Genomic DNA, 57,671 nt, shown 5'->3' on the forward strand with positions numbered 1-57,671 from the left:
GATTTAAACAAAAAAACAGTATCACATTTAAGCAACCAAGAAATGCAAAAAGTAAATGGTGGACTATGTATCAAAAGTACTAAAAGACAATGTACTTGGACTCTTAGTATCAATCTTGAAAACATCAAGTAATTCACTGTAAGATTAAAAACTATCCTGACTTAAGGGAGTTAGGATAGTTTTACCAAAGTTTTAAAAATTTACAGAAGGAGAAAGCTGAAAATCCTTAATCAGAGTAAGCAAAAATCAAATCTTTAAAATTAAATATCATGTTAGATTTAAACAAAAAAACAGTATCACACTTAAGTAACCAAGAATTACAAAAAGTTAATGGTGGGCTATGTATCAAAAGTACCAAAAGAGCTTGTACTTGGACGCTTACTATCAACCTTAAAGCTGCTAAATAACTAAAATCCAACAACTATCCTAGCTTAAGGGAGTTAGGATAGTTTTACTAAAGTTTTTAAAAAATTTACAGAAGGAGAAAGCTGAAAATCCTCAATTAGAGTAAGCAAAAATCAAATCTTTAAAATTAAATATCATGTTAGATTTAAACAAAAAAACAGTATCACATTTAAGCAATCAAGAAATGCAAAAAGTAAACGGTGGACTATGTATCAAAAGTACTAAAAGACAATGTACTTGGACTCTTAGTATCAATCTTGAAAACATCAAGTAATTCACTGTAAAATAAAAAACTATCCTGATTTAAGGGATCGGGATAGTTTATTTAAATTTTTAAATCCATTTACAGAAGGATCAGTAATAACTAAATACATGTTATTATAAATCAAATATACAAAACTAATTCATATGGAAACAGCAATAAACGTTTTAAATAAGATAGAAGATAAACTCTATACTAAAGCAAAAAAAGTAAACCTTCCTATTATAGATGAAGATCTTGGTGTAATTCTATTTTTTGCGACACAATATACTCATACCAAAGATGAGTCATACAAACAAAAAGCATTAGAGTTATTTGATAAAACTGTAAAGGTTTTTGCTGAACATGAATTAAATTATAGCTTGGTTCATGGGTTTGAAGGTATATTTTGGACAGTTAACTATCTAACTGAATGTGGAGTTTTAGAGAATGAAGATAGTCTTAAAAACCTAGAACCTCACTTGCTACAATCAATTGAATACGATTTAGCAAATCACAACTATAATGTTCTTCATGGTTGTTTAGGTAAAATTCAATATTATTTATATTCAAAAAGTGTTGATCAAGAAAAAGCATCAACTATCATCAATACAGTTATACAATCATTATATGACAATAAAATTGAAGAAAGTGGACTTATTAACTGGAAAGATCTTCAATTAAATGCGGGACTAAATATTGGTTTTTTTAATGGTCACCCAACAGTCTTAAAATTTTTGGTTAGACTTAAAGAACTAGGATACAAAAATGCTCTAATTGACGAAATGATCGATAAACTCATAAATGTTTTATTAGAATCACTAAACTTTAAAAAAGAAGTTACCATTAGAGGAAAGGATATCAATGAAGGAGAAGAATATTTTAACGTTGCAGAATTACATGGTAATTTAACTGTTGCCAGTAGTTTGTATTATACTGGTTCAATTTTGAATCGCGAAGATCTAAAAGAAAAAGCACATCAATTAACTCTTGACGTTTCTTCCAAAACCCCAAAAAACTCTGGAATCATGCACTTTAAAAAACATTCGTTTCAAGATATCGGGATGAGTCATGGTTTAGGAGGAATAACATATCTTTTATTTAAACTTAATAACTTAATACAAGATCCAAAAATCCAGAAAAACCTAACAATCTGGCAAAATGAGTTTTTAAAAAATGTTGATAAAGTACTATCGATAGAAGAAGAGATATTAATGCCTGAAATTTTTCAAAAAGACGAAAATAAATATCCATATGATAGGTATAGTTTACTGGAGGGGATTCTGGGGTCTGGGTTCATATTATCTTCTATACAATATAACCAAGACAACTGGGGTAATTACTTAACACTATACTAGTTTTATCTGTAGTGCAAGACTGATATTCTATCAAAAGAATAAAAAACAAACTGAAAACACATAAAAAATGAAAACTTTTCCTTTCTACAAACAACCTGGAGCTAAAGATTGTGGACCTACATGTCTTCGTATAATAAGCAAACACAATGGAAAAGTTATTCCATTAGAAACCATTCGAAACTTAAGTCAAACTACAAGAACAGGAAGTACCTTTTTAGGATTATCCGAGGCAGCTGAAAACTTGGGGTACAAAACGATTGGTATCAAAACAGATTATGAAACTTTTAAAGAAGAAGTACCTCTCCCCTGTATTGTTCATTGGAATAAATATCATTTTGTCGTTGTTTATAAAATTAAAAATGATACCATATATATTTCTGACCCCTCTTATGGATTAATCGAATATAAGAAAGAAGAATTCATAGAAGCTTGGATTGGTAATAATGCAAAGAAATCTACACAAGAAGGTCTTACATTACTATTAGAAACCACTCCAAAATTTTATGATACAGATTGGGAAAAAACAGATCATAAGTCTGGATTTTCATTTCTATCTAGGTATCTGTTTAAATATAAAAGCTTAATGATCCAACTTATGATTGGATTATTAGCAGGTAGTTTATTACAACTTGTGTTTCCTTTTATGACACAAAGCATTGTTGATATCGGTATACAAAACCAAGACATTAATTTTATATATCTGATTTTAGGAGCACAGATAATGCTGTATCTAGGACAAGTTAGTATCGAAGCTATACGGGGTTGGATATTATTACATCTTAGTACTCGAGTCAATATTTCACTAGTCTCTGATTTCTTTATAAAGTTGATGAATCTACCAATTTCATATTTTGACACAAGAATGACAGGTGATATTATGCAACGTATCAACGATCATCAACGAATAGAAAAATTATTGACTAATTCTTCTTTAAACACCTTATTTTCTTTTTTCAATATTATCATTTTTAGTGCAGTTCTCATTTACTATAATCTTAAGATTTTTGGAATTTTTGCCGCTGGTAGTGCATTATTAATAGGCTGGATTTTCTTTTTCCTAAAAAAAAGAAAAGAATTAGACTACAAACGTTTCTCGCAGATGAGTGATGAACAAAGTAAGACTATTGAACTTATCGAAGGAATGCAAGAAATCAAACTACATAATGCAGAGAAACAAAAACGATGGGGATGGGAGTTTATTCAGATACGTTTATTTAAAGTAGCTACACAAGGATTATCATTAGAGCAAATGCAAACTATTGGTTCTTCATCTATTAATCAGTTTAAAAATATACTGATCACATTTACTGCCGCTTCTCTAGTAATTAGCGGAGAAATTACATTAGGTATGATGTTATCTATACAATATATAATTGGTCAATTAAATGGTCCTATTGCACAATTACTAGAATTTATTCAGGATACACAAGATGCTAAAATAAGTCTAGAACGCTTAAAAGAAATTCATGACAAAAAAGATGAAGAAAACATTGAAGAAGCAAAAATATATGAAATACCTGCAAATGAAAATATCGAAGTTGAAAATTTAACCTTTAGGTATATTGGAGCTGCAGATCCTGTAATCGAAGATATGAGTCTTATAATTCCACACAATAAAACTACTGCTATTGTAGGAGCTTCGGGAAGTGGTAAAACTACTTTAATGAAAACACTAATGCGTTTTTATAAACCAAATAAAGGGGTTATAAAATTAGGGGATCAAAATTTTGAAAATATTTCACAAAAAGCCTGGAGAGGTAAATGCGGTGTTGTAATGCAAGATGGATACATTTTTAATGACACTATCGCTAATAATATTGCATTAGGAGAAGCTGAAATTGATAAAGAGAAACTTATGCATGCTGTAAAAGTAGCAAACATTAAATCATTCATAGAAGCACTTCCTTTAAGTTACAATACCGAAATCGGAAATGAAGGTGTAGGCATCAGCGGGGGAGAAAAACAACGATTACTAATCGCTAGAGCTGTGTATAAAAATCCAGACTTCATCTTTTTTGACGAAGCAACTAGTGCATTAGATGCCAAAAATGAAAAAATAATTATGGGAAATTTAGATACTTTTTTTAAAGGACGTACAGCTGTAGTCATAGCACATCGATTAAGTACTGTAAAAAATGCAGATCAAATAGTAGTATTAGATAAAGGAAAAATAGTTGAAAAAGGTAACCATACAGAATTAGTAGCTCTAAGAGGTGCTTACTATGAACTGGTAAAAAACCAATTAGACTTAGAACGATTAAATACCCAAAAACAAGTAATGTTTAAAAAACCAATACCTAATGGAGTAAAGGTTGTTAATGTTTAAAAAATTAACTTCAGTAAATTAAAATAGTATGCCTGTTCAAGAAAAAAACATATTAAAAGACATAGAACTTCGCTCAGAAGAAGTTGAAGAAATATTAAGCAATCCTCCTAGTTGGATGATCCGCTGGGGAATAACTGTTATTTTCTTTGTATTCTTATTGATTGTAACTGCTAGTTGCATTGTATCTTACCCTGATATTGTAACCTCTAAAATCATGGTTACCACAGCTATTCCTGTAGAAAAAATCGAAGCAAAGACAAGTGGTCGTATTGTAAAATTATTAATTAATGACCAAGACAAAGTAAAACGTGGGCAAGTTCTAGCTGTTATAGAAAATACAGCTGACTATGAAGACTTCTTAGCTTTAAAAAGTATAATAGATACCCTTAGTCCAAATCACACTAACTTTAGTTTTCCTATTGATAAAACAGAATTATTATCTCTAGGAGAATTAGAACAAGATTATGCATTATTTGAAAAATCGTATACTGAGTATATATTAAACAAAAACTTAAAACCTTTTTCTATTACAACATTATCTGGGCACCAAACTGTCTCTGAATTAAATAGTAGAATACGAATACTTAAAATTCAAAGAGATCTTGAAGAAAAAGAAATAGCAGTAAGAAAACAAGATATAGAACGCACACAGACTCTATATAAAAAGGGAGTAATATCTAAAGTAGAATTCGAAAATAAAGAATTAAGTTTTTTACAAGCTCAGCGTAATTATGAAAATACCAAAATTAATATGTCTCAGCTTCAAGAATCTAAAAACAATACTCAAAGAAGTATTGAAGGATCTAATATTAATAAAATCCAAAACAATACTAAATACCTAAAAGATGTAATTTCATCTTATAAACAACTAAAACGAGCTATAAAAAAATGGGAACAAAATTATTTATTGGTAGCTTCTATTGATGGTAAAGTAAGTTTTCAGAAATTTTGGGGGAAAAATCAATTTGTAAATGAAGGAGATAATGTACTAACTATTTTACCAACAGAATCCCCATTAGTCGGAAAAATCACAACTTCTGCTGTTAATACCGGAAAAATTAAATCAGACCAGAATGTACTTATCAAACTAGACAGTTATCCGTATCAAGAATTCGGAATGATTACAGGAGAAGTAATCAGTATGTCTTTATCACCAGACATCGACGGAAATTATTATATAGAAGTTAACCTGCCTCAAAACTTAAATACAACATACGGAAAAACATTAGCTTTTAATAGAGAAATGAGAGGTACGGCAGGTATTATCACTGAAGACTTAAAAATAATTGAACGAATTTTTTATCAATTTAGAAACATCTTTAAATACAATTAATACATTAAAAATCAAAACTATGAAAAATCTACAAACACTATCAAGTAAAGAATTAAGGAGTATTATTGGAGGCCATCATGATGATGGTAACGGTGGATGTATTCCAAATCCTTGGCCAAAAACTACTACTAAAAACCTAATTTTTCAAAACTAATAGTATAACAAAACTTATAAAAAAGTAAAGCTCTTTCTAAATTCATAATACTGTATATTATTTCATTTAAAAACGACATGTATTTTATCCAGTATTATGAATTCTAATTAGCCTCTTTTATTGTTACAATTACTAAAAAAAATAATCATTTTATATATAAGGATACCACAATTCTAAATCCTCCAAAAATGCATTATTAATACAACAGAATTCTTTCTAAACATATAGTATCTGTTTTAAAAAATCAAACAATTATGAAAGACAATAAAGAACTACTCTATAAAACCTTAAACCATTTTAACGGAATTAGTAAAGTAGAGGCCTATGATTTAATTCATAAATTAGAAACACTTATGTTCTACGCATCTAACCCTATAAATACTGATGATCTCGAAAAAAAAATAATTTCAGGTTTTGATCATGATTATGAAATTGACCCTTTCTATTTTACTATTCTACCTACTGGTAATTTTTGTGAATATATAGGTCATAATGATTGGCTTCATGTTTATAAAGAAAATAAAAGAATGATCCCTGATTGGTCTATTTTCGAAACGTACTATTTCAAAACTAAATATGCACCTTTAGAGCTTAGAAAACTTACCAAAAATAAATTATTACAGGACATAAAAGAAAAACCAGAGGAAGAAAAAATTAAGCATTTTTTAAAGAATACGGCTATTCTAAAAAAAGATACCATCACTAACAATCTATTAATTCTAAAAGTTTAATTAAAAGTTCCTGTACATTTGTATTAATGTATAAGAATTCTATCAAATCTATAACTGTAGTAGAGGCAACACGAAAAATGGAGCACTATTGTGCTTATCAAGAGCGTTGTCATAAAGATATAGAACATAAACTCAGAACAATGACGCTTATCCCTGAAGCTAAAGAAAAAATTATACTGCATCTTTTAGAACATAATTTTCTTAATGAAGAGCGTTTTGCTAAATCCTTTGCCAGAGGAAAGTTCAATATCAAAAAATGGGGAAAACAGCGTATCATTAGAGAGCTAAAATTTAGAGAAATCTCAGCATACAATATAAAAACTGCCCTCAAAGAAATTTCAGAAATAGACTATCATAACACTTTTCATGAGCTTGCTGAAAAAAAATATAATACGATTATAGCGCTAGACAAAAATAAAAAACGCAAAAAACTTGCTGATTTTCTTTTATATAGAGGATGGGAAACTCATCTTGTCTATGAAAAAGTAAATGAATTAATATAATCGTATAACAAGAATAAAATATATTATTTTTTTAGAAACAGCATAGCTCTTTCTATTCCTCTATCAATTTCATTATCAAAAGGAATTATTTTCTTTATCAATATATAAGACCAAATCACTAATAGAAATTTAAAACCGTAGCAGCATAGTTCTTGTATATCAAATGCTATGGAATAAAAGTCTTCTCTGTACTTTAGAGCAATTGCATAAAGCTCATAATCTATTTCTAAAACAAAAATGATATGAAGCACAATTGATAAGAATATTGGCAGATATAATCATTTCAGTTTTTTAGCCCTCTGTATATCATGATTTATTAACTTGATAATATAAAAGAAAAAAATGTTGAGAAAAGAAAAACCCATTTTACATCATCAATAATTTTTAGTATTGGGTAATCATCAAAAAAAAAGAGAGAGCATCCAGAAACATATTCAATATTAATACTGACAATATTAATATTGAATATCATAAATAGTCTTTGATTTTGTTTCTAAAAAATGGAGAAAATAAACATCTCAAAAATGAATCCTTGAGAAACACTAATTAGTAATAGAGAATTCACTAAAGTCATTATATTTATACTTAGATTCTAACTATGAAGGTCCGTATATAATCCTAGAGTTAAAAACGATATATATAATATTTCTCTATGGTTTAATTTTGCAGTACACTCTTTTGATACGTCTAAATATAAATCAATCTAAAATAACTCTTTCGATTACATAATTTTGTAACTACACATCTATCCTTAAAAAGTTTTTTTAGCCTTGATCGTTTCTTTACCTTTAGGGTATCACATACTCGCTATATTAAAAATTATTTCTTTGCTATTATTACCTCTTTACCCTTTTGTTTTGCAGTTTCATTTCTTTCGATAATATGCTCAGGTCTAGACCATTTAGGCTTCTCTCCTTTAGGTTCAAATTTAGAGTTTTCTGCTTCAACTGTTTCTGGCTGAGCTTTTTTCACAAATGGTTTCTGTGGATTTAACCCTAGTATTTTAAACATTTCCATGTCCTTATTCACATCGGGATTAGGGGTAGTTAATAGTTTATCTCCTGCAAAAATAGAGTTTGCACCTGCAAAGAAACACATTGCTTGTCCTTCTCTACTCATCTCCGTTCTTCCTGCGGATAATCTTACTTGTGTTTTTGGCATAATAATTCTGGTAGTAGCGACCATTCTAATCATATCCCATATCGCTACAGGTTTTTCTTCTTCCATTGGAGTACCTTCTACAGCAACCAAAGCATTTATAGGCACTGATTCTGGCTGAGGATTTAGTTTTGATAATGCTACTAACATCCCTGCACGATCTTCTACCTCTTCTCCCATACCAATAATACCTCCACTACACACTGTAACATTTGTCTTACGCACATTATCTATCGTTTTTAAACGATCTTCATATCCTCGTGTAGAGATAACTTCTTTATAATATTCTTCTGACGTATCTAAATTATGATTGTAGGCATACAGACCTGCTTCTGCAAGGCGCTGTGCTTGATTTTCGGTAATCATACCTAATGTACAACATACCTCCATATCTAATTTATTGATTGTACGCACCATTTCTAATACATCTTCAAACTCTTGCCCATCTTTTACATTACGCCAAGCGGCTCCCATACATACTCTAGAGCTTCCTGAAGATTTCGCTCTAAGTGCCTGAGCTTTTACCTGCCGTACACTCATTAGGTCATTTCCTTCAATATCGGTATGATACCTTGCTGCTTGTGGGCAATACCCACAATCTTCAGGACATCCTCCTGTTTTAATAGATAAAAGAGTAGATACCTGTACGGTATTTGGGTCGTGATATTCTCTATGAATTGTAGCCGCTTTATACAGCAAATCCATCATAGGCATGTTATAAATATCAAGAATTTCTTGTTTTGTCCAATCGTGTCTAATAACGCTCATAAATCATCTAAATCTAAAAAGTCAAATGTACTAAAAATCTGGTTGCACTTAAGCTATTTACTATAATAAACTCATATTTGATAGGTTACTTTTTTATCCCTAAAAAATTCTCAAATAATTTAAAAAACTTTTCAGGCTCTTCTAAGCATGGATTATGCCCACTATTTTCAAACATTACAAATCTTGCTTGAGGCATATATGTTTTATATTGTACTGCAAATTCTGGTGTGGAGACGCCATCATAACGCCCAGCAATAATTAGTGTTGGTGATTTTATATTTTTTAGTGCTCTTCTAAAATCTATATCTCCCATATCTCCTGTAACATGAAAATCAGCATCTCTACCTACAATTCCATAATACACATCTGAGTTCCATGACCGTTTTACATTGGCAGGCACGGGTTGTTGTAACTTTGTATTATGGTAATATATATATTTTATTGGAAAATCACCATATACTTTAGAAAACTCTGGATCACTAGACACATAGCCTGCAGCTCTTAGAGAGTCTACTATCACCCATTTTTCTGGAAAATGTGTTTTTGCATAATGATTGTAACTATCACAGTTTGCTTGCCACATTAATCCACTATGAAATCCATTAATTAATACCATTTTATCTGTATGCTCTGGATATTTTAGAGCATATGCTTGAGCAACAACAGTACCATAAGAATGCCCTACAACAGTCCATTTTGATAGTTTCAATGCTTTTCTAATCCCTTCTAATATTTCTACATCTCCTGATATCGAATATTCTTTTATATTCTTAGCATTATCAGATAAACCTCTACCTAATGCATCAAAAAATACTACTTGACAATCCTTATAATATTCTCCAAAATTACCCTGTAAATAATCATGTGAGTCCCCCGGTCCACCAGCAATAAATACCATTGGATTTCCCGTACCTTTGGTTTCTACATTAATAGCATAACCGTTAATAGATATCGACTTAGATTCAAACTCATCATGAATCGTTTTTTGTGCCTGAGTTTGAAAAAACAAAACAGCACTTAGTAAAAGAAATATCGTGTGTGTTCTCATTAATAGTAATTTTTTATGTTTTAAATATCGTAAAAATTATGGATACTCTAATAATACACTAACTGCATTGCCTCCAAAACCTACAGCATTTACGATAATTTTTTTTAATCGTTCTGGAAATTTATCATGCTTCACAAAGGGTACAGTAATAAACTCCTGATATTTTAGCATTAACACTGCCAGTTCTAAGCTTAATATTCCACTAGCTCCAAAAGTGTGCCCTATCTTCCACTTATTAGTTGTTAAAGCAGGTAATTTATCTTTAAAAACGGCTTTAATGGCATTATATTCTGCCATATCTCCTTTTACTGTTCCCGGAGCATGCATTACGATAATATCCACTTCATTTAGTGGAGTATCTTTTAACGCCATTTTCATCGATTTTTGAAAACAATCTGCCTCTGTAGAGATCGATATATTATGTTTTAGGGTTTCTGTAGCATAACCAATACCTGTTATAAATGCTATAGCATTTTCTTTTTTTCCTTTTTCTAAACATGCTATGGCAGCTCCTTCTCCAAGAAACATCGAGTTTCTTTTCTTATTCCAATTTATTGCCTGGCATGGATAATCTAACCCATCATTTATTGCATATATTTTAAGAGCTTTCATTTGTGCAATAGTAAATGGTGTTAAAGGAGCTTCACTTCCTCCCACCAGAAACCGATCTGCTAAACCTGATTGCAACCAAACAACTCCATTGAGAACAGCATGCAATGCTGTAGAACATGTAATAGAATGACTGATTTCTGGACCACTAGATTGTAAATCATGGGCCACCCATGACGAAATATTACCTAATGTCGTCGTAGGTGAACTTAATGTAGATGATTTTCCTGTGTTGAGGAACTCTTTATGATATTTTTCAAAAAGTCGTGTTGCCCCCCGAGAAGAACCAATATTAATCCCAAAATCGCGATCTCCATCTCCCCATCCAGCATCTTTGATTGCTTGTCTGGCAGCAAAAACACCAAATAGAACAGAATCATCTAATGCTTCATAATGAGAATTTTCGTTTCTTAAATTCTCTATCATTTGTTTAGCTTCCTTAGAAAGCAACGAAATAGGTGTTGACACTCCTCCATACTCTTTAAAAGAGATATAGTGAGACGGATCTTTATAAGCTCTCCATATCTCATCTGAGGAAATTCCTAAAGGAGATATAGAAGAAATTCCTGTTATTGATATCGCTTCTTGCAATTTTAAAATTTTGACAAATGTACTAGTTTGTTCTATCTTGTTCAATAGTTATACTATTTATCATTTTAATTTAGTAACAAAAAAAACTTTTATAACACTTATACTGTAACATACGTTTTATTTTATGGATAATTCTATACAACAAAAAAGCTGGTTTTCTAGAAATTGGGGTTGGGCAGTTCCTCTAGGTGGGTGCCTTACTATTATTATTTTATTTTTTATCTTTTTGGGATCTGCAATATTTGGAATAAGTAAAATGATTACAGCATCCTCACCTCATCAAGATGCTTTGATTAAAGTAAATGAAGATGATTACATCATAGATATATTAGGTGAACCTATAGAAACTGATGGTATTGTAAATGGTAAATTACTATATGAGAACAATACTGGGTCAGCAGATATTTCTATCCCAATAAAAGGTCCAAAAGGAGAAGCTCAACTATATGTCGTAGGAACCAAACAAAATGAGCTATGGACATACACTGAGATGTATGTAATTATAAATGAAACTGATGAACAAATTGATGTATTAGGATATGAACAAAATAGCCAGATTGAGCAATAATTTACTTGTTTTTGGAGTCCCAATACTTTTAGTGATTTCGATGATTTTGATTACCCGATCAAAATTTTATGAAGTAAACCCTAGTATATTATCTATAGGTATATCAATCGATCTTCTTTTTACTATACCTTTAATATATTACACATTAATCAGGAAAAAGAATATTCCTAAAACTACTAGTATTCCACTTTCTGTTGTAGGCATGATAATTGGATTCTATAGCATTCCTCTAGAACACCAATTTATATTACAGTGGGTTAAAACGTGGATATTTCCATTTGTAGAAATAGGAATTGCCATCTATGTATTATATAATGTTCGTAAAGCAATAAAAAAATACAAGATTAATGCAACACAAAGGTTAGATTTTTTCTCTATTCTAAAAAAAACATGTGCTGAAATTCTACCTACAAGAATTGCTTCACTCCTTGCTATGGAACTAGCTATTTGCTATTATGGTTTTATATATTGGAAAAAAAGAGCACTACAAAAAAACGAATACTCCTATCATAAAAACAATGGAACAATCTCTTTGTTAGTTGCATTTATTGGTATTATAGGCATTGAGACATACATTCTACATATATTCTTATCTAAATGGAGTATAATTGCCGCTTGGGTAGCAAGTATCCTAAGCATATATTCTAGTATTCAGATTTTTGGTTTTCTAAAATCTATATTAAAAAGACCAATTTCTATAGATAAAAACACACTATACCTACGCTATGGAATCTTAAATGAAACTCAGATAGATTTACACGCTATCGAATCCGTAGAAATATCAACTAAAGATATTGAGTTTAATTCTGAAACCAGAAAATTATCACCCCTAGGAGAACTAGAAGGGCATAATATAATCATTACTTTAAATAAAGTACACATACTTACTGGGCTATATGGAACATCTAAAACGTTTAAAACAATAGCTTTTTTTATTGATAACAAAGCGCAATTTAAAACTGAATTAGAGGAGCAAATCAGACTGCTTAAATTATAACCAAGGGCTAATTGCCTTTTCTAAAAACCTTATTATTTATAATCAAAAATGATAAAATGCATTCTCCAAGTGTTCAATCTTAGTTCCTAATTTATTTTTTATGATCGCAATAATATCAAAACGTATTTCTACATCCAAGTCTTGTTCTACCACATAATGATCCATTGCTTTAACCAATGATTGGATCTGTTTTGGTTTTACAAAATCTTGTGGATTTCCAAACTCCGGAGTACTTCGAGTTTTTACTTCTATTGCGATTACTGTATCTGTTTTTCTGGCAATAATATCAACTTCGGATTTTAAATATCGATAATTTTTCTCCAGAATATCATATCCTTTTTTGATTAAAAAATCAGTTGCTAATTTCTCTCCTTTTTTACCTAAAGCATTATGTTCTGCCATACTTATAGATACCTTACGATTACTTCTTCTTTATCTATTTCTAAAGAAATTTCTTCTCCTAAAATTAAAGCTCTATGATCCTCTATGTGCCCCATAGGAAAATTAAATGCAATAGGAAAATTATACTCTTTGACTACATCCAAAATAATTTTTTTTACTTTTTTCCCAAAAGGAATACGGTTATCGTGCATTTTGGTCATCCCTCCAACAATTAATCCTGATAGGTTTTCAAAATATCCATTGCGTTTCAGGTTTAGTAGCATGCGATCAATATGATAAAGATATTCGTCTAAATCTTCTATACATAAAATCTTCCCTGTAGTATCTATAGAAGAAGTAGAACCACATAGAGAATATAAAATAGATAAGTTTCCTCCTACTAATTGCCCTTTGCAATTCCCTAAGCTATTTTTTTTAGAAGAAGGAATCGTATATTTCATTTTCTTTCCAAAAATAGCATCTCTTAATGAGTCTATAGACATTATAGTATTGTTATGAATATCAATTGGCATCAGCGCATGTACTGTACTTACTCCTAAATTATGAATATGAGAGTGCAAAACAGTAATATCAGAATATCCTATAATCCATTTTGGTTGTTTCAAAAAAGTAGTAAAATCAATATGATCAATAATTCTAACGGTACCGTAACCGCCCCTTGCACACCAAATAGCTTTAATATCCTTATCATCTAACATATTCTGAAAATCCAGAGCCCTTTCCTTATCTGATCCTGCAAATTGATTGTATTCTTTTTCTATAGAAGCACCTATTACAGGTTCTAACCCCCATTTTTTAGCTATAATAATAGCATCTTGTATTTCTTTTGTCGTAATCTTTCTTGCAGTAGAAACAATTGCAATTTTATCTCCTTTTTTAACAAAATCTGGTTTCAATATTCTTTTTATTTAATTATCATTCTTTTAATGAAGGGATATTTGATTAAAAAATACTTCCTAGTTAAGTAAATTATCTTAACCTCTTTATTATTTTTTTCTATTCCATAACACTAATTAACAAATACTTTCGTTATAATCTATTATATTGTATTTTTTATCTCCTATTTTTATTTTAAAAACCCCTATTGTCCATGATGTCAGATACCTCATGTAATCTAGCCTCCTTAGCAGAATATGTTCCTTCTTCTGGAAACCCTTGGAATGTAAGTAAAATACATCACTTATATCGCAGAATAGCTTTTGGAGCATCAAAAACCGAAGTGTTAGATGCCTTATCACAGAATAACCCTTCTGCACTAGTAGATCAATTAATCAATGATGCTATAGCTCTTAATACTACGCTACCACCAGCATGGGGGTTCTGGAATAAAGATCAATTTGATAATGCTCCTTTAAAAATTTTCGAATATCGAAATAGTGGGAAAAATCAAATGATAAATGACTTACTTCAAAACAAAGTTAGAGAAAGACTTACCCTTTTTTGGAGTAATCATTTTGTTACTGAAGATGACACCTATAGAAGTCCTGCATACCAAACTCAGTATTATAACCTTGTGCAAATGCATGCTCTTGGTAATTTTAGAGATTTTGTATATGATATCGGCAAGTCTAATGCGATGCTTGTATATCTTAATGGCGATGAAAATATCAAAGATCGACCTAATGAAAATTATGCTAGGGAATTATATGAGTTATTCACTCTTGGCGTAGATAATGGATATACTGAAGACGATATTCAGGAAACTGCAAAAGCATTAACAGGCTACGTTAATACTAATGATATACCATGGGGAGATATCTTATTTGACCCTAGTAAATTTAACACCGAATCCAAAACTATTTTTGGGCAATCCGGAAACTGGGGTTATGACGATGTTATCACTATCCTTTTTCAACAAAGAAATACTCAGCTTGCTACTTTTATATGCGCTAAACTATATACATACTTTGTAAGTCCTACCTGTAATGATGCAATTGTTGCCGAAATGGCACAAACGTTCATAAATAGTAATTATAATATTGCGACTGTTCTTAAACAACTTTTTAAAAGTGAGCATTTTTTTAATATCGAAGCTATTGGATCAATTATAAAAAGCCCTTGTGACCTAAACCTTAATTTCTTTAATGAAATAAGCTTTACGCTACCTCCTAATATTGATTACATAGGCTTTTTTAGAAACACCGTCCGCATACTAGGACAAGACGTATTAAACCCTGTAGATGTAGAAGGCTGGCAGGGAGATGAAGACTGGGTAAGTCCTGATTTATTAATCGGACGCTGGGAAAGTATTCGATATATCAGCGGTCAGGCATGGATGCATAATCAAGAGCAGTTTAAGAACTTTATAATCGGAATGCCAATCGGAGAAGCAAGCGACGGTAACTTACTTGTATCTACCACTGATGTAAGCCTAGTTGTAAGAACAATTCTAAATTATTTTTTCCCAAGAGGGATCAATGACCTTATTACTTTTAATGAAGCACTTGGGATTTTTAAAATTGACGGCATTCCTGAAAACTACTATGAAGATGGTACATGGACATTAGGATATCCTGAGGTACCCCAACAATTTGCTGCACTACTAAACTACATTGCAGAAATCCCCGAATTCCAACTAAAATAAAACTCTATGAGTACAACCAACCACAACCAAAATACAGTGTCAAATAAAAAAAGTTCTTGTAATACTGAGGATCATAAAAAATGGAATAGAAGGTCTTTTCTTCAAGCATTAGGACTTGTTGGAGGAGGATCCATGATGCTTGCCAATACAACCCTATCAGTATCTCGGCCATCACCTCTATCCATAGCGCTTAGCCAATCAGAAAACGACAACATACTTATCTTGTGTAGATTAAGCGGAGGTAATGACGGTTTTAACACTATCATTCCTGTATACGATTACGACATCTATGCTAATGCAAGACCATTGATCAAAGTTCCACCAAGTGAATTCATCACGCTAAATGATGATTACGCTATGCCTAAACCGATGAATAAACTAGAGAGTGTATGGGGAGATGGTCAGATGAAAGTAGTCCATGGTGTAGGATATGAAGACTCCTCTTTATCACATTTTAAAGGTTCTGATATTTATGCCAATACTAATTTGGTTGAAGATGATAGAACTGGTTTTATGGGACGATATTTTCAGGAAATCTACCCTGATTATATTTTTAATCCACCTGCTAGCCCTCCTTCTATCCAGATTGGAAGTATCGGAAATCTAGTTTTTAAAGGACCTGAAAATGATTTTTCTTTTGCAGTCTCTAATCCTACAAGGTTATTACAAATTGCACAAAACGGAACCTCTTATAGTACCGATGGCTTAGGAAATTGTACTTATGATGACAAAGTAAAACACCTTAGAGAGGTTACGAATACTACATTTACCTATGCAGATGTAATCAGTGCAGCTTATGAACGATCTTCTGCCTATGACGGCTATCTAAATGATAGCTTAGGAAAACAGTTTAGTACTATCGCTCGGTTGATTAAAGGTAATTTAGGAACCAAAGTATATATGGTAACATTAGGTGGATTTGACACCCATAATAATCAAACACAGAGACATCAGGAATTACTAAATTCATTCTCCGAAGCTATTAGTACGTTCTATAAAGATCTTACCGCTGCTGGATGGGATGATAAAGTACTAACAATGACCATGTCTGAATTTGGTAGACGATTTAAAGAAAATGGCTCTCTAGGAACAGATCATGGTACCGCAGCACCAACGCTATTTTTTGGATCTGCTCTTAATGGCAGTGGCTTTGTTGGAGAACACCCTGACCTATCTAATCTTACCAGAGGAGGAAATGTATACAATACTACTGATTTTAGACAAGTATATGCTACAGTCATGAAAGAATGGTTATGTATTGATGAAAACACAGTAGGGAGAGTGCTTCTAGATGGAACTTATAAATCATTAGACTTAGGATTTAACTGCTCTGGAATCAATCCTAATATTCCTACTGATAGCGAAGGAATCACCCATATTGTAACCTATAGAGATAGTCAAACCTATATCAATATTGCTAACCCAGAAACTACTCATGTAGATATTGCACTATACAATGTAATAGGTCAAAAAGTCGCTACCTTAAAAAATGAAGTATTAATAGAAGGACAGCATAGTATAGATGTTAAAGCATCTGCCAATACTAGACTTAGCACAGGTCCCTATGTATATCGAATCGAAACTAATAAAGGAAATTACAGTAAATCTATTTTGATATCGTAGTTAAAAAAACAACTATTATGCTCTCTTAAAAGTCTTGAGCAATGATTTTACTAATTTAGATTCTTATCACTACCTTTGTGCCTTATTTTTTTACGAATTATGAGCACAACGGGAAGATATACCATTACAGCAGCCTTACCATACACTAATGGACCAATACATATTGGTCATCTAGCAGGAGTCTATGTACCCGCAGATATTTATTCTAGATACCTTAGAATGACCGGCAATGATGTTGCCTTTATTTGTGGTAGTGATGAACATGGTGCTGCAATCCCTATGCGTGCAAAAAAAGAAGGAGTTTCTCCGCAAGTCATTATTGACAAATACCATCAAATCATAAAACAATCTTTTCATGATTTTGGAATTTCATTTGATAATTATTCAAGGACCTCTGCCGCTGTACATCATGAAACAGCTTCTGATTTTTTTAAAAAATTATATAATGATGGTAAATTTATAGAAGAAACATCAGAACAATTATATGATCCCGAAGCAGAACAGTTTTTGGCAGATCGATTTGTAATAGGTACTTGCCCTAAATGTGGTCATGAAGAAGCCTATGGAGATCAATGTGAAAAATGTGGGAGTTCACTTAATGCTACTGATTTAATTAATCCAAAATCTACAATTTCTGGATCAGAACCAATATTAAAACAAACTAAACATTGGTTTTTACCACTAGATCAATACGAAGATTTCTTAAAAGAATGGGTTTTGGTTGGTCATAAAAAAGACTGGAAAACGAATGTCTACGGGCAAATAAAATCATGGATAGATGATGGATTACGTCCTCGTGCAGTAACACGTGATTTAGACTGGGGAATCCCTGTGCCTGTTGCAGGTGCAGAAGGAAAAGTGTTATACGTATGGTTTGATGCTCCTATAGGGTACATCTCCTCTACCAAAGAGTGGGCAGAAAGAGAAGGAAAAGACTGGGAACCTTACTGGAAAGATAAGAATACTAAATTAGTTCATTTCATTGGTAAAGATAATATTGTTTTTCACTGTATTATTTTTCCAAGTATGCTTAAAGCTGAAGGAAGTTATATCTTACCAGAGAATGTACCTGCTAATGAGTTTTTGAATCTTGAAGGTAATAAACTATCTACTTCAAAAAACTGGGCAGTATGGCTACACGAATATCTCGAAGAATTCCCTGATAAACAAGACGTTCTTCGATATGCATTAACTGCAAATGCTCCCGAAACAAAAGACAATGATTTTACATGGAAAGATTTCCAAGCACGTAATAACAATGAGTTAGTTGCTATATTTGGTAATTTTATTAATCGAGTAATTGTACTAACAAATAAATACTATAATGGTATCGTTCCTAGCCCAAGTACATTCTCTGAGATTGATCAAAAAGTACTAGCAGAACTTAAAGCATATCCAGCTGTTATAGCCAGTTCTATTGATCGATACCGATTTAGAGAAGCCAGTCAGGAATTATTAAATGTAGCTCGATTAGGAAATAAATACCTAGCAGACGAAGAACCATGGAAATTGGTAAAAACTGATGAAGAACGCACCAAAACAATCATGTATGTTGCATTACAGATAGCCTCAGCTTTAGCTACGTTATCAGAACCTTTCTTACCATTTACCAGTACTAAGCTAAAATCAATGCTAAATATTGGCCTAGAAGGAACTGTTGCTACAGAATGGAATGCTATCGCTACTACAGAAGTATTACTCCCTTCAAGTCATCAAATTGAAAAAGGAACACTTTTATTCTCTAAAATCGAAGATACAGAAATCCAAAAACAACTAGACAAACTAGAAGCTACTAAAAAAGCTAACGAAGCAGAGAACAAAGTAGTCGAACCACAAAAAGAAACTGCTACTTTTGAGGATTTCACGAAACTAGACATTCGTGTAGGAACAATCATCGAAGCTGAAAAAATGCCCAAAGCCAAAAAGCTTTTAGTTCTTAAAGTAAATACAGGAATCAATATCAGAACCATCGTTTCGGGTATTGCAGAACATTTTTCTCCTGAAGAAATTGTAGGCAAAAAAGTAACTGTTTTAGTCAATCTTGCTCCAAGAAAATTACGAGGAGTAGAGAGTGAAGGAATGATTTTGATGACTGAAACTCCTGAAGGGAAATTGGTGTTTTTAAATCCTGATGAGGATAATGTGAGTCCTGGAGCTATTGTTAGTTAGATAATTTATGCTAAAAATAGCATATCATCCAATCTATACACATCCTTTACCTGAGGGGCACCGATTCCCTATGATTAAATATGAGTTGTTACCTAAACAATTACTATACGAAGGTACTTGTATAGAAGAAAATTTTTTTAAGCCTGAAATCCCAGATACAGGCCCCATTCTGGCAACACATACAGAAGCATATTATAATAGTCTTAAGAAACTATCATTAGACCCCAAATCAGCAAGAAAAATTGGTTTTCCTTTATCTAAAGAGCTTATCAATCGAGAAGTAATTATTACAGACGGTACAATTAAAGCATCAGAATATGCTCTTACATATGGTCTTGCTATGAATATTGCTGGTGGCACACACCATGCATATAGTGATCGTGGTGAGGCTTTTTGCCTATTAAATGATCAAGCTATCGGAGCCCGCTATCTTATACAAAAAAGACTTGCAAAAAAAATATTGATCGTAGATCTCGATGTACATCAAGGTAACGGAACTGCAAAAATATTTGAAAACGATACTACTGTATTTACCTTCTCCATACATGGTGCAAATAATTACCCTTTTAAAAAAGAAAAATCAGACCTCGATATTGCGCTACCTAACCAAACAAATGATCAGCAATATCTGAATACTTTAAAAGAAATACTACCTAAACTCATACAAAAACAAAAACCAGACTTTATCTATTACCTATCTGGTGTAGATATTCTTGCTACAGATAAATTAGGAAAACTAGGTTGTACTTTAGCAGGTTGTAAAGAACGAGATCGATTTGTGCTCCAGATTTGCAAAGATCTCAGTATCCCTATAATGTGCGCTATGGGAGGAGGATATTCTCCTGATATCAAAACTATTATAGAGGCACATGCCAATACCTTCAGGGTTGCTCAGGATATTTTCTTTTAACATATATTCATTTGTAAACGGATATTTATTGTATATTCGATTAAACATCATTCTTAATGCATAAAAAATGCCCCGTGTGTGCTACTAAAATTGTTGGTAGAGCAGATAAAAAATTCTGTAGTGATTACTGTCGTAATGCATATAACAATCAACTTAATAAAGATAGTAAAAACCTAATCCGTAATATTAATAACCTATTACGTAAAAATTATCGAATCCTCACAGAATTAAATCCTAAAAACAAAATCAAAACTACTAGAACTAAACTAATTGCAAAAGGTTTTGATTTTCAGCATTTCACTAGTACTTATACCACCAAAACAGGGAATACATATTATTTTATATATGATCAAGGATACCTACCTCTAGAGAATGATTTTTATGCGATTGTAAAAAGAGACTAATACATTTAATTTATTGTAAGAGATCATTCTTTTTTACTCCAATTTTCAGAATAAAAATCATTTCAGTTGATATTTTCATTTCATTGGAGAAATAGTAGTAAACCTTTCAATAAGAGATTATAACTTTTATAATTCTCTCCAATGTTGGCTATTTAGTTTTAAAGCTGCTTTCATTACATCTTTTTGGCTGATTTGCCCTACAAGCTTACCATCTTCTAGAATAGGAAAACGTCTTCTCTTAGTTTCTAAAAACTTATTTGCAGCATCAAAAATATTAAGATTTCCATCAATTGTATCGACATCTCTGACCATAAATTTTTCCACTCTGGCATCATCTATAGGCATATTATAATAACGACTTTCATTTAACTGTTTAATACAATCTCCTTCTGATATAATCCCTAATAATTGATTATTTTCATTAACTACTGGTCCTCCTGATATTTTATGTTTTACTAAAGTTTCAATAACTTCCATTACAGATTGATTCGGAGTAAACGTGATCAAGTCCTTTGTCATATAGTCAGCAACTTTTATTGGAGTTTTATCTTGCTTTTTTGTCTTGGAGCGCGCTCCTTGAAAACTAATTATTCCCATATCTAGTGATTTAGTGAATCTTAAATATAATGATTTTCAATAACTTAATCAAACCTGCTTTTGTCTTTTATATAATTAATAGTGTATTTTTATACCTTTTAACTATATTATTTTTTTCTCAAAAGAAAAAATCATGGTTTGTTATTCTTGGTAAGTATTTGTTATTTTTTGTAGCTTATTTCTTACCTTTAACCTAAAACATACAAATGCGAAAGTTCCCCTCATTACTTACGTTTCTCCTTATTAGTATCTCATTAGTATATACATTTTATAGTAGCAAGTCACAAAAAATAACAACTCTTGATACTCCAAAACAAGATTTTTCTACGCTACGAGCTTTAGAGCATGTAAAAAACATTTCCAAAGAATGTCATTACTTAGGTAGTTCTGCGCATAATGATGTGAGAATGTATATTTTTAATGAATTAAAAAAAATGGGGTTATCCCCCGAAGTTCAAGAAGGATTCTCTGTTTCTAAACGAGGAACTATTAGTAAACCTAAAAATATTATTGCTAGGATTAAAGGTAGTGCCCCTACAAAATCACTGGTCTTACTATCGCATTATGATAGCTCCCCACATTCTTCTTATGGAGCTAGTGATGCAGGGAGTGGTGTTGCGACTATTCTAGAAGGAATTAGAGCATATCTAACCACTAATATCGTTCCCAAAAATGATATTATTATATGTATTACCGATGGAGAAGAATTAGGTCTTAACGGTGCTGATTTATTTATCAAAAAACATCCTTGGGCAAAAAATATAGGACTTGCACTTAATTTTGAATCTAGAGGAAGTGGTGGAAACTCTTATATGCTTATAGAAACTAATGGCAAGAATGGAAAAATGATCAATGAATTTTCTAAAGCAGATGTATCTTACCCAGTTACCAATTCTTTAGCGTATAGTATTTACAAAATGCTTCCAAATGATACTGATCTGACCATTTTTAGAGAGCAAGGAGATATCGAAGGCTTTAACTTTGCATTTATAGATGATCATTTTGATTATCATACCGCAAATGATATTTGGCAAAATTTAGATCTAAATACCTTACAACATCAAGGAAATTACCTAATGCCTCTTCTCTCTTATTTTTCTGAGGCTAATCTTACTACTCTAAAGTCTGATAAAGATTATATTTATTTTAATGCTCCTGTTTTTAATCTTATCAAATACCCTTTTAGTTGGATATATACTTTACTCATTATATCAATTATAGGATTTATAGGACTACTTATTTATGGAAGGTTTGCTTATCGAATACATCTTAAAGAAATTTTAATAGGATTTGTTGTATTTCTTTCATCTATGATACTTGCAGGAGGGTTAACCCTAGGAATATGGCAATTACTTACAGTTATATACCCACAGTATAATGAGATACAACATGGATTTACGTATAATGGCTATCATTACATAACTGCTTTTGTGCTCTTATCAATCGCTATTTGTTTTAAGGTTTATGCCAGATCTAAGAAAAATAACACCCCAATTAATTTACTTATTGCTCCATTATGTATCTGGTTACTCATTTGTACTATGGCAGCAGTATATCTCAAAGGAGCAAGTTACTTTATAATCATTGTATTATTCGGACTAGTATCGTTATTCATTCTAATTAGACAGAAGAAACCTAATGCATTATTAATGGTTGCATTATCGCTTCCTGCAATTTTTATCTTATCCCCTTTTATAGCTTCTTTCCCAGTTGCTTTAGGTTTAAAAATTCTTTTTGTTTCTTCAGTTTTGTCTGTTTTATTATTTGGAGTTCTACTCCCTGTAGTTGGGTTCTATAAAAGAAAAAAAATACTAGGAAACCTTTTTATGATAGCTGCCGTAATAGCCCTAATCTCTGCTCACCTAAAATCTGATTTTACAGAAAAGCGACAAAAACCTAACAGCTTGATATATATCCTAGATACTGATCAAAATAAAGCTGTTTGGGCTACCTATGATAAAATTCTTGACTCATGGAACAAAAACTACATCAACCCAAAAGAAAATATTGCTACAAGTTATACTCCCCATATACTACAAGGCAAATACAACACATCATTGACCTATATTAATCAAGCTCCTATAAAAAATATTTCATCGTCGAAATTAGATATTAGTAAAGATACTATTATTGGAGATTTAAGACATGTCGATCTCTGCATTTCCCCATTACGAGATATACAAAAAATAGATTTATATACCGAAACACTCTTTAATTTTAATGCATTAAAAGCTAATGGTGAGGTAGCTCTAGATTTTAAAGATTCTGATAAAAAAACATATAATGTATTCACCAAAAGAAGAAACCATAATCTACTCACATATCATATCAATCAAAATCAACCGTTAGAATTACAAATGCAGTTTCATAAAGATTCATTACCTAAATTCATTTTATATGAATCTTCTTATGATTTATTAAAAAATGAGCATTTTTCTATTCCTGCAAGGGATAAAAATATGATACCTAAACCTTTTATTATCAATGATGCTATACTTATTAAAAAGAGTTTTGCCATAAAAAAGTATCAGGAAAAAACATTGGATACTCCAAACAAAATGAATGAAAAAACAGGGGTTAATGCCTCTAATATTATAAAGTAATATCTGAATACTTTACTTCATTTTTTAACTCTAAAAGATAAAAACTGCACAACTTTTATTAAAAGAATAATTACAATATTAATTAGTCAAATACCCCATTAATGGCTCAATATATAAATGCTATAATAACCAGCGAATCCATCCCAAAAACCATTTTATCGATAGTCACTTTTAAAATAAAAACTGATTAAAATAAAAAACTCGAAGAAATTACCAGTATTTATTTTTTTCATACATATTAATAGTTACATAGACTTTATATAAATAGAATATGTCTAAAAAACTATATAAATAAAATCATCATTTTACTTTATTATAAACTCTGGTAATAATAGGTATTCGACAAATTATACAAATGAATTAGACATTCATTTTTTTGTCTAAAAACTCAATAACTTTTTAGAATATCACAACTTAGTTTTACATCAAATATTTACTAACTAAAATTAAGTTTTAATGAAAAAAAAAGTTTTTTATTATGGATTCCTCTTTTTAGGTCTTGTAGCCTGTCAACATGAGGAAGAATCAATTACTGAATATTCAGTAATAAATGACGGTAAATTAGACCGATCAGTAAATGCAAAAGCAGCTACTGATTGCTCTAATCACATATCCCATACGCAAGCCGATTCCGATTTCTTTTTAATTGATCGTAAAACAGATTTATTATGGCCAGGAAATATTGTAGGCTCACAAACAGTCAAAAGTGGTAGTCCATCTTCAGTTCCTATTTATGGAAAAGATAGAAATCCAATAGAAATTAAAATAGATGTCGTATCAGGAACTTCAGTATCTACTAACCGCAAAATTAATGAGCCTACGCCAGGAAAAGTTCAAAATAATATGAACAAAATTTTGGAGGAGTACTATAAAAGTGGAGCAGGTCTCCCAGCTAATTTTGAAGTTTCAATATCACAAATTTTTAATGAGGAACAATTACAACTTGCTATAAATGCAGGTTATGCAGGTCCCTCAGTCAGTGTTTCAGGCAAATTAGGAGTAGACTTTAACTCTAAAAAAACCAAATTTGCGGTAACTCTAAAACAACAATTTTTCACAATTTCTGTAGCTCCAAAAGAAGGGCTTTCTGGAAATAATGGATGGTTTACAAAAAGCGTAACTCCAGAGAGATTAAAACCATATATAACAGACTTTAAAGGAAATAATAGCAATTTAGGAAATAATCCATCTGCATATATTACTTCTGTTGATTATGGTAGACTATTTACAGTTATTTATGAATCTGATGATAAAGCAACAGATGTAGAGGCTTCATTAAAATTTGCTTACAATTCAGGAATAGTTTCAGCAGATGCAGAGGCTTCTGCCAAGTATAAAAAAGTAATGAAAAATACTAGTGTAAAAGTGAAACAATTAGGAGGAGTTCCTCAAGATGGTCTTACTGCTACTTTAGCTGCATTTGCAAAAGATACAGATAAGATATTAGATTTTATAAAAAAAGACACAAGTCCTACTTTAGAAAACCCAGGATACCCTATTTCATACAAGGTCAATAGAGTTTCTGACAACAAAGTTTTCCAAGTATCTCAAAATATCTCATATACAGAAAAAAAGAGCTGTTCCTCTATAAGAATACAACCAGAATCTGTAGAAACGAGAGACCTAGCAGACCATGGCACTAGTGGAGCAGAATTATATGGTCGAATTACAGTTGATGAAAGTATACCTGGTAAAGGTGATTGGAGAAGGGTAAAGGAATTAAATTGGGGATTTTTGAATAACCCACAAATACCTGTTGATCATTACCCTTTACACTCAACACCTAAACCAATACAAATTTTAAATGGTCAATTTATAGATGTAAATCTTCCTGAAAAACCAGGTTATAGATTTAGAATTACTGTAAAGACCTCAGAATGTGATGATAACTGTAATACTGATGTATTTAATCTTACACGAGCAGTAACTTATGTGTTCGAGTATAATCCAATTACCCAAAAATGGGAAAATGAAATGGACAAACATATTACAGTTGGCAATAGTATTGATACGAAACGAAGAATATCAACTTGGCAATCTATGCCTGATAGAGGAGCAGGTGGAGCTGTTAAAGTTAATATCGCTTTACACCAATTCTAAAAACTATAATTATTACAAAATCATAATAAGAAAAATATAGTGATTTAATTGACTATTCATTAGATTATTATATTTCAAAAACTGAAAAGGAAGTACTAGTAAGTTATTACTTTACTTCCTTTTTTTTATTACACTAAACTTTCAGCATATTAAAAATACATTAAAATTAGTTTAGTTTATTTACGCCTGATGTCTGCTAAACCAGATATTACATCCTATAAGCTATTAAAGTTAATATCGCTTTACACCAACTCTAAAAATCATAATTAATTATAGTAAAAAAACATATTATGAAAAAGTATTTATTATTATTCATTTTTTTAATTTCTACTCTTTTTTTTACAAGTTGTCAAAAGATAATGTAGATTTAGTACCTATATCAGAGAGTTCGTTTGATAATATTACTCAAAAAGTTTCAAAACCTCAGATAAGTGGTTTAGTTAAACGGGGGCTTTCAAAAGCTTTTATATCTGGATGAGATTTAGAAACATTTTATGCTAAATATGATAAAGGAAGTAGACCTAATCCATCTATATACTTAAAACAGGAGTATGTAAATAATCATTAGATTATTATATTTCAAAAACTAAATAGGAAGTATTAGTAAGCTATTACTTTACTTCCTTTTTTATTATCCCAAACTCCAACGTATTAAAAATAAATCAAAATTAATTTAGGTTTTTAATTATTCATCAAACAAGTTAATTTTTTTCTTTTTTTAGGATACTACAAAACCTATTTCAATCCTGTAGTATTAAAAAAAACTTATTTACTGAGTATTTATTTTATCAATTTATCATCTAAAAAAAAGAGTAATCGTAGACATCATAATTGATCGATTAAAGAATATTTATTAATTGGAGCATTCTAAACATAGAAATGTAACTAATTACTTCAACAATATATTTGTTACATTAATAGCTTGCTTGCCGTCTTAATCTTTTATAAAACCAAATTTGTAGATTCAAAACAACTCTATTTAAATATGTAGTTATATCAAACCCGCGTTAAACTAAAGTTAATTCAAATCATCCTCATGATTAAACATCTATAATTAATAATTTTGTAAATATAAACCTATACTATAATAAAAGATTCATATTAATTAATAAAAAAACTACACGATACTTTAATCAAAAAAAGTGATATAAAATTACCCCCCAACTCTTATTAAACCTAATTCCTTATGATTAATTTTCACCCAACAAATGATTTTTATTTTCTTTACGCATACCTAAAAAGCATAATTCTAATTAGTTTTTTAGTCGTATTAGTCGTATTTGCAACAAAACATATTAGTTTAAAAAAAAAAACTAATAAGAGAGAAGTTATCGATTCTAAACCTATACAACAACTACCTAATCTACATATAGTAATTGATAATTCTTTTGTAACAGAATTAAACGAGTTTATATATAAAAATGTGGATAATGAAAAACTTAATGTAGCATTTTTAGCTGATAATTTTTCAATGACTCAAAGAACTTTTTTAAGAAAAGTAAAAAAAGAAACAGGGTTAACAGTTGTATCATATTTAAAACATATTAGACTACAATATGCCTCTGATTTATTAATAAAATCAGATTATTCTATTACAGAGATCATGAATAAGGTAATGTATAATAATCTCTCTTATTTTTCTTCTGAATTTAAGAAAAAATACTCCGTTAGCCCTAGAAAATACCGAGAAAAATTCAGAAAATTTAACTGTGTACCCCTTTAAGTATCATATAATATTTATTATTAATTTTTATAACACTCATCCAAAAAAAAGATCTTTTCTATATATTATACCATTTATACCTTGAATTTACCGCAATAAAATTCTCTTTTTCACCTATGCTTCAAAATAAAAATTAATCGTAGCTATGCTGAATTTTTCTTCTTTGCATAAACAAAAAATAACTGATTTTCTTTTAAAGTAAATTCAAGATATAACTGGTATTACTCTTTCTTTTTTTAGTCATTAATAATTAAATAATTGTAATTCAAATAAAAAAATAATGTAACTATTTAATATGAATCGTGTAAAATCTCTTGAAGAGTATTAAAACACATATTATATTTTCATTTCATAATAGTAGAATGTATAAAAAAACCGAAGTACTTGCTACCTCAGTTTTTTTATATTATTCTCTCATCCTTTTATCGCTCGCAAGTATCTGTTGCATCTTTTAAAAGTTGGATCCTCCGATCACATATTTCTTTTGGAATAATAATCTTAGGGGTGTTCATTAAGTATATAATTAATAAACTCGGTATTTCTGCTAGCTTTCTTGGGAGTTCTGTTATACTAGTATTGCTTACAGACAGACTTTCTAGATTTCTCAATTTTCCGACCTCTACAGGTAACGCAGATAATGAATTATATCTTAAATCCAAGTTTTCTAATGACTCTAAATCACCTATTTCTTTTGGGAGTGCTGCTATCTTATTATCAAATAAACTAAGAGTTTTTAGTTTTTTTAATGCTCCTATTTCTGCTGGGATTTTTGTTAAATACACTGATGCCATCGTTAAATGCTCAAGCTCAGAAAGCTCACCTATACTTGCTGGCAAATTATATATTCTAAGCTTTCCAGCAGGAATCTGTAATTCTGAAACTCTTCCATTTTTAAGCGTAACCCCTTCCCATCCATTCATATTTGGTGCTTCTAAATCCCAATTGAAATACCTTCTATTACCTAATCTATTTTTTTTATACAAATCTTCTAATACTGCTCTATCATTTTTTAATGATTTTTTTGTGTATACGTTAACACTATATGTTCGTTTACTCCCATCTTGTGCCGTAACTACATAAGATACAATATCACTAAAATCTTTTGTCTCACCACTTTCTGGAACTACTTTAGCCCCTTTTTCTATTTTAATCGTTGGGGTCAGGTTATTTACAGAAATTCCACTAGGTAATACCAAATGTATTTTTTCTCCATCAATGGTAGCTTCATAATTTTTACCCGAAATATTCGAAAACACAAAACTAGAAATCTGATTATTATCACTCTCTGCTTGCTCTACGTGTACTGTATACTTTGTTTTTGATACTCCATCCTGTGCTGTTACGATATATTCGATATCTTTCATAAAGTTTTGAACAACACCATCATTTGGTACTACTGTTGCTCCATTAGATACCATAATCTTAGGAATTAATGCTGTAACATCAGTATCATTTGTAAAATGAGCTGTAATCGTATTTCCATCTATAGTTGTTGGTACATCTACCAACAAATTTGCATCTGAATTATCACTTGCCAAAAAGTTAAAACCAGTGATACGACTTTCAGTGCTATCAATTACAGAAACGATAACGACATACTTTACAACATCTGGGGAATTTTCTATATGAAGAGGATATACGACAGGCTTAGTAAAATTTGTTAGCTTCTGAAACTCTGGAAAAAGAATTACTCCCTTAGAAACTGTTAAGGCTGGTTTTAATCTTTCTATATTAGTATTAGCAGGTACTATTACTGTTATTTCTTTTTTATTATGATCAATCTTAGCTAAAACATCCTTAGCAAGACCCTCATTGTCTTTTGCTAAAAACGTAAACGAAAGAATTTTAGCAACTCCATTAGGTTTTTTTTCAGGTAATTTCTCATCAGGTAATTTTTGATCGTCACTACTACAATTTATGAATAGTAAAAAAGTGATACAAATTGATAAAATTGTTCTTATATTCATTACTCTTAATTATTATAATTTAGGGACTAAATTACATAGTGTTACTAGTAAATATTCTTAATCTATGTTAAGAAATGAACTATTCTTGTAATTTTTTTTAAACTCTGATTGATGAACTTTCAAAAAAATGAGAGTTGTATATCTAGTTTTTATTTTATAAAAACATTTTACATAAAAAAAACCGAGATGTTTTTTTAACACCTCGGTTTTACTATATTATTTTTGAAAAAAAGTAATCCCTACCCTTTCATACTTGCTTTTAAATACTCACGATTCATACGTGCTATATTTTCTAAAGAAATTCCCTTAGGACATTCAATCTCGCAAGCTCCTGTATTAGTACAGTTACCAAAACCTTCTTCATCCATTTGATTTACCATTGCTAACACACGATCTGTAGCTTCTACCTGCCCTTGTGGCAATAGTGCAAACTGAGAAACTTTAGCAGAAGTAAATAGCATTGCAGAAGCATTTTTACATGCTGCTACACAGGCTCCACAACCAATACATGTCGCTGCTTCAAAAGAAGCATCTGCATCATCCTTATTTATAGGAATCGCATTAGCATCAATTGTATTACCAGAAGTATTTACAGAAACATATCCTCCTGCTTGTTGGATCCTATCAAAAGAACTCCTATCTACCATTAAATCTTTAACTACAGGAAATGCTTTTGCTCTAAATGGTTCTATATAAATTGTATCTCCATCATTAAACTTACGCATGTGTAGTTGGCACGTTGTTACCAATCGATCTGGTCCATGAGGTTCTCCATTAATTTGTAGAGAGCAAGCTCCACAGATACCTTCTCTACAATCATGATCAAAAACTACAGGCTCATCTCCTTTAGTAATTAATTGCTCATTTAACACGTCTAACATTTCTAAAAAAGACATGTCTCCTTCAATTCCTTTTACTTGATAGTCTACTATCTTTCCTGGTGACTTGGCATCTTCTTGACGCCATATTTTTAGTGTAAGATTCATAGCATTTTATTTATAAGAACGTGTTTTTAATTCAATATTTTCGAAGACAAGGTCTTCCTTATGCAGCTGAGCATCTTTAGGCTCTCCTTTATACTCCCATGCAGAAACATACTTAAAGTTTTTGTCATCTCTCAATGCTTCACCTTTTTGTTCTCCCTCTTGTTCTACAGATTCTTCTCTAAAGTGTCCTCCACAAGATTCGTTACGATTTAATGCATCTTTTGCAAATAACTCTCCTAATTCTAAGAAATCAGCTACTCTTCCTGCTTTTTCTAATTCAGGATTCATACTATCTGTAGTCCCAGGAACTTTTACATTCTTCCAGAAATCCTCACGTAGTTCTGCTATTTCTACAATAGCTTCCTTTAGATGTTTCTCATTACGAGACATTCCACATTTGTTCCACATGATTTTACCTAATTTCTTATGATAATAATCTACAGAATGTTCTCCTGTTCCAGACATCAATTTATCAATACGATCTTTTACTTCTTTCTCTGCCTGATCAAACTCTGGAGTATCAGTAGGTATTTTTCCTGTACGGATATCCTTAGATAAGTAATCTCCAATAGTATATGGTAATACGAAATATCCATCTGCTAATCCTTGCATCAATGCAGATGCTCCTAATCTATTTGCTCCGTGATCAGAGAAATTTGCTTCTCCTGCAGCGTAACAACCAGGAACTGTAGTCTGTAAGTTATAATCTACCCAAAGTCCTCCCATCGTATAATGTACCGCTGGGTAAATCATCATTGGTGTTTTATAAGGGTTCTCATCTACAATCTTTTCATACATCTGAAAAAGGTTTCCGTACTTATCTTCGATCACTTTTTCTCCTAATTCACGAATTTGATCTGCTGTAGGGTTATGCATTCCAGAAGTTAATGCTTTTTCTTTTCCGTATCGTTGGATTGCTGATGCAAAATCAAGGTATACTGCCTCTCCTGTTTTATTTACTCCGAATCCTGCGTCACAACGTTCTTTTGCTGCTCTAGAAGCTACATCACGAGGTACTAGGTTACCAAACGCTGGATACCGTCGCTCTAGATAATAATCTCTTTCTTCTTCTGCTAACTGTGTTGGTTTTAATTTACCCGCACGTATCGCTTCTGAATCCTCAATCCTTTTTGGAACCCATATACGACCATCATTACGTAATGACTCAGACATTAACGTTAGTTTAGACTGATGATCTCCAGAAACTGGGATACAAGTTGGATGAATCTGAGTGTAACATGGATTTGCAAAGAATGCTCCTCTACGGTGTGCTCTCCACGCTGCCATTACATTACTTCCCATAGCATTGGTACTTAAAAAGAATACATTTCCGTATCCACCTGAGGCTAATACTACAGCGTGTGCTGAATGTCGCTCAATCTCTCCTGTTACTAGATTACGAGCAATAATTCCACGTGCTTTTCCATCAATCTTTACTAAATCTAGCATTTCATGACGGTTAAACGCTTGTATTTTTCCTCTATTAATCTGTCTATTCATTGCTGAATATGCTCCTAGAAGTAGTTGTTGCCCCGTCTGCCCTTTAGCATAAAATGTACGAGATACTAAAACTCCTCCAAAAGAACGGTTATCTAATAACCCTCCATACTCACGTGCAAAAGGAACTCCCTGTGCTACACATTGATCAATAATATTCGCAGAAACTTCTGCTAATCGATATACATTGGCTTCTCTAGAACGGTAATCTCCTCCTTTTACAGTATCATAAAATAATCTGTAATCAGAATCTCCGTCTCCTTGATAATTTTTTGCTGCATTAATCCCTCCTTGTGCCGCAATTGAATGCGCACGACGAGGAGAATCAGAATAACAGAATGTTTTTACATTATATCCAAGCTCAGCTAATGTTGCTGCTGCACTTCCTCCTGCTAATCCGGTTCCTACAACAATAACATCAATATTTCTCTTATTGGCTGGATTAACAAGGTTAATTGTATTTTTATGTTTTGTCCACTTATCTGCCAGTGGACCTTCAGGTATTTTAGAATCTAAAATTGACATACTAGTGGTGTTTTTAATGAGTTAAATGAAGCACTATAGCCACAATAACGAATCCTAAAGGAACTCCTATTGCGAAAACTTTTGCAAACTTGGTTGCTGCTACCGAATATTTATTGTTAAATCCTACGGATTGAAACGAAGATGCAAACCCGTGCCACAAGTGTAATGCTAAAAACACGAACGAAAGTATATACAATCCTGTACGAACTGGACTTTCAAATTTATGAAGCAATTCTGGATAATATCGTGTTGGATCTTCTGGTGCAAACTCTATATATTTATGAACTATCTCTGGAACCCAAAAATCATAGAAGTGTAATCCTAAAAATGCAAGAATCACTAATCCAGAATATACCATATTTCTAGACATCCAAGAAGAATTAGCTCCTCCATTGTAACTTGCATATTTAACCGCTCTGGCATTTCTGTTTTTAATTTCTAATACAAACCCCATTACAAAATGAAAAACCACCCCAAAAATAAGTACTGGTTGTAATGCAAACTGAACTAATGGATTAGTACCCATAAAGTGTGATAACTCATTAAAAATATCTGCACTAAAAAGTGAAGTGAAGTTTATGGTAAAGTGTTGTAGCAAGAAAAATACTAAGAAAAGTCCCGATAGTGCCATGGCAACTTTTCTAGCTATTGAAGATTTTATCAATCCACCCATTATATAAAATGTTTAGTTAATTGGAAGACAAAAATAGGGTTCAATGCCATTTTAGCCAAGCTTTAGACACTCTTTATTCCACTATTTATAATGATTATAAAAAAGAAAAATACTTTGTTTATGATCTTGTAATTAAATCAATCAAAATATTCGATTAACTTTAAACAAAATTTTATCTTTTTACATTTTATATTTAAAAAAAACATGCAAAATATATACTCTAAGTTACCCGATATTTCTACTACTATATTTACTGTTATGAGCAAAATGGCCACGAAATACGGAGCTATTAACCTCTCTCAAGGGTTTCCTAATTTTGCCGTTGATCCAATGCTTATTGATTTAGTTAACATCGCTATGCAAAAAGGGTATAATCAATATGCTCCTATGGCTGGATTAGTATCATTACGAGAAGTTATTGCGGAAAAAACGAATACGCTATATGGTAGTACGTACCATCCAGAAACTGAGATTACCATAACTTCTGGCGCTACACAAGGAATTTTCACTAGTATCGCTGCTTTTATAAATCCTAGAGATGAAGTTATTATTTTTAAACCTGCATATGATTCTTACGAGCCTTCAATACAACTGTATGGAGGAAAGGTTATTCCTATACAGTTATCAGCACCTGATTTTACTATAAATTGGCAAGAAGTCGCTTCTAAAATTACTTCAAAAACAAAAATGGTGATCATTAACACTCCCCATAACCCAAGTGGTAGTGTTTTATCTAAAGAAGATATGCTTCAATTAGAAAAACTTCTTAAAGGTACTGATATCATTTTATTGAGTGATGAGGTATATGAGCATATTATTTTTGATGGTCAAAAACATCAAAGTGCGGCATTATTTCCTGGGCTAGCAGAACGTGCTTTTATCACGGCTTCTTTTGGAAAAACATTTCATATTACTGGTTGGAAAATGGGATATTGCTTGGCTCCAAAAAAACTAATGGCAGAGTTTAGAAAAGTACATCAATTTAATATTTTTTGTAGTAATCATCCCATGCAATATGCCTTATCAGAATATTTAAAAACCCCTAATCATTATCTTTCTCTTCCTGATTTCTATCAAAAAAAACGAGACCTATTTTTATCTCTACTAAAAGATTCTCGTTTTACGTTCTCTCCTGCTTCGGGTACTTATTTTCAACTTCTAAAGTATACTAACATTACAGAAGAAGGTGATGTGGCTTTTGCCGAAAGATTAACCAAAGAACATAGGATCGCAAGTATTCCTGTTTCGGTTTTTAATCTACATAACCAGGATGATAACGTTTTACGATTTTGTTTTGCGAAGACAGAGGATACCTTAAAACAAGCTGCTGAAGTACTATGCAAAATCTAGGTCAAAAGTCGAAACGTAACTGAATAATCTCTACTTCATTACTTTCTTTTTTCTTTTCGTCTTTTTTTCCGGTGTTTAAATTAGAAAGTGAAATTCCTAGTAATCGCACAGAGTTTTTCATTTTTTCTTGATATAATAATTCTTTTGCGGTTTCTAATAAAATAGTAGTATCATTTACAAAATAGGGTAAGGTTTTACTTCGAGTCTGTAGCGTAAAATCACTATACTTAATTTTTAAAGTTACCGTTCTACCAGATACCATACTATGTTTCAATCGTTTCTGAAGTTCTTCTGCAATACTTTCTAATCGCTCTAGCATATAAATTTCTGAAGCTATGTTTTCGCTAAAGGTTCGTTCTGCTGCTAGTGATTTACGCTCCCGATTTGGTTTTACTTCACTGAGATGAATCCCACGTACGATCTTATAATAATGCCCTCCAGATTTGCCAAAATGCTGAGTTAAAAATGCTTCTGATTTTGATTTTAAATCTTTTCCGGTATAGATCCCCATTTGATACATTTTAGCTTGAGTTACCTTTCCTACTCCATAAAATTTTTTAACATCTAGGTGTTCTAAAAATCCTATAACCTCTTCTGGGTTAACTGTTTTTTGCCCATTAGGCTTATTATAATCACTTGCTATTTTAGCTACAAATTTATTAATGGATATTCCTGCAGAAGCGGTTAACCCTGTTTCATCAAAAATCTGTTTTCGAATTTCTTGAGCAATTAGTGTAGCACTAGGGTTTCCTTTTTTATTATCTGTAACATCTAGATATGCTTCATCTAATGATAAGGGCTCTACTAGATCTGTATATTGAAAAAATATTTTCCGGATCTGAGATGAGATTTCTTTATATCGATCGAATCGTGGACGCACAAAGATTAAATCAGGACAAAGCCGTCTTGCTGTAAACCCCGGCATGGCAGATCGTACTCCAAAGACTCGTGCTTCGTAACTAGCAGCACTTACCACTCCTCGTTTTCCGCCTCCACCTACTGCTAATGGCTTTCCTTTAAGCTCTGGATCATCCATTTGCTCTACAGATGCATAAAATGCATCCATATCCACATGTATAATTTTTCTATGTATACCGAATTCTACCACAGTACAAAAATAATAGATATTGGTGATTCTAATTGTAATATCTTTATCGCAGAATATAAATACTGTCTGTTATGATCGAAATAGAACGGAAATTTTTAGTAATTTCTGATGTCTTTAAAAATGAAGCTAAAAAAAGCACTCGTATTGTACAAGGGTTCCTTAATACAGATCCCGAACGTACTGTACGCATACGGATAAAAGGAGAAGCTGCGTATATTACTGTTAAAGGAATCGGAAATACATCAGGAACCACACGATTCGAATGGGAAAAGAATATAGAAATTAATGAAGCTGAACAATTACTTAACTTATGTGAAAAAGGTGTTATAGAAAAAACTCGTTATGAAATCCCTTTAGGAAATCACATGTATGAGGTTGATGTATTTTTTGGCAAAAATGAAGGACTGGTTATTGCTGAAATAGAATTAAATAATGAACATGAATCCTTTATAAAACCAAATTGGTTAGGAAAAGAAGTTACTGGTGATCAAAAGTACTACAACTCTCAGTTAAGTATGACTCCTTATGTTTTATGGAGTGAAAATTCAGATCCTATAACATAATATCGACTAAATATTTTGGCAAATTCATAATAGGATAAGATTAAAATCAAAAAGAGTGGTTTCATTGATTATTCATCTAAGAAACCACTCTTTTTTTAATGTTTTATAAATCAAATAGTTTACAAATAATTATTAATGTTTTACAAAACGTTTTGTGTAATTATTTGTTCCATCTGTAAACTTCAGAAAATAAATTCCTTGTTTTAAGTTTTCTACATTTATTGTAGATTTTACTTTATCTGTAACTGTAATGATCGTTTTTCCTAATACATCTACCACTGAATAAGATATTTTATCAGATTGTGTTTGGAATGATACATTTAAGATATCATGAGCAGGATTAGGATATACCTTAACAGTAGTGGTTATATTCTTAAAAGAGGAAGGATTGTTGTCCTTAAATAAAGCAGTTCCACCTATAACTACAGTATAATCTTCGACTTCTCCATAATTAAAAGATCCACAAGAAGAAGGAGCAGTATTATACCTCATAGTAACTCGCATTCTAGTATTTCCATTAATAGCAGAAGATGGTACCGTAAAATTACCACTTACAGTAGTATTCTGAGTTGCCGATTGTGACCATACCTGCTCTCCGAAATCAGTAAAATCTCCATCTTGGTTATAATCTATCCATACACTATATGCTTCATTATACTTTCTACCTGTCCATTTAGGTGTTACTGTAATTTTTTGTGAGCTTCCTTTTGATAAATTTGTAGATACTGATGTAAAGTCGCTATATCCTCCACTTCCGGCAGTAGAAGTTTTATCAATAGAACCCAATTGAACTCTACCTATATATTCATCTGATGTATTATTACCATTAGCCGTACAGTACGTAACTCCTCCAGAGGTAGTTGTTACTTTAACAGTATTACTAAATCCAGAAGCATTTCCAGCAGCATCTTTAGCTTTTACTCTAAATTGATATGCTGTATTGGCTGTTAATTGCGTAATAGTAGCTGAGGTGCTTGTTACAGTAGTAACAATTCTATTACTTTGGTATACGTCATATCCTACAACTCCTACATTATCAGAGGAGGCTCTCCAAGATAACGATACTGAAGTTGCTCTAATATTAGAAGCAGCTAATCCTGATGGTGTAGATGGAGCTTGAGTATCTCCTCCATTTCCTCCAGAGTTATATCCGTTTACTATTTTGGTAGTACATCCAGGAGCTAACCATTGACAAATATTTGGATAGGTAACCGATAATCGTCCATACCAGTCTGGTGAGTTATTACCACAAGCTGCACTCCCTCCATGTAATTGACCAATAATTCTTTTATTTTGATCAAAAAGAGCAGATCCTGAGGATCCCCCTTCTGTAGTACCATCATCCCAATCTTTAACTTTCCAATGTGTAGATCCTAATCCTCCACTGTATGTAGAAATAGAAGGTGCATCATTATCAAATGATATCTTTTTTACATCTCCTGCAGGATGATGAATTCCTGTTGTTTTAGAAGGAATATTACCTGTAGCATCCCACCCAGAATAATATACATTATAACTAGATGGTGGTGTAGAAGAAAGTTTTAATAATGCATAGTCTGACTCTGACCCACTATTCATTATCTGAGATCCAGAAATAGATTGACTTGTAGAACCATCGGAGTTACCACTACACCCAGGGGACTCGTAATTAAATACAAAAACCCAGTTGGTAACATTCTGATTTGATGTACAGTGGTTTGCTGTCAAAAAATATGGGGTTCCGTTATTTGCAGTATTATTTATTAAAGATCCAGAACACCAACGGGTTCCGTTTCCTAATATTACTAATGCAACTGATCTAATTTGGTCTCTCCATGGGTCTCCTTCTGCACAAACTACATTGTTATTACAAGATCCAGAACTTCCAAAAGCTTTTGCTAATCCTCTAATTCCCTTATAGTCATGAGCTACTGTAGAAATATTCAAATCCGGTGCTTGTTTTACATTCGCTGGTTGAAAATACTCAACAATGATTTTATCTCCATCTACAGGAGCTATACCCAATCTTTTTGAGTTTTTATTATTGGCAGATGTAAATGCTCCACGAATATCTGATTTATCATTATTATAAATAAATAATTTACCTCCTTCAGGAATTTTAAAGCTCGAAAAAGTAAGATTAAGCGATAGTGCTCCTTTAGACTCAATCGCTATCAACCAATATTTATCTCCATTTTGGTTGGTAAACCATTTCCCTGAATTTTGCATATTCAGATTAGTTTTATGGGGATAAGCAAAGCGCATAGGAACATCTTTACTAGATTCTTGTTCGTCTTCTTTTAATAGTTTTGCTATATTCAATTTAGGTAACCTTACAACAGGGGTTTGATTGGACTTGGCTAGGTTTTCGTTTGAGAACGATGGTTCTCCTCCTTGTCCTATTTGTGAATAGGAACTAATGCTTGAGCATAATGCTATGACAAGCAATACAATTGTATTCTTCATGGTTTTAAAGAGTTAGATTTTGTGTTATACGTTAAATTAAAGTTAGTTGAGTTATAAAACACTAATTCTAAGGTAGTAAGATCTCTGTTTAAAATTTAACACTCTTATCATTTTAACACAGAATTGGAGTGTTTTTAGCTTTTTATTAACGATAATGCAACATTATTGCATAAATAAAGATGTGTTAATAATATCAGTCTTTAACTTCTATTTTTCTTTTTAATTCATTACCATTTTCATCCAAAACAGTGATTGTATGTGTTCCTGGTTTTGGAGCTATTGCCATTTCATGAAATTGCCTTGTTGTACCCATGTATTGATCGTCGATATACCAAAAGACTCTAGATCCTGGATTGGTGTGTGCAATCTTAAGAATGACTTCATTTACTTTTCCATCAAATCCTTTAGGTAAGTAAACGCTATTATTCAATTTTGGAAAAATAAAATCCATACGCTCCTGAGATTCTTTTATACAATCTGATCTATATGGTGGTAATGGCTTGTAACTAGCACTATTAGTTTTAAAAAAGTATTCTTGTAGTGGAGGCAATATAAACCATGAGTGATGAATGATATCTGCTACAGACTCGCAAGAAGAATTCACTCGATATCGTTTTGTTGCATCTAGATGTATTAATTGATGATATGGGCATGGCTTTGTTCTGGTTCCTGTAATAGGAATATATGCTTGCTTAACTGGGCAGTGGTTACCTGCTAGAAATCCACTTTTAGTACAAATATTTACTTGTTCTAAATTGTCATATGGAGGCGGGAACCATTTAGAATTAGGTAATAGATTAAATACATCAAATACTACTGGTGCTGCTGAGTTTAGCCCTGTTAACTCTGGTCTTCCTTCTCCATCGGCATTACCAATCCAGACACCTACTACATATTTCTGACTAGCTCCTATTGCCCAAGCATCACGGTTTCCAAAACTGGTTCCTGTTTTCCAAGCAATCTCTCTAGAAGAGTCGTAAAACTCCCATGCTTTATCTCTTTCTGGTCGATTTACTTCTTTCATGGCTTCAAATGTAAGCCAGATACTCCCAGCGCTATATACTGGTTTTTGACTCGTTTTGATACCAAAATTGCTCTTTTTATTAGCCAAAATAATTGGTTCTGTAAATTCTTTAGTAAAATATTCACTAGAGGTGCTTTGATAATGATTTAAGGTACCTGCAAAACCTGCATAGATCTTGCATAAATCCCATAGGTTTCCTTCTGCTCCACCAACGATTAGTGATAGCCCATAGTGATCTGCTCCATATTTTAGATCTTTGATTCTAAAGGCATTCATCTCATCTCTAAATCGCTGTAATCCATATTGTTGTAACAATCGAACTGCTGGGATGTTTAAAGAGCGTGCTAGTGCTCGATTTGCAGGAACTGCTCCGCTATAACTCTCATCAAAATTCTTAGGGCTATATCCTGAGATTACAGTAGGAATATCAGAAACTAATTGTTCTGGTAACAATTCTCCTTTATCCATCATAGCAGCATATAATAAAGGTTTTAGGGTACTTCCTGTACTACGCGCTGCCTGAATAACATCTACATCTTTTTCATGTGTTTGATCAGTTGGTGTATTACCTACATAACTAAGTACTTGCCGAGTATTAACATCCAAAACCAAGACTGCCATATTATGCACTTCATTTTGTTTTAAGGCTTCATAGTGCATTTTCACCACTCGATTAACTTGTTTTTGTAATATTGGATTAATCGTAGTTTGTATTCTTTTTCCTGTATTTTTTTTTGCTAATCGCTCTACTAAATGCGGAGCAATTCGTGGCAAAGAGTAAGGTTTTCGGGGTAATGTCTCACTTATAGATAGTTCATATGTTAGTGAGTCTATAGTTCCTTCTTGTAAAAGAGTATGGAGTAATCGATTTCTTTTTTTTAATAATCTATTCTGATTCTTTCCTGGATAAATTAAAGAAGGTGCATTGGGTAGTACTGCAAGTGTGGCACTTTCTGCCCAGGATAATCGATGTGCAGATATTCCAAAATAACGCCAAGCAGCCATATCTACACCTACTACATTACCTCCGAATGGGGCATGAGAGGCATATAATTTTAGAATATTTTCTTTAGAAAACCCTAATTCTAAACGTACTGCGAGTAGTAGTTCTTTTAATTTTTCATAATAGGTGCGTTTTTTACCTTTTCGTGCCAAACGAATAACTTGTTGTGTGATAGTGCTTCCTCCTCTTACTACTTTACCGGCTTTTATATTTGCAGTAATCGCTTTACCCATCGCTACAGGGTTAAATCCTAAATGTCTGTAAAACTGCTGATCTTCAAAAGCTATAATACAGTGTTTGAATTTCTCAGGAATACTATCTGCCTCAGGAAAACGCCACTGCCCATCGGTTGCAATTTTTGCTCCTATCAATTTTCCTGATACGGTCTCAATAACTGTTGCTGTAGGATCATCAAATAATGGTTTGGGTAATGAAAAATAATACCCTAGCAATAGTATCCCACTAATTATAACCCGTTTTGGGTGCTTTTTTATATATATTTTTATGTACTCAAACAATAGTGATAGATTCAGTTTACCTTTAAATTGACAATCGTTTTAACATTCATTCTTTTATAATGAAACGGGCTTGTTAAAATCGATTGATACGAATTTTAACAAGCCCAATATAGCACTTTATACTCGCTAGAAAGATCTTTTATACTTCTATTGATCTTCCTTTGGCTGTTTTATTTCCTGCTGTATCAAAGTAAAAATCTACTTGCCCCATATATACTCCACTTTTACCGCATTGATTAATCAATACTTTTTCTCCTATAGCATTTTCTATAACTGTAGGTTTAGGCAATAATGTATGGGTATGTCCTCCTATAATTAAATCTATATTTTTTGTTTTTTTTGCTAAATGAAGATCCGAAACTTTATTTGGTGCATTTTTATAGTTATACCCTATATGAGATAAACAGATACTAAGATCGCATTGTTCTTCTTCTTTTAACACTCTTTCCATATCCTGAGCAATCTCTATAGGATCCAGATATTTAGTTTCTTTATATAATTTTTTATCCACTAATCCTTCTAATCCTACTCCTAATCCAAAAACTCCGATTTTAATACCGTCTCTGATTACTATTTTATAAGGCTTTACCAAACCATCTAGTACTGTATTTTTAAAATCATAATTAGCAGATACAAAATCAAATGTCGCATTGGGTAATTGACTTAATAATCCATCAATTCCATTATCAAAATCATGATTCCCTAATGTTGCCAAATCATAATTTAGTTTAGACATGAGTTTAAACTCTATTTCTCCACCATAATAGTTAAAGTAAGGAGTTCCCTGAAAAATATCTCCTGCATCTAATAAAATAGTATTAGGGTTTTCTTTTCTTATGTGTTCTATTATACTTGCTCTTCTGGCAAAACCTCCTAAACCTGGGTATCGGTAGTGACTATCAGGTAATGGATCAATCTGGCTATGTACATCATTGGTATGTAGTACTGTAATCCTCTTTGTTATTGGTTTACTGCAAGATGCTAAACTTAACCCTCCTAAGCTGGCAAAAGCAGTTGCCGAAGCCATTTGTTGTATAAATCTTCTTCTATTCTGCATAGCGCATTCTTTTATCCAATTGTACATGTACTGTATCTACTGATTTAAAATAATCTATCAGCGTATTTCTAAGCTTATACTCTGTTTTATAGATCTGGATTGGGTCTTTAAAAAAATTCATGCTATCACCGCCTTGTTGTAGATAATCTGTAGTGAGTACAAAATAGTTTTTTCCTTCTTGTAGAGGTTGCCCATTGACGGTTACTTTTGTTGCTTTTTTAGCGTCTTTTAGTATCTGTAGTTTTAGATTGGCAATAGGGTGTGCTTGCTGTCTTTCTGCCAGATAAGAAATTAGTGCTTTTGTTTTTTCATATGATAGTTCTGCTACTACCAGTTCGTTTTCGAAAGGCATTACCTCAAAGGCTGTTCTAGCTGTTACAGATCCTTTATTTATAGGAGCTCTTATACCTCCATGATTTAATAGTACAAAATCAATATTCTTACTATATCTTTTTTTAAAAATAGGCTGCGTTTGGTGTAATGAGATATCAGCCATAAGGTTCCCTAATGTACTTTCTAACTTTCCATCGAACTTGGTAATGTTTATTGTAGCGATACAGAGAGTAGCGTCTAATGTTTCGTTTAGGTGTGCTCTAAAAGGAGCGATAAATGAGTCTATAGATGTGTCCGCTACTACTGTAGAATCTATCTTTTGCTGAGTTGCTGTAATCCTACTAACCGAAATAGGCTGTTGCTTACAAGAATATATAATACTCGATATTAAAAGACCGAATATAACCTTACCAAACGTAGTATTCATTATTACTTATTGTTTTGACAATGGTACTAAAAAAAACAATACTCTAGTTTATCATTACGTTAAAATAATGGTTTATCTGCCAATCGGGAACTCCCGATGAGTTACTTTCACTCAGTTCTGCAAATCGGAAAATTCCGGTAGTTGTTAAATTTGGATTATGTGTATCTAAATATCTACATAATCGGAGATAGTTCGTACACTATACCCCACTATACGCCATCTGTATGGTAATTAGCATTTTGGTTTTTTCTATGGCAAAACCACTTTCTAGTTGCTGGGTTATTTCGTTTAGTGCTTCATTACGGATAACATCGTCAAAAGTTTCTTTAACGATGCCACTAATCTGACCATCTAGGTATTGATTGACCAAACCTAGTCTTAGTTGTAAGTTGATATCCATGCCTTATGATTTAGTAGGTCAGTTATTACCATGCTTAGCAGTACCGATTTCTATATTTTTGGCACTAATAACTACCCTACTTGTACTGTCATTGTTTTATTTTTTACAGTTATAAACAGCAAATTTTGATTGGTCTTTCATTAAGAAAATCACTTTTTTTAGTTCTAAAAATTCTTTTTTTATTGATATAGAATCTTTAAATTCTATGAACTCTGTTGTACGATAAAAAAAACTGATTTTATTCTTATCTATTTGATTTTTAATATATCCTATATTATCAATTGTATCGATGTTTTTTATAAAAAGAACCCTATCAATCTCAGACGTTTTTATTTTCTCAATCATTTCATCACTTTTTATCCTAAAAACAATAGTGTCAAAGCCCGGAAATTCTCTGTTACTATGTACTATAACATTTTCAATGCAGATTTTGCTATCGATATTATTACATGATATTGTAGAAATCAATAAAAACATCAATAACATAATTTTTATTATAAAAGGATATTTAATGAATGTCATATTTTCCAAAATATTTGTATTGTTCAGTTTTTGTCATAACATAGTTTTTTCTTGCATATACATCAAAGATGATTTGTTTTACATTACTAGAAGTTTTAGACCAAGACCAATGATTAACTTGTTTATGAACAGCTCGTTTTTCCCAACTCCAAAATACTTTTGGATCATGATAATCATATTTTTTTTGGTTTAAATGATCAAGACCATGGGATAAGGTTTCATGAACTATGATATTTATAACATCAAACCTAGTAGTTAAGTCATTACCTATACTACCTGGAGAAAAATGAGTCGTTACTATTTTTATACCAATTTCATTTTCAATAAGAAGTATTCCAGCCATCATTTAAATCACCTTCAAAGTTAACTATATCAGCTCCTTCTGGTATAAGATTATACTTTCTTGCATAATATTCGTATACTTTTGCTTCAGCATTTGGATTTGATGTGTGACCTAAAGAATTAAACAGATCTCCACAATCCCAATCCTTTCTAGAAATAAATTGTATCCCATCTGTGTTTCCTTCCCCTAAGTATTCTCCTGTATCTTTGTCAAAATAATCTCCAAAATTTTTGAATAAATCTTCAGATTTTGTTTTATAATATCGTAAGACTTCATTATTCACATGTGTATCAAAGTAAGATTTAATATACCCTGCAATATCATACCCACTATAAAACACTCCACTATACGCCATCTGTATGGTAATCAGTATTTTGGTTTTTTCTATGGCAAAACCACTTTCTAGTCGCTGGTCTATTTCGTTTAGTGCTTCATTACGGATAGCATCGTCAAAAGTTTCTTTAACGATGCCACTGATCTGACCATCTAGGTATTGATTGACCAAACCTAGTTTTAGTTGTAAGTTGATATCCATGTCTTATGATTTAGTAGGCCAGTTATTACCATGCTTAGCAGTACCGATTTCTATATCTTTGGCACTAATAACTACCTGTGCTGTCATAGCCTTACTGTTCTTACTATGATAGTTTTGTACATAATTGAGGCAAAAGGCTTCATCGAATTTGATTGTCTGCATTACAGACATGGCATCGGTATTAAAAAACTGTACTTTTCCGTTTTTTACCATAGTAGGGGATGCTGCTAATTCTGCAAAAAGGTTAACCTCTTTATGATATACAAGGGTTACTGTAAACTGCCCTGCTATAGGTCTAGAGTTGGGTCTGCCGTTATAATCGCTGTTCTGATTAATGGCTACGGTGCAATCTTCGATAGTAAATGGTATTCCTTCGATTTCTAATTTTCCTAAAAATGACATGTAATAATTTGGTTTTAAGAGTTTATACTAATTTGGATACTATCCAAAAGTAAATCATTAGTATTAGTTTACCATACAGATATCTGTATGAGATAGTATATTTTATAGAGATACTATCATATTGGGCAATGACTTTTATGTAATATAAAATTGGTTTTCAGTAGTTTGTGCATTTATTTACCGATATGTTATTTTTCTGTTTTTTTTAGATAAAATTATTGGTTCTAAGGTTATTGTTTATCACTTTATCTATCTACAGTCGAGAAATAGGTATCTACATTCAGGAAATTAACACTTACATTGAAGAAATTAACATTTTGGTTTTTTCTATGACAAAACCACTTTCTAGTTGCTGGGTTATTTCGTTTAGTGCTTCATTACGGATAACATCGTTATTAAAAAACTGTACTTTTCCGTTTTTTACCATAGTAGGGGATGCTGCCCACTCTGCAAAAAGGTTAACCCCTTTATGATATACAAGGGTTACTGTAAACTGTCCTGCTATAGGTTTAGAGTTGGGTCTTCCGTTATAATCGCTGTTCTGATTAATGGCTACGGTGCAATCTTCGATAATAAATAGTATTCCTTCGATTTCTAATTTTCCTAAAAATGATATACGATAAAATTATGTTTTTACAGATAAGGAAATAGTTTTTATGATCAATTTAAATTCCTTCTCTATCATAACAATAAATTCTATTCTACACTAGAATGACAAAACCATCCAGAAAAAGAGCATGAATTTTTAAAAACACTCTCAATAATAAATACATATTGTAATACTCAGCTTTAATTGATAGCAAAACTTAATGTATAAAACCATATGTCATATAGCAGTTGTTATCATGTTATATTTTCAGCAATTCGATTTATACCATAGGTTTCTATCTATGCGAAACCTATGGTATAAATATTGTTTTTTTATTTTATGACTTCAACCCACTTACCTTGTGTTCTTACAATATACTCATTATCATACATCGCACTACATTGAATGCCTGGTAGGTAATATTTTCCTAGATAAGAAGCATTTAATAGAATCGTCATGGTCTTACTCTCTTTAGGCTTTAGATCAAAATAGAAGTTTACCCGATCATCTCGTATATCAGTATAGGTAACAGCATTGGCTCTAAATGATCCAAAATCTGTAAAACGTGTATTAACGACCTCCCACCCTGATGGGAAAATTTCGGCTAGGGCTACATTCTTTATTTTAGTGTTTGTAGTATTAGTGATGGTTACTTCTGCAACAAAATCAGTTCCTTGTGTTAATTGTGTAGGGTTGATGATCGTACCAGATCTATCTTTATAATCTACAATAGCTCTAAAATTACTTTGCAGCACTTTTTCTTGCCCTACTGGTAGAATTCCGTTTGTGGCGATTTGTACAAAAATGGTGTTGTCTTTATTATTTTTAAATACTAATGTATTATTTTTCTGAATCGCTACTTCTCCTGATGTGGCTACTGTTTTATCAGTAGTAACTGTCCTTGATTTTCCATTTAGAGTATAGGTTACATCTATTCCTTTTCCTCCTACATAGTTTGCATATTTTGCCATTGCCAATAGGGCGTATGATGTAGTTTGTGTACTCATCCATTTTTTAGACGATAGTTTTTTGGCTAGGTCTACTGCTATTTTTTGTGCTTTTACTTTTTGATCTAGTGATACTAATGTTTCTAATGCCATTGCTTGATCACGATCAGCAGAGCCATAGGTGTTCTGATTATTTTTATCAGATATAAAATTGATATGCGCTCCGTTTAGCAATTGATTTGTTGCAGATGTCTGGCTTACTAATCCATATGCTGCAGCTAGTCTTAGTTTGGCATCGTTAGACAGGCTTGATGTTTCTCTTAATCGGTTCATAGAGGACAAATCAGGGCTACCTGCTAGTGCTAGCGTATATAATCGATAGGCTTGTGTTAGATCATTACCTCCACTTCTCCATCGTTTGGCTTGCTGCTGCTGATATGTAATCCAATTGTTTTTAAAACCAATTGGTAATACGTATCCTTGTTTATTAGCTTCTAATAAGAAATGACCTGCATAGGTGGTTCCCCAATCATCTGCATTACCATTCCCTGGCCAGTATGACATACCTCCATTGGGTTGTATAAAACGTTTTAGCCTATGGATTGCTGCTTCGATATTTTTCTGAATTTTTTGCTTTTTCTCTGATGGTAGGTTAAAAATTTCTCCTAAATGTAATTGTGGAAATGCTGCAGAGGTGGTTTGTTCTATACATCCGTGTGGATATCTAATCAGATAGTTTAGTCTACTTTCGAAATTCATGGCTGGTAATGATGAGAATTCTATTGTAGCACTAGTACTTCCTGTGATCCCAAAAGCTTCGAAATTCACTTCTTTCTGACTATTGGGTTCTATCACTACAGAGGTAACTTCTGTAGTCATTGGATTAGGGTTCATAATCGTAATTGGTACTTTATAGGATGCTCGTTCTCCTCCTCCTTTTGCGATGACTTCGATATCTGTTATTGAAGCGCCTTCTAACACCTGAATATCAAAGTAGGTCATTTTTTCATCAGGTTGTGGGAATGATAGTTTTTGTTGTGTTTCGCCAATTACTGTAAATCCTTTAGTTGGTTTTAGGGTAACGGTTACATTTTTTACTTTCTTTTCCATTGCAAAAACAGTCACAGGGATCGTTACTTTTTCTCCTGGGGTGATTTTTCTTGGAATTGATGTTAATACCATTAGTGGTTTACGTACTGGTGTGGTTTTATCAGCTCTACCATAGGCTGCGTTTTCTGAATCAGAAGCAATTATCATGGTACGTACAGATCCTACATATTTAGGAATTTTTATCGTATGTGATCGGTTTTCTCCTTTTTTAAGTTCAAAAGGTCCTTCAAAAACTACCATAGGTTTAAAACGGTTGGCTTTCTTAGATTTACTTCCTCCTGCTTCGGCATCTCCTCCGATACTAAACACCTGATTGACACTTCCACCATAGGCTCCGATAACATCATCGTATATATCCCATGTTTTTACTCCTAGTGCTTCGCGCGCATAGAAACTCGTCCATGGATTCGGGGTTTTAAACCTCGTAAGGTCTAGCAATCCTTCATCGACAATAGCAATGGAGTACGTCATTGGTTTACCGTTCGTTTCTCCTACTTTTAGGGTTATGGTTTCTTCTGGTCGAAGTACATCTGGCATTGTTATTTTTGGTTGTACCTTAGTACTAGGGTTTTCTACAGAAATTGGAACTATCCCATATAAACGTATTGGCAAATCATTAGCGGTAAAAGAATGTGGTTGTACTAATGTGATATTAATATAGACATTAGGGGTATATATGTCTTCGATTGGTAACTCGAATTTGGTTTCTCCTTTTTGGGTTAATACCCACTGTGATGATAGTACTTCTGTACCGTTTTCTACACTTACTAATGCTCTACCTCCTTCACTAGATGGAAATGTTATAATGGCTTTTTCTCCTACTGTATATGTACTTTTATCTGTAGAAAATAATAGCATTGCGGCGGCGGATGGGTCACTTTTTCTGGATTTACCTGCCCAGCCTGGCCAATCGATATACATTATTTTTCCGGTAGCATGCCCTCCATCAGGGTCTACTATACGTACTAGATATCTTCCCCATTCGGGGTATTTTAACTCGAACTTAAAACTTCCTTTACCGTTACTACTGGTAGTCACTTTAGTGGTAAAAACTCTATCATGATATGATCCACTATTGTAAGAGGATAGATTATCTTCTGAGGTATCCCACCACCATCTCCAATCTACTTTATAGATAGAGACTTCTAGATCTTTTACTGATTTTGGTTTCCCTTTATCATCTACAGAGACAACCTCGAAATTATGTTGTACATCGGTGAGTAACATTCCTCTTGCTTTATCTCCTTTTGGAACATTGACTCCGATATAGGTATCGTATGGCGAAAAGTCTTTAGAAATCACATCAGTACTAAAGTCACCTCCGTTTTCATATACTTTGGTAATAAAAGAAGCTCTTAGCATCCCTGCTGCTTTATTTTCTAATCTTGGTGTAAGACTAAAACTAGCTTTTCCTTCTCCTGATATAGCACCTTCAAACACTTCTTGTTCTTCTGCTCCAAAAGTACGGGTTGGATCATCAAAGACATATCCTGGGAATGTCTTAAAATTGGTAGGCTTAGGGTTAAATCTTACATTGATATCTGTCTGTAGGTTTTTTGCTACGGCACCATGTAACCATAATACCTCTAGATTACCTTGTATACTTTTGCTAATTCCTAATACCTCATCATCAAAAGTGGTTTTGATTTTAAGACGGTTTGGTTTTATTGTTTCTATTTTTAGTGTTTTGCTAAAACTTGCTCCTCCGACATTTACTCTAGCTTGCCAGTTCCCTGTAGGGGCATCATCAGGTGTTTTTACCACAAATTTGTAAAAATTATTAACCCCATTAGTTTTCGTTTTCTGATAGGTCACTTTTCCATAAGGATCTCGTAACTCGAATTTTACAGGGTGTCCTTTGGGTAATTTATTGGCATTATCATTAAGCATAAAAGATAAAAATAAGGTATCTCCTGGTCGCCATACACCACGTTCTCCATAGATAAATCCTTTAATTCCTTTTTGTAACTGCACTCCAGACACATCGAATTTACTTACTGATAGTGTGTTTCCATCATTTAGTTTTATATAGGTTTGTTGTTTTCCTGATTGGGCAATGGCAAAATATACTGGTCGATCTGCATCAAATCCTGTTATTCCTTCTGCATCGGTCATAGCGACTCCCATCTCTTGCTGTTGGTAATTATAAAACGTTACTTTTACATCAGAGATTGGAGTAGTTGTTACAATATCACTAACTGCTACGGTATAGGCATTATTTAGTCCTTTCTTAATGATTACTCCTATATTAGATGCTAGAATATTGGTACTTACTTTTTTATCTCTATAATAAGATACACTACATGGGTTATTTCTTTGATCCCAGTCATAATCATAATAGTCTTCATCGTAGTACTGTGAGTTATCCCAGAGACTAGTTTCTGCTTCTTCCTCATCATAATTCTCTACTAATTCATCTATTGGAGTACTATCTGCTACTTCGCCATCACATTTATATAAAGAATGTGCTCTATTATAGCTTAATTCTATTCTATAAATTGCACCTGGATCTGGTGTAATATACTCTTTTAAATCTATAGAAAATGCATTCCATTTACTTAGGTTTAGTGATGAGTTTTCCTGAAGATTGATTAGTTTTCTTGCGATAGGTCTTGCTACACTTCTTAGATCACTAGAACCTTCTAGCTCATTTTTTTGTAAAAATTGAAGGATATTATTTTTAAAAACTTTAACCACTTTCATTTCTACAGCTCGTAGATTAATGGCTGAAAAATTAAATTTTAGATTATCTGAGGTTGGTAAGATCACCCCACTCTGTACTAATTTAAGCTCTGGATTGGGTTGTTGAAAAGAGATATTCTCAGTGTATGTATGCTTTAACTTATAATGGTCTGTGCTTTGGATTCCTTCAAAAACAGTGACTCCTAAACTTCCTTTGAGTTCTTGTCTTGGGTATACTTTTAAGACATTACCGCTAACCGTATATTTTAAGTTTTTTTCGCCAGCAATGGTTACTAATCCATTAAAATTCTGATTTTTTTGAAGCGGGTCAGAAAAATTAATCTCTACATATTGAGCATCTGCATTGGCTACTGAAATACTGATGACAGAAAAATTATTTTTCCCTGGAATTGATAACATGGATGATCCTTCGGTGTCAATATCAAAGGATTTTCCTGACCATTTTATTGCTACTTCTGAGTCTTCATCAAAACGCTGAATACTATCGATTCTAAAACTAAATTGACGACTTTTGGTAACCGTTTCATTAAATTTAACACGTACTTTATTTCCATTTTGCATGGCTGTAACTAATTGCTTCGCTACATCAAACTTCATTTGATCACTTGCAGTTACTGTACCGTCAATATATTGCCAATCTTTACTGTAGGATTGTAGATTATCTGTAATTACTGAGAATTGCTGTTTCACTGTTTTCACCGTAAAAACGAATTCATTGTCTAAATCTTCTGGAAGATCTTTTACTAGGTTTCCTAAATCTAATGTAAATGTGTATACTGTGTCTGGATCAAATCCTTCTTCTGGTTTAAAAGAAATGGTTTGATTATTTACAGCTATTAGTTCTCCTTTTACTTTTGGTGATACTGTAAGTACGTTTTTGGGTAGTTCTTGATTATCATCCCAACCTGCTATAGGGTTTTGTAATACTACATATACGTTATCTAAAACTGAAATAGTCCCAGAAGATATATCTGATATATATTCTTGATATGTTTCTAATTCTGAAGCATTGGCTTCTGCTAAAGACTTTGCATCTTTTTGTTTACAAGAGAATATTATTCCTATAAAAAGGAATAGATAGAATATTCGTGATAATCGCATAGAGGGTTACTTTTAGTTGACTCTATAAAAGTAAACTATTTTTTGAATGCTCTACCTACTGTAAACAGGGAAATTTGATCTTATTTCTCTTAAAAACATAGATATAACAACATTTTTATATTTTTTTTCAAAAACATATCATTTTAAAGGTGTAATCACACTAATGGATCATTTTTTATTCATCCTTCTTATAAATCCCAATTGTAAGTTCATCAGTAGCATTCATTGTGGCTCGGTACATGCCTGCTGTATTAAACTCCATTGTTATAGCACCGTTATGATCTATCGCTACAATACCTCCTGTACCTCCAAGTTTAGTTAATTTATTTTGGATAACTTCTTTGGCTGCTTCTTTAAGAGATAGTCCTTTATACTCCATTAATGCAGAGATATCATAAGCTACCATCGCTCGTATAAAATATTCCCCCCACCCTGTACTCGATACGGCACATGTAGCATTATTAGCATAAGTTCCTGCTCCAATAATGGGCGAGTCTCCTATACGGTTCCATTTTTTATTAGTCATTCCGCCTGTAGAGGTTCCTGCTGCGAGATTACCGTGTTTATCGAGAGCTGCACATCCTACGGTTCCGAATTTGGAGTCTTTAATAGTATGATCATAAAAGGCAGTGGTTTTGTCAGCTTCTTTTTTGCTTATGGTCTCTTTTACCTTTTCTAAAGATCGCATTCTATCTTCTGTAAAAAAATAAGAAGGATCAACAGTTTCTATATTTCTCTCTTTAGCAAATAGTTCTGCTCCACTACCTGATAATAATACATGAGGAGAGTTTAGCATTACTTCTCTTGCGAGGTTTATTGGATTTTTGATTGTTTTTACTCCTGCAACGGCACCCGCATTTAGGGTACTTCCATCCATAATAGAGGCATCTAACTCATTTGTTCCTTGGTTGGTAAATACAGCTCCTTTACCTGCGTTAAACAAAGGAGAGTTTTCTAATACGTTTATTGTTTTTTCTACTGCTTCTAGACTTGTTCCTCCATTTTTGAGAATGGTATGCCCTATTCTAATCGCTTCTTCGAGCTTCATTTTATAAGCGGTTTCTTTTTCTGGAGTCATATTTTCTTTTAAAATAGTCCCTGCTCCTCCATGTATTACTATTCCAAAATTATCTTTTGGAGATAGAGTTTCTTCTATAGTAGTACCTACAATAGATGTTGTTGTAACTTCTTTTGGTTGTTCTTTACAGGCTAAAAACACTATAAAACTTAAAAAGATCACTATTCTTTTCATAATCTAAGATGGTTTGGGTTTATAATAATCTAGTAAAGCAATTCTTCCTTTAAAAAATCGAAAGGTTAAATGTAAAATATTTCCTCCATTATCTTCTATGCTTATAGATTTATTTAACTCAAAATCATAAGGTTGATGCTTTCCTCCTTCGATAGCAATATTATCCGCATATACTGCTATTTTGGTATTACTTTTTAAAATTGGTTTTATTCTACCTGAGATCCCTGGGATTTCTCCGGATTTATTGATAATAATAGAGCTAGAGCCTATAGATTTTTTGATCGCTACTTTGATATCTTCTTTAGGGTTTACATTGTCAAATACTACTGATGGGTATTCGGGGTGTGCTATAAGAACAGTATATAGTTTACGTGTTCGAATAATAAAATGAGATAATCCTTTTTCATCAGAAAATCCTTCGAGATATGTAGAATTATTAGCTACCAATACAATTTTAGCATTCTTAATTGTTTCTTCTTCTTGATTTACAACTTTGAGTGTAAACAGAAAAGGTTTAGGGCTAATCAAAGTAGAAAGTGTTGATAATTTACTTTTTAGAAAAGTATGGTCTTTTTTAAGCTTCTTTTCTATCAAACCTGCAAATTCATCTGGTGTCCTATCCTTTAGGTTAATATATCCTATTGTTTTTAGAACTCCTGGGATTTCTGTATCATCGAATCTAGCGGGTAGTATATATTCTCTACTTTCTTGAAAAGCTCTTGCTTGCATAGAAGCTCTCTCATGGTTTGTCCATAACTTTTTATTATAAAATCCCGATATAAAAAGTATGGTATATCTAGCTCTATTTTGATAAATCTCTGATAAGTATTCATATAAGTTTTTCCCCCACAGATTTGTTTCTTCAAATAGATCATAAAACACTTTAATACCTCTTGCCTTAAGACTATTCGCCACTTCTTCTACATACGCTCTATTCTCTCCTGCGAAAGAAAGCGCAATATCATATTCATAATTCTTGTTTTTCATCACCAACTGTTTTTTCTATTCAACCTAAAATCTGACCAATTCTATTCGTAATTATAATACAAAATTAATTTCTTTATTTGGAATATTTCCTAATTTTATAGGAATTCTTCCAACAAAATTTTTACTTTAAAACCGTAAAAAGAGTGTTTTTTATAGATGATATGATTTTTTTATGGGCATAATTATATAGGGTAAATCCTATATATAGTAGGGAAGAGAATAGTATGGTAATTATTAATGCAGAAGAATATAACTAGGTGCAAATATTGTTTCTAAATTTACGACCAATCATTTATGAAAATATTCCTGTTTTTTTCGTAACATTTTAATCCGATATGACATATACTTATAACATTGAACTAATATTAAAAACACTCAATAAATGAAAAAAATAGCGCTTATTATTTTCCTACTTTTATTTACAGCAGTAAAAGCTCAGGAAATAGAAAATTTACCTGTAGGGTTAATTACTATTAACACCCAAGATGAAGTTAGGATTGATCAATTAATAAAAAAGACTCATGCTTTTTTGGAAAATATATATAATCCAATGAAAATTTCCTCTATAAACCAATCTGGAGTAACATTTAGCTCTACTACATGGGGAGAAGGCTCCTGGGGAAATGGATATTTTACAACTGAAGTTGATTTGCCAAATTTTAATGGTCAAAGCCCTAATTATTCGGGTTGGTATACTGCATGTGACTATAATGATTCGTGTAAATGCCCTGATGATTCATGCCTTAGGAATGACTATCCTAGTTGTAGACCTATGATAAGAGAAATTGGCAGAATAATAGTGGGTTATATTAATGTATATGGAACTGGAACATTAAATGATGATACTCATATTTATAATCGGATATTAAAAGGAACAAAATATCTTCTAGACGAACAGCAAAAGGACGGTAATGATGTCGGGGCTTTTTGGAGTTGGAGATCACGACCAAATCAAACGACTCCAAATAGTGGAGGGCATAATGAAGCTGGATTTAATAATAAAGCTGAACAGTTCGAAGCGGGTTATGCAATGGAAGCATTAACTAAAGCTTATTTGTTCTTCAAAAAAAACGGGATCAATCAAAATGATTTTCAGTTACATGAAATTTTAACTTCAATAAAGAGTTTAGGAGATTGGTTTATTCCTCATGCTTTAGCTCATCATAATTATTATAGAGATAATAAAGATGGTACGTGTAAAAAAGAAAGCCATAGCAGAAATACCAATCAATTATCAAATAGTATATGGGGGCTTGTAAATGCATATAAAGTTACTAAAGAGTCAAAATATCTAGATACTGCAATCCAAGTATATGAAGAATCAATTGATTTTCATCAGGAAGAAGATGGTGCTTGGTCATATTCCTCTTGCGCTAAAAAAGAAGGTCCTAATGGAAAAGAATTCCATGATTCGCAAGGACACTATACGGGTAATATTTTAAGAAACTTAATATTACTTTATGATGAATTGTTTTGTGAGCATCCATCAATTATAACCAATGTAAAATATGCTAAGGATAATTTAAAAAATAGAATCATTTTAACAATTAATCATTTTTTAAAAGAAAATATGTCTCTTGACCTTAATAATAATCAAAATACCGTAAGATTAAGAGCCTATGGAGAAATTGCTGATTATAAAAGATTCGAAAAAGGAAATAAAGAAAAACAAGATATTGATGTAGAAATAGAATTATATGATGCGATGAGCACTTTGACTCATAGCCAATTGTATCATGAATTATCTAACAACGATCAAACTAAAATTGTAAAAATTGGAGATGCAGTTCTAAAAAGCTTAATAAATTCTTTTTATGATGGAAATGGAACATTAAAAGGTATTGGTAAGCCTTTTACAAGCTTCAGGCATCTATCTTTATATAAGCATAGACAAAAAAATAATTTCCGTCATAAAAATACAGAATTGGTTTTGAATAGTCCACAAGATAATATAGGGACCAATAAAATTGGTATTTACAACACCAATTATGAAGAGCATATAGGGTATACAAATGCAGGTAGTAGTGCTCATCTTATGACTACTGGTGATTTTGATAGAGATGGTGAAGATGAAATAGCAATTTACTCCAAAGTAGATGGAAGAATTTCGATACACAATAGTTATTATAATTCATATACTGGTTGTAATCCTTCTTATGTTAAGAGTATTGAAACTGGTTTTAGGTTACATGATCATATGGAGGCTTTGGATTATGACGGGGATGGATATAATGATGAAATTGTAATGCACAATAGAAGTTATGCTGGAAAAACCAATCGTATAGATATTTTAGACCTCAATGGTTATATCTCTACTAAATATTCTAATGCTGGTAGTGAGTTTGCTTTAATCACAACAGGAGATTTCGATAAAGATGGTAAAGACGAAATTGCTGCTTATAGTCGATTTGATGGACAAATATCGATTTACAATCCAGATGAAGCTTCAAAACTATCTCAAAGTGTTGCGTATACTGGGCATCTTCCTATTTATGGAGGAAGTATTTATACCGACTTCAAACTCCACGATCACATGAAGGCTTTAGATTATGATGGGAATGGTAAAGATGAAATTGTAATGCACAATAGAAGTTATGCTGGAAAAACCAATCGTATAGATATTTTAGACCTCAATGGCTATATCTCTACTAAATATTCTAATGCTGGTAGTGAGTTTGCTTTAATCACAACAGGAGATTTTGATAAGGATGGTAAAGATGAAATTGCTGCTTATAGCCGATTTGATGGACAAATATCGATTTACAATCCAGATGAAGCTTCAAAACTATCTCAAAGTGTTGCGTATACTGGGCATCTTCCTATTTATGGAGGAAGTGTATATACTAAATATAAATTTTATACACAGTTAGATGTTTTAAGAGTAACGCGAAAAGATTATTTGTATACTAGCCCTGATTATAATTATATTGTTAAACCAGTATCAAAATCTAAATTTCAACCAAGCTTTAATGAAGAAGAAAAAAATACAGCTAAATCTTCTTCAAATAAAATATTGATATACCCAAATCCTATAATAGAAAAGGAGTTTACTATTTCTTTTACGATGAAAGAAAGAAGTGAAATCGAAATAAGTTTATTGAATATAAATGGAAAAGTAATAGGAAAATTATTTAATGGTGTAAAAAAATCTGGAGTTCATGAATTTCATTACAAAAATAATAAATTAGAGAAAGGGTTTTATATTCTTACTATAAGGATGAATGGCAAATATTATAAATCAGTTAAAATTATCTGTAAATAAAATTAATAGACAGTATCCATAATTTTGTATAAAATTTAAAAATTAAACAAAAAAATATCGAGGGTTATAACTCTCGATATTTTTTATTACATACTACATTGATGTATTAGTCCCGATAACTATAGTATGGATTTGTC

Annotated in this window: 47 protein-coding genes; 22 read left to right on the top strand and 25 right to left on the bottom strand. The window is 32.1% G+C overall.

The window, feature by feature from the left end; genetic code table 11:
• The 9 genes from N456_RS25400 to N456_RS11195 all read left to right on the top strand — a co-directional run.
• Window positions 1–132 (top strand): class I lanthipeptide (locus N456_RS25400; RefSeq protein ID WP_205410270.1); only part of this gene is annotated, 132 nt, incomplete at its 5' end.
• A gap of 137 nt (window positions 133–269) precedes the next feature.
• Window positions 270–407, top strand: a complete 138-nt coding sequence (locus N456_RS24420) for a class I lanthipeptide (protein WP_158447873.1) — start codon at window positions 270–272, stop codon at window positions 405–407.
• Window positions 408–541: 134 nt separating this feature from the next.
• A complete protein-coding gene (locus tag N456_RS24425) occupies window positions 542–679 on the top strand; it encodes a class I lanthipeptide (RefSeq protein ID WP_158447874.1) in 138 nt (45 codons plus the stop codon).
• Between the two features lie 134 nt (window positions 680–813).
• Window positions 814–2,004 (top strand): lanthionine synthetase LanC family protein, encoded by a 1,191-nt coding sequence (locus N456_RS11170; protein WP_062056898.1) that lies wholly within the window; start codon window positions 814–816, stop codon window positions 2,002–2,004.
• A gap of 67 nt (window positions 2,005–2,071) precedes the next feature.
• Window positions 2,072–4,330 carry a peptidase domain-containing ABC transporter gene (locus tag N456_RS11175; RefSeq protein ID WP_082422510.1) on the top strand — a complete coding sequence of 753 codons (2,259 nt, stop codon included), beginning with the start codon at window positions 2,072–2,074 and terminating at the stop codon, window positions 4,328–4,330.
• A 28-nt stretch (window positions 4,331–4,358) separates the two neighbouring features.
• On the top strand, window positions 4,359–5,663 hold the full coding sequence (locus N456_RS11180) for an HlyD family secretion protein (protein ID WP_062056900.1): 1,305 nt from the start codon (window positions 4,359–4,361) through the stop codon (window positions 5,661–5,663).
• Between the two features lie 19 nt (window positions 5,664–5,682).
• A complete protein-coding gene (locus N456_RS11185) occupies window positions 5,683–5,817 on the top strand; it encodes a bacteriocin (RefSeq protein ID WP_148639295.1) in 135 nt (44 codons plus the stop codon).
• 254 nt (window positions 5,818–6,071) lie between these two features.
• Window positions 6,072–6,548, top strand: coding sequence for a hypothetical protein (locus N456_RS11190; RefSeq protein ID WP_062056905.1), 477 nt, complete (start codon window positions 6,072–6,074; stop codon window positions 6,546–6,548).
• 26 nt (window positions 6,549–6,574) lie between these two features.
• On the top strand, window positions 6,575–7,051 hold the full coding sequence (locus N456_RS11195; protein WP_062056906.1) for a regulatory protein RecX: 477 nt from the start codon (window positions 6,575–6,577) through the stop codon (window positions 7,049–7,051).
• A 23-nt stretch (window positions 7,052–7,074) separates the two neighbouring features.
• On the opposite strand, the gene N456_RS11200 is transcribed toward N456_RS11195, so the two are convergent.
• The 4 genes from N456_RS11200 to N456_RS11215 form a co-directional block, all read right to left on the bottom strand.
• Window positions 7,075–7,302 (bottom strand): hypothetical protein, encoded by a 228-nt coding sequence (locus tag N456_RS11200; RefSeq protein WP_062056908.1) that lies wholly within the window; start codon window positions 7,300–7,302, stop codon window positions 7,075–7,077.
• Between the two features lie 568 nt (window positions 7,303–7,870).
• On the bottom strand, window positions 7,871–8,977 hold the full coding sequence (gene bioB / locus N456_RS11205; RefSeq protein WP_062056910.1) for a biotin synthase BioB: 1,107 nt from the start codon (window positions 8,975–8,977) through the stop codon (window positions 7,871–7,873).
• A gap of 85 nt (window positions 8,978–9,062) precedes the next feature.
• Complete coding sequence (locus N456_RS11210) at window positions 9,063–10,025, bottom strand: alpha/beta fold hydrolase (RefSeq protein WP_062056912.1); 963 nt, start codon at window positions 10,023–10,025, stop codon at window positions 9,063–9,065.
• A 36-nt stretch (window positions 10,026–10,061) separates the two neighbouring features.
• Window positions 10,062–11,225, bottom strand: a complete 1,164-nt coding sequence (locus N456_RS11215) for a beta-ketoacyl synthase N-terminal-like domain-containing protein (RefSeq protein ID WP_062057500.1) — start codon at window positions 11,223–11,225, stop codon at window positions 10,062–10,064.
• A 124-nt stretch (window positions 11,226–11,349) separates the two neighbouring features.
• On the opposite strand from N456_RS11215, the gene N456_RS11220 reads away from it, so the two are divergent.
• Together N456_RS11220 and N456_RS11225 are read left to right on the top strand one after the other, a co-directional pair.
• On the top strand, window positions 11,350–11,793 hold the full coding sequence (locus N456_RS11220; RefSeq protein ID WP_062056914.1) for a cytochrome c oxidase assembly factor Coa1 family protein: 444 nt from the start codon (window positions 11,350–11,352) through the stop codon (window positions 11,791–11,793).
• Window positions 11,765–12,790 carry a hypothetical protein gene (locus N456_RS11225; RefSeq protein ID WP_062056915.1) on the top strand — a complete coding sequence of 342 codons (1,026 nt, stop codon included), beginning with the start codon at window positions 11,765–11,767 and terminating at the stop codon, window positions 12,788–12,790. The genes N456_RS11220 and N456_RS11225 overlap by 29 nt, the downstream gene beginning before the upstream one ends.
• 42 nt (window positions 12,791–12,832) lie before the next feature.
• Here N456_RS11225 and N456_RS11230 read toward each other — a convergent pair whose 3' ends face one another.
• Together N456_RS11230 and N456_RS11235 are read right to left on the bottom strand one after the other, a co-directional pair.
• Window positions 12,833–13,192, bottom strand: a complete 360-nt coding sequence (locus tag N456_RS11230; RefSeq protein ID WP_062056917.1) for a YraN family protein — start codon at window positions 13,190–13,192, stop codon at window positions 12,833–12,835.
• 2 nt (window positions 13,193–13,194) lie between these two features.
• Entirely contained in the window at window positions 13,195–14,091 is an 897-nt protein-coding gene (locus N456_RS11235) for a S66 peptidase family protein (protein WP_062056919.1), read from the bottom strand.
• Between the two features lie 191 nt (window positions 14,092–14,282).
• Here N456_RS11235 and N456_RS11240 point away from each other — a divergent pair, with 191 nt between their 5' ends.
• The 5 genes from N456_RS11240 (at window position 14,283) to N456_RS11260 (ending at window position 20,882) form a co-directional block, all read left to right on the top strand.
• A complete protein-coding gene (locus N456_RS11240) occupies window positions 14,283–15,776 on the top strand; it encodes a DUF1800 domain-containing protein (protein ID WP_082422511.1) in 1,494 nt (497 codons plus the stop codon).
• A gap of 6 nt (window positions 15,777–15,782) precedes the next feature.
• Window positions 15,783–17,399 (top strand): DUF1501 domain-containing protein, encoded by a 1,617-nt coding sequence (locus N456_RS11245; protein WP_062056924.1) that lies wholly within the window; start codon window positions 15,783–15,785, stop codon window positions 17,397–17,399.
• Window positions 17,400–17,498: 99 nt separating this feature from the next.
• Entirely contained in the window at window positions 17,499–19,568 is a 2,070-nt protein-coding gene (gene metG / locus N456_RS11250; RefSeq protein WP_062056926.1) for a methionine--tRNA ligase, read from the top strand.
• 7 nt (window positions 19,569–19,575) lie between these two features.
• On the top strand, window positions 19,576–20,478 hold the full coding sequence (locus tag N456_RS11255; protein ID WP_062056928.1) for a histone deacetylase family protein: 903 nt from the start codon (window positions 19,576–19,578) through the stop codon (window positions 20,476–20,478).
• Between the two features lie 56 nt (window positions 20,479–20,534).
• Complete coding sequence (locus N456_RS11260; RefSeq protein WP_062056929.1) at window positions 20,535–20,882, top strand: DUF2116 family Zn-ribbon domain-containing protein; 348 nt, start codon at window positions 20,535–20,537, stop codon at window positions 20,880–20,882.
• Window positions 20,883–21,008: 126 nt separating this feature from the next.
• Here the strand turns inward: N456_RS11260 and N456_RS11265 are convergent, their stop codons facing one another.
• A complete protein-coding gene (locus N456_RS11265) occupies window positions 21,009–21,479 on the bottom strand; it encodes a CBS domain-containing protein (protein WP_062056931.1) in 471 nt (156 codons plus the stop codon).
• A gap of 206 nt (window positions 21,480–21,685) precedes the next feature.
• Here N456_RS11265 and N456_RS11270 point away from each other — a divergent pair, with 206 nt between their 5' ends.
• The 3 genes from N456_RS11270 to N456_RS11280 all read left to right on the top strand — a co-directional run bounded on the left by N456_RS11270 (window position 21,686) and on the right by N456_RS11280 (window position 27,905).
• The gene (locus tag N456_RS11270) at window positions 21,686–24,082 is read left to right on the top strand and encodes a M28 family peptidase (RefSeq protein WP_082422512.1); all 2,397 of its coding nucleotides are present in this window, start codon (window positions 21,686–21,688) and stop codon (window positions 24,080–24,082) included.
• Window positions 24,083–24,538: 456 nt separating this feature from the next.
• On the top strand, window positions 24,539–26,182 hold the full coding sequence (locus N456_RS11275) for a thiol-activated cytolysin family protein (protein ID WP_062056934.1): 1,644 nt from the start codon (window positions 24,539–24,541) through the stop codon (window positions 26,180–26,182).
• Window positions 26,183–27,368: 1,186 nt separating this feature from the next.
• Complete coding sequence (locus tag N456_RS11280) at window positions 27,369–27,905, top strand: helix-turn-helix domain-containing protein (protein WP_062056936.1); 537 nt, start codon at window positions 27,369–27,371, stop codon at window positions 27,903–27,905.
• Window positions 27,906–28,327: 422 nt separating this feature from the next.
• Here the strand turns inward: N456_RS11280 and N456_RS11285 are convergent, their stop codons facing one another.
• The 4 genes from N456_RS11285 to N456_RS11300 form a co-directional block, all read right to left on the bottom strand.
• Complete coding sequence (locus N456_RS11285; RefSeq protein WP_062056938.1) at window positions 28,328–29,872, bottom strand: hypothetical protein; 1,545 nt, start codon at window positions 29,870–29,872, stop codon at window positions 28,328–28,330.
• Window positions 29,873–30,111: 239 nt separating this feature from the next.
• Window positions 30,112–30,858: a succinate dehydrogenase/fumarate reductase iron-sulfur subunit gene (locus tag N456_RS11290; RefSeq protein ID WP_062056940.1), complete on the bottom strand. Its 747-nt coding sequence runs from the start codon at window positions 30,856–30,858 to the stop codon at window positions 30,112–30,114.
• Window positions 30,859–30,864: 6 nt separating this feature from the next.
• Window positions 30,865–32,880, bottom strand: coding sequence for a fumarate reductase/succinate dehydrogenase flavoprotein subunit (locus N456_RS11295; protein WP_062056942.1), 2,016 nt, complete (start codon window positions 32,878–32,880; stop codon window positions 30,865–30,867).
• A 13-nt stretch (window positions 32,881–32,893) separates the two neighbouring features.
• Window positions 32,894–33,553, bottom strand: a complete 660-nt coding sequence (locus tag N456_RS11300) for a succinate dehydrogenase cytochrome b subunit (RefSeq protein WP_062056944.1) — start codon at window positions 33,551–33,553, stop codon at window positions 32,894–32,896.
• Between the two features lie 204 nt (window positions 33,554–33,757).
• Here N456_RS11300 and N456_RS11305 point away from each other — a divergent pair, with 204 nt between their 5' ends.
• Window positions 33,758–34,903 (top strand): methionine aminotransferase, encoded by a 1,146-nt coding sequence (locus N456_RS11305; RefSeq protein WP_062056946.1) that lies wholly within the window; start codon window positions 33,758–33,760, stop codon window positions 34,901–34,903.
• Between the two features lies 1 nt (window position 34,904).
• Here N456_RS11305 and dinB read toward each other — a convergent pair whose 3' ends face one another.
• Window positions 34,905–36,011 (bottom strand): DNA polymerase IV, encoded by a 1,107-nt coding sequence (dinB, locus tag N456_RS11310; protein WP_262482833.1) that lies wholly within the window; start codon window positions 36,009–36,011, stop codon window positions 34,905–34,907.
• A 71-nt stretch (window positions 36,012–36,082) separates the two neighbouring features.
• Between dinB and N456_RS11315 the strand changes: the two genes are divergently transcribed.
• Window positions 36,083–36,574, top strand: a complete 492-nt coding sequence (locus tag N456_RS11315; RefSeq protein ID WP_062056948.1) for a CYTH domain-containing protein — start codon at window positions 36,083–36,085, stop codon at window positions 36,572–36,574.
• Between the two features lie 132 nt (window positions 36,575–36,706).
• Here N456_RS11315 and N456_RS11320 read toward each other — a convergent pair whose 3' ends face one another.
• The 13 genes from N456_RS11320 to N456_RS11375 form a co-directional block, all read right to left on the bottom strand.
• The gene (locus tag N456_RS11320) at window positions 36,707–39,019 is read right to left on the bottom strand and encodes a GEVED domain-containing protein (RefSeq protein WP_062056950.1); all 2,313 of its coding nucleotides are present in this window, start codon (window positions 39,017–39,019) and stop codon (window positions 36,707–36,709) included.
• Window positions 39,020–39,212: 193 nt separating this feature from the next.
• Entirely contained in the window at window positions 39,213–41,564 is a 2,352-nt protein-coding gene (gene pbpC, locus N456_RS11325; protein WP_082422513.1) for a penicillin-binding protein 1C, read from the bottom strand.
• Window positions 41,565–41,703: 139 nt separating this feature from the next.
• Window positions 41,704–42,621 (bottom strand): bifunctional metallophosphatase/5'-nucleotidase, encoded by a 918-nt coding sequence (locus tag N456_RS11330; RefSeq protein ID WP_062057507.1) that lies wholly within the window; start codon window positions 42,619–42,621, stop codon window positions 41,704–41,706.
• The gene (locus N456_RS11335; protein ID WP_062056954.1) at window positions 42,611–43,381 is read right to left on the bottom strand and encodes a 5'-nucleotidase C-terminal domain-containing protein; all 771 of its coding nucleotides are present in this window, start codon (window positions 43,379–43,381) and stop codon (window positions 42,611–42,613) included. Before N456_RS11335 ends, N456_RS11330 begins: the two co-directional genes overlap by 11 nt.
• Window positions 43,382–43,580: 199 nt before the next feature.
• Window positions 43,581–43,781: a hypothetical protein gene (locus N456_RS11340; RefSeq protein ID WP_062056956.1), complete on the bottom strand. Its 201-nt coding sequence runs from the start codon at window positions 43,779–43,781 to the stop codon at window positions 43,581–43,583.
• A 96-nt stretch (window positions 43,782–43,877) separates the two neighbouring features.
• Window positions 43,878–44,267 (bottom strand): hypothetical protein, encoded by a 390-nt coding sequence (locus N456_RS11345; RefSeq protein ID WP_148639296.1) that lies wholly within the window; start codon window positions 44,265–44,267, stop codon window positions 43,878–43,880.
• Window positions 44,268–44,289: 22 nt separating this feature from the next.
• The gene (locus N456_RS11350; RefSeq protein ID WP_148639297.1) at window positions 44,290–44,646 is read right to left on the bottom strand and encodes a hypothetical protein; all 357 of its coding nucleotides are present in this window, start codon (window positions 44,644–44,646) and stop codon (window positions 44,290–44,292) included.
• A complete protein-coding gene (locus tag N456_RS11355) occupies window positions 44,624–45,181 on the bottom strand; it encodes a hypothetical protein (RefSeq protein ID WP_062056962.1) in 558 nt (185 codons plus the stop codon). Before N456_RS11355 ends, N456_RS11350 begins: the two co-directional genes overlap by 23 nt.
• A gap of 3 nt (window positions 45,182–45,184) precedes the next feature.
• Complete coding sequence (tssD, locus tag N456_RS11360; RefSeq protein WP_062056964.1) at window positions 45,185–45,583, bottom strand: type VI secretion system tube protein TssD; 399 nt, start codon at window positions 45,581–45,583, stop codon at window positions 45,185–45,187.
• Between the two features lie 295 nt (window positions 45,584–45,878).
• On the bottom strand, window positions 45,879–46,199 hold the full coding sequence (tssD, locus tag N456_RS24430; protein WP_158447883.1) for a type VI secretion system tube protein TssD: 321 nt from the start codon (window positions 46,197–46,199) through the stop codon (window positions 45,879–45,881).
• A gap of 305 nt (window positions 46,200–46,504) precedes the next feature.
• On the bottom strand, window positions 46,505–52,033 hold the full coding sequence (locus tag N456_RS11365; protein ID WP_062056966.1) for an alpha-2-macroglobulin family protein: 5,529 nt from the start codon (window positions 52,031–52,033) through the stop codon (window positions 46,505–46,507).
• A 175-nt stretch (window positions 52,034–52,208) separates the two neighbouring features.
• Window positions 52,209–53,285, bottom strand: a complete 1,077-nt coding sequence (locus tag N456_RS11370; protein ID WP_062056968.1) for an isoaspartyl peptidase/L-asparaginase family protein — start codon at window positions 53,283–53,285, stop codon at window positions 52,209–52,211.
• Between the two features lie 3 nt (window positions 53,286–53,288).
• Window positions 53,289–54,272: a toll/interleukin-1 receptor domain-containing protein gene (locus N456_RS11375; RefSeq protein ID WP_062056970.1), complete on the bottom strand. Its 984-nt coding sequence runs from the start codon at window positions 54,270–54,272 to the stop codon at window positions 53,289–53,291.
• 382 nt (window positions 54,273–54,654) lie between these two features.
• Here N456_RS11375 and N456_RS11380 point away from each other — a divergent pair, with 382 nt between their 5' ends.
• The gene (locus N456_RS11380; RefSeq protein WP_062056972.1) at window positions 54,655–57,534 is read left to right on the top strand and encodes a T9SS type A sorting domain-containing protein; all 2,880 of its coding nucleotides are present in this window, start codon (window positions 54,655–54,657) and stop codon (window positions 57,532–57,534) included.
• The last annotated feature ends 137 nt before the right edge of the window (window positions 57,535–57,671 follow it).

The sequence above is a fragment of the Aquimarina longa SW024 genome, from assembly GCF_001401755.1.
Lineage (GTDB): Bacteria > Bacteroidota > Bacteroidia > Flavobacteriales > Flavobacteriaceae > Aquimarina > Aquimarina longa.

Bases quoted from the DNA above. Each gene is read 5' to 3' on its own strand.
- N456_RS11355 (WP_062056962.1), bottom strand. From the start codon at position 45,181: ATGGATATCAACTTACAACTAAAACTAGGTTTGGTCAATCAATACCTA.
- N456_RS11315 (WP_062056948.1), top strand. From the start codon at position 36,083: ATGATCGAAATAGAACGGAAATTTTTAGTAATTTCTGATGTCTTTAAA.
- N456_RS11300 (WP_062056944.1), bottom strand. From the start codon at position 33,553: ATGGGTGGATTGATAAAATCTTCAATAGCTAGAAAAGTTGCCATGGCA.
- N456_RS11275 (WP_062056934.1), top strand. From the start codon at position 24,539: ATGAAAAAAAAAGTTTTTTATTATGGATTCCTCTTTTTAGGTCTTGTA.
- bioB (WP_062056910.1), bottom strand. From the start codon at position 8,977: ATGAGCGTTATTAGACACGATTGGACAAAACAAGAAATTCTTGATATT.
- N456_RS24420 (WP_158447873.1), top strand. From the start codon at position 270: ATGTTAGATTTAAACAAAAAAACAGTATCACACTTAAGTAACCAAGAA.
- N456_RS11295 (WP_062056942.1), bottom strand. From the start codon at position 32,880: ATGTCAATTTTAGATTCTAAAATACCTGAAGGTCCACTGGCAGATAAG.
- N456_RS11335 (WP_062056954.1), bottom strand. From the start codon at position 43,381: ATGAATACTACGTTTGGTAAGGTTATATTCGGTCTTTTAATATCGAGT.
- N456_RS11175 (WP_082422510.1), top strand. From the start codon at position 2,072: ATGAAAACTTTTCCTTTCTACAAACAACCTGGAGCTAAAGATTGTGGA.
- N456_RS11375 (WP_062056970.1), bottom strand. From the start codon at position 54,272: ATGAAAAACAAGAATTATGAATATGATATTGCGCTTTCTTTCGCAGGA.
- N456_RS11280 (WP_062056936.1), top strand. From the start codon at position 27,369: ATGATTAATTTTCACCCAACAAATGATTTTTATTTTCTTTACGCATAC.
- N456_RS11350 (WP_148639297.1), bottom strand. From the start codon at position 44,646: ATGGCTGGAATACTTCTTATTGAAAATGAAATTGGTATAAAAATAGTA.
- N456_RS11345 (WP_148639296.1), bottom strand. From the start codon at position 44,267: ATGTTATTGATGTTTTTATTGATTTCTACAATATCATGTAATAATATC.
- N456_RS11180 (WP_062056900.1), top strand. From the start codon at position 4,359: ATGCCTGTTCAAGAAAAAAACATATTAAAAGACATAGAACTTCGCTCA.
- N456_RS11220 (WP_062056914.1), top strand. From the start codon at position 11,350: ATGGATAATTCTATACAACAAAAAAGCTGGTTTTCTAGAAATTGGGGT.
- N456_RS11265 (WP_062056931.1), bottom strand. From the start codon at position 21,479: ATGGGAATAATTAGTTTTCAAGGAGCGCGCTCCAAGACAAAAAAGCAA.
- N456_RS11170 (WP_062056898.1), top strand. From the start codon at position 814: ATGGAAACAGCAATAAACGTTTTAAATAAGATAGAAGATAAACTCTAT.
- N456_RS11210 (WP_062056912.1), bottom strand. From the start codon at position 10,025: ATGAGAACACACACGATATTTCTTTTACTAAGTGCTGTTTTGTTTTTT.
- N456_RS11270 (WP_082422512.1), top strand. From the start codon at position 21,686: ATGCGAAAGTTCCCCTCATTACTTACGTTTCTCCTTATTAGTATCTCA.
- N456_RS11285 (WP_062056938.1), bottom strand. From the start codon at position 29,872: ATGAATATAAGAACAATTTTATCAATTTGTATCACTTTTTTACTATTC.
- N456_RS11370 (WP_062056968.1), bottom strand. From the start codon at position 53,285: ATGAAAAGAATAGTGATCTTTTTAAGTTTTATAGTGTTTTTAGCCTGT.
- tssD (WP_062056964.1), bottom strand. From the start codon at position 45,583: ATGTCATTTTTAGGAAAATTAGAAATCGAAGGAATACCATTTACTATC.
- N456_RS11320 (WP_062056950.1), bottom strand. From the start codon at position 39,019: ATGAAGAATACAATTGTATTGCTTGTCATAGCATTATGCTCAAGCATT.
- N456_RS11230 (WP_062056917.1), bottom strand. From the start codon at position 13,192: ATGGCAGAACATAATGCTTTAGGTAAAAAAGGAGAGAAATTAGCAACT.
- N456_RS11365 (WP_062056966.1), bottom strand. From the start codon at position 52,033: ATGCGATTATCACGAATATTCTATCTATTCCTTTTTATAGGAATAATA.
- N456_RS11260 (WP_062056929.1), top strand. From the start codon at position 20,535: ATGCATAAAAAATGCCCCGTGTGTGCTACTAAAATTGTTGGTAGAGCA.
- N456_RS11305 (WP_062056946.1), top strand. From the start codon at position 33,758: ATGCAAAATATATACTCTAAGTTACCCGATATTTCTACTACTATATTT.
- N456_RS11245 (WP_062056924.1), top strand. From the start codon at position 15,783: ATGAGTACAACCAACCACAACCAAAATACAGTGTCAAATAAAAAAAGT.
- N456_RS11290 (WP_062056940.1), bottom strand. From the start codon at position 30,858: ATGAATCTTACACTAAAAATATGGCGTCAAGAAGATGCCAAGTCACCA.
- metG (WP_062056926.1), top strand. From the start codon at position 17,499: ATGAGCACAACGGGAAGATATACCATTACAGCAGCCTTACCATACACT.
- N456_RS11190 (WP_062056905.1), top strand. From the start codon at position 6,072: ATGAAAGACAATAAAGAACTACTCTATAAAACCTTAAACCATTTTAAC.
- N456_RS11255 (WP_062056928.1), top strand. From the start codon at position 19,576: ATGCTAAAAATAGCATATCATCCAATCTATACACATCCTTTACCTGAG.
- N456_RS11340 (WP_062056956.1), bottom strand. From the start codon at position 43,781: ATGGATATCAACTTACAACTAAGACTAGGTTTGGTCAATCAATACCTA.
- N456_RS11240 (WP_082422511.1), top strand. From the start codon at position 14,283: ATGATGTCAGATACCTCATGTAATCTAGCCTCCTTAGCAGAATATGTT.
- N456_RS11380 (WP_062056972.1), top strand. From the start codon at position 54,655: ATGAAAAAAATAGCGCTTATTATTTTCCTACTTTTATTTACAGCAGTA.
- N456_RS11225 (WP_062056915.1), top strand. From the start codon at position 11,765: ATGAACAAAATAGCCAGATTGAGCAATAATTTACTTGTTTTTGGAGTC.
- N456_RS24425 (WP_158447874.1), top strand. From the start codon at position 542: ATGTTAGATTTAAACAAAAAAACAGTATCACATTTAAGCAATCAAGAA.
- N456_RS11195 (WP_062056906.1), top strand. From the start codon at position 6,575: ATGTATAAGAATTCTATCAAATCTATAACTGTAGTAGAGGCAACACGA.
- N456_RS11330 (WP_062057507.1), bottom strand. From the start codon at position 42,621: ATGCAGAATAGAAGAAGATTTATACAACAAATGGCTTCGGCAACTGCT.
- N456_RS11185 (WP_148639295.1), top strand. From the start codon at position 5,683: ATGAAAAATCTACAAACACTATCAAGTAAAGAATTAAGGAGTATTATT.